The 57,122-nt window shown below is 57.4% G+C and carries 54 protein-coding genes and 3 tRNA genes (2 of these 57 cut by a window edge); 20 read left to right on the forward strand and 37 right to left on the reverse strand.

Features of this window, described 5'->3' with window-relative positions; translation table 11 throughout:
* Positions 1–691: the 5' portion of a UDP-N-acetylmuramate:L-alanyl-gamma-D-glutamyl-meso-diaminopimelate ligase gene (gene mpl, locus CYR55_RS12220; RefSeq protein ID WP_101816408.1), read on the reverse strand. The gene continues 677 nt to the left of window position 1, outside the view; 691 of the gene's 1,368 nt are visible here — the first part of the coding sequence; it begins with the start codon at positions 689–691; the stop codon falls past the left edge of the window.
* A gap of 170 nt (positions 692–861) precedes the next feature.
* Here mpl and fbp point away from each other — a divergent pair, with 170 nt between their 5' ends.
* Complete coding sequence (fbp, locus tag CYR55_RS12225; RefSeq protein WP_101816409.1) at positions 862–1,860, forward strand: class 1 fructose-bisphosphatase; 999 nt, start codon at positions 862–864, stop codon at positions 1,858–1,860.
* A gap of 229 nt (positions 1,861–2,089) precedes the next feature.
* Complete coding sequence (gene ppa / locus CYR55_RS12230; protein WP_101816410.1) at positions 2,090–2,617, forward strand: inorganic diphosphatase; 528 nt, start codon at positions 2,090–2,092, stop codon at positions 2,615–2,617.
* 94 nt (positions 2,618–2,711) lie between these two features.
* Here ppa and CYR55_RS12235 read toward each other — a convergent pair whose 3' ends face one another.
* Genes CYR55_RS12235 through tamA form a run of 3 tightly spaced genes read right to left on the reverse strand, consistent with a single transcriptional unit; the run spans position 2,712 to position 8,580 of the window.
* Positions 2,712–3,062, reverse strand: a complete 351-nt coding sequence (locus tag CYR55_RS12235) for a gamma-glutamylcyclotransferase family protein (protein WP_101816411.1) — start codon at positions 3,060–3,062, stop codon at positions 2,712–2,714.
* Positions 3,063–3,064: 2 nt separating this feature from the next.
* On the reverse strand, positions 3,065–6,847 hold the full coding sequence (gene tamB / locus CYR55_RS12240) for an autotransporter assembly complex protein TamB (RefSeq protein ID WP_101816412.1): 3,783 nt from the start codon (positions 6,845–6,847) through the stop codon (positions 3,065–3,067).
* A complete protein-coding gene (tamA, locus tag CYR55_RS12245; protein ID WP_101816413.1) occupies positions 6,844–8,580 on the reverse strand; it encodes an autotransporter assembly complex protein TamA in 1,737 nt (578 codons plus the stop codon). Before tamA ends, tamB begins: the two co-directional genes overlap by 4 nt.
* A gap of 215 nt (positions 8,581–8,795) precedes the next feature.
* On the opposite strand from tamA, the gene msrA reads away from it, so the two are divergent.
* Positions 8,796–9,431: a peptide-methionine (S)-S-oxide reductase MsrA gene (msrA, locus tag CYR55_RS12250; RefSeq protein ID WP_101816463.1), complete on the forward strand. Its 636-nt coding sequence runs from the start codon at positions 8,796–8,798 to the stop codon at positions 9,429–9,431.
* A 186-nt stretch (positions 9,432–9,617) separates the two neighbouring features.
* On the forward strand, positions 9,618–10,961 hold the full coding sequence (gene paeA, locus CYR55_RS12255; RefSeq protein WP_101816414.1) for a polyamine export protein PaeA: 1,344 nt from the start codon (positions 9,618–9,620) through the stop codon (positions 10,959–10,961).
* A 129-nt stretch (positions 10,962–11,090) separates the two neighbouring features.
* Here the strand turns inward: paeA and CYR55_RS12260 are convergent, their stop codons facing one another.
* On the reverse strand, positions 11,091–11,294 hold the full coding sequence (locus tag CYR55_RS12260) for a DUF1107 domain-containing protein (RefSeq protein ID WP_072927062.1): 204 nt from the start codon (positions 11,292–11,294) through the stop codon (positions 11,091–11,093).
* Positions 11,295–11,629: 335 nt separating this feature from the next.
* Between CYR55_RS12260 and CYR55_RS12265 the strand changes: the two genes are divergently transcribed.
* Positions 11,630–12,190 (forward strand): YtfJ family protein, encoded by a 561-nt coding sequence (locus tag CYR55_RS12265; protein WP_101816415.1) that lies wholly within the window; start codon positions 11,630–11,632, stop codon positions 12,188–12,190.
* Here CYR55_RS12265 and cysQ read toward each other — a convergent pair.
* A complete protein-coding gene (gene cysQ / locus CYR55_RS12270) occupies positions 12,187–12,927 on the reverse strand; it encodes a 3'(2'),5'-bisphosphate nucleotidase CysQ (protein WP_101816416.1) in 741 nt (246 codons plus the stop codon). The two genes, CYR55_RS12265 and cysQ, sit on opposite strands and share 4 nt — an antisense overlap.
* Positions 12,928–13,161: 234 nt before the next feature.
* Between cysQ and CYR55_RS12275 the strand changes: the two genes are divergently transcribed.
* Positions 13,162–15,111, forward strand: coding sequence for a bifunctional 2',3'-cyclic-nucleotide 2'-phosphodiesterase/3'-nucleotidase (locus CYR55_RS12275; protein ID WP_101816417.1), 1,950 nt, complete (start codon positions 13,162–13,164; stop codon positions 15,109–15,111).
* A gap of 114 nt (positions 15,112–15,225) precedes the next feature.
* On the opposite strand, the gene CYR55_RS12280 is transcribed toward CYR55_RS12275, so the two are convergent.
* On the reverse strand, positions 15,226–15,846 hold the full coding sequence (locus tag CYR55_RS12280) for a BamJ family beta-barrel-assembly machinery protein (RefSeq protein ID WP_101816418.1): 621 nt from the start codon (positions 15,844–15,846) through the stop codon (positions 15,226–15,228).
* A 291-nt stretch (positions 15,847–16,137) separates the two neighbouring features.
* Between CYR55_RS12280 and CYR55_RS12285 the strand changes: the two genes are divergently transcribed.
* A complete protein-coding gene (locus CYR55_RS12285) occupies positions 16,138–16,812 on the forward strand; it encodes a LysM-like peptidoglycan-binding domain-containing protein (protein WP_101816419.1) in 675 nt (224 codons plus the stop codon).
* A 92-nt stretch (positions 16,813–16,904) separates the two neighbouring features.
* Here the strand turns inward: CYR55_RS12285 and rplI are convergent, their stop codons facing one another.
* From rplI to yjfP, 5 genes are all read right to left on the reverse strand, one after another.
* Complete coding sequence (rplI, locus tag CYR55_RS12290; protein ID WP_072927050.1) at positions 16,905–17,354, reverse strand: 50S ribosomal protein L9; 450 nt, start codon at positions 17,352–17,354, stop codon at positions 16,905–16,907.
* A gap of 39 nt (positions 17,355–17,393) precedes the next feature.
* Positions 17,394–17,621: a 30S ribosomal protein S18 gene (gene rpsR / locus CYR55_RS12295; RefSeq protein WP_005974788.1), complete on the reverse strand. Its 228-nt coding sequence runs from the start codon at positions 17,619–17,621 to the stop codon at positions 17,394–17,396.
* Positions 17,622–17,625: 4 nt separating this feature from the next.
* Positions 17,626–17,940, reverse strand: coding sequence for a primosomal replication protein N (gene priB, locus CYR55_RS12300; protein WP_101816420.1), 315 nt, complete (start codon positions 17,938–17,940; stop codon positions 17,626–17,628).
* A gap of 8 nt (positions 17,941–17,948) precedes the next feature.
* Positions 17,949–18,344, reverse strand: a complete 396-nt coding sequence (rpsF, locus tag CYR55_RS12305; RefSeq protein ID WP_072927046.1) for a 30S ribosomal protein S6 — start codon at positions 18,342–18,344, stop codon at positions 17,949–17,951.
* Between the two features lie 496 nt (positions 18,345–18,840).
* Positions 18,841–19,593 (reverse strand): esterase, encoded by a 753-nt coding sequence (gene yjfP, locus CYR55_RS12310; protein ID WP_101816421.1) that lies wholly within the window; start codon positions 19,591–19,593, stop codon positions 18,841–18,843.
* Between the two features lie 167 nt (positions 19,594–19,760).
* On the opposite strand from yjfP, the gene CYR55_RS12315 reads away from it, so the two are divergent.
* From CYR55_RS12315 to CYR55_RS12325, 3 genes are all read left to right on the forward strand, one after another.
* Positions 19,761–21,683: a methyl-accepting chemotaxis protein gene (locus CYR55_RS12315; RefSeq protein WP_101816422.1), complete on the forward strand. Its 1,923-nt coding sequence runs from the start codon at positions 19,761–19,763 to the stop codon at positions 21,681–21,683.
* A 69-nt stretch (positions 21,684–21,752) separates the two neighbouring features.
* Positions 21,753–22,061 (forward strand): biofilm peroxide resistance protein BsmA, encoded by a 309-nt coding sequence (bsmA, locus tag CYR55_RS12320; RefSeq protein ID WP_101816423.1) that lies wholly within the window; start codon positions 21,753–21,755, stop codon positions 22,059–22,061.
* An 80-nt stretch (positions 22,062–22,141) separates the two neighbouring features.
* Positions 22,142–22,402, forward strand: a complete 261-nt coding sequence (locus CYR55_RS12325) for a YdgH/BhsA/McbA family protein (protein WP_165699582.1) — start codon at positions 22,142–22,144, stop codon at positions 22,400–22,402.
* A gap of 42 nt (positions 22,403–22,444) precedes the next feature.
* Here the strand turns inward: CYR55_RS12325 and CYR55_RS12330 are convergent, their stop codons facing one another.
* From CYR55_RS12330 to nnr, 15 genes are all read right to left on the reverse strand, one after another.
* Positions 22,445–24,073: an isovaleryl-CoA dehydrogenase gene (locus CYR55_RS12330; protein WP_165699583.1), complete on the reverse strand. Its 1,629-nt coding sequence runs from the start codon at positions 24,071–24,073 to the stop codon at positions 22,445–22,447.
* Positions 24,074–24,222: 149 nt separating this feature from the next.
* On the reverse strand, positions 24,223–24,963 hold the full coding sequence (gene rlmB / locus CYR55_RS12335; RefSeq protein ID WP_101816426.1) for a 23S rRNA (guanosine(2251)-2'-O)-methyltransferase RlmB: 741 nt from the start codon (positions 24,961–24,963) through the stop codon (positions 24,223–24,225).
* 103 nt (positions 24,964–25,066) lie between these two features.
* Positions 25,067–27,520 (reverse strand): ribonuclease R, encoded by a 2,454-nt coding sequence (rnr, locus tag CYR55_RS12340; protein WP_101816427.1) that lies wholly within the window; start codon positions 27,518–27,520, stop codon positions 25,067–25,069.
* Between the two features lie 44 nt (positions 27,521–27,564).
* The gene (gene nsrR / locus CYR55_RS12345) at positions 27,565–27,990 is read right to left on the reverse strand and encodes a nitric oxide-sensing transcriptional repressor NsrR (protein WP_072927032.1); all 426 of its coding nucleotides are present in this window, start codon (positions 27,988–27,990) and stop codon (positions 27,565–27,567) included.
* A 223-nt stretch (positions 27,991–28,213) separates the two neighbouring features.
* Positions 28,214–29,512, reverse strand: coding sequence for an adenylosuccinate synthase (locus CYR55_RS12350; RefSeq protein ID WP_101816464.1), 1,299 nt, complete (start codon positions 29,510–29,512; stop codon positions 28,214–28,216).
* Positions 29,513–29,656: 144 nt separating this feature from the next.
* The gene (locus tag CYR55_RS12355; RefSeq protein ID WP_072927027.1) at positions 29,657–29,857 is read right to left on the reverse strand and encodes a DUF2065 domain-containing protein; all 201 of its coding nucleotides are present in this window, start codon (positions 29,855–29,857) and stop codon (positions 29,657–29,659) included.
* Positions 29,858–29,915: 58 nt separating this feature from the next.
* Entirely contained in the window at positions 29,916–30,923 is a 1,008-nt protein-coding gene (hflC, locus tag CYR55_RS12360) for a protease modulator HflC (RefSeq protein ID WP_101816428.1), read from the reverse strand.
* Positions 30,924–30,926: 3 nt separating this feature from the next.
* Positions 30,927–32,183, reverse strand: a complete 1,257-nt coding sequence (gene hflK, locus CYR55_RS12365; protein WP_101816429.1) for an FtsH protease activity modulator HflK — start codon at positions 32,181–32,183, stop codon at positions 30,927–30,929.
* 57 nt (positions 32,184–32,240) lie between these two features.
* Positions 32,241–33,521 (reverse strand): ribosome rescue GTPase HflX, encoded by a 1,281-nt coding sequence (gene hflX / locus CYR55_RS12370; RefSeq protein WP_101816430.1) that lies wholly within the window; start codon positions 33,519–33,521, stop codon positions 32,241–32,243.
* 98 nt (positions 33,522–33,619) lie between these two features.
* Positions 33,620–33,931: an RNA chaperone Hfq gene (gene hfq, locus CYR55_RS12375; RefSeq protein ID WP_101816431.1), complete on the reverse strand. Its 312-nt coding sequence runs from the start codon at positions 33,929–33,931 to the stop codon at positions 33,620–33,622.
* 113 nt (positions 33,932–34,044) lie between these two features.
* Positions 34,045–34,986 (reverse strand): tRNA (adenosine(37)-N6)-dimethylallyltransferase MiaA, encoded by a 942-nt coding sequence (gene miaA, locus CYR55_RS12380; protein WP_101816432.1) that lies wholly within the window; start codon positions 34,984–34,986, stop codon positions 34,045–34,047.
* On the reverse strand, positions 34,979–36,892 hold the full coding sequence (gene mutL / locus CYR55_RS12385; protein WP_101816433.1) for a DNA mismatch repair endonuclease MutL: 1,914 nt from the start codon (positions 36,890–36,892) through the stop codon (positions 34,979–34,981). The genes miaA and mutL overlap by 8 nt, the downstream gene beginning before the upstream one ends.
* 44 nt (positions 36,893–36,936) lie before the next feature.
* Positions 36,937–38,580, reverse strand: a complete 1,644-nt coding sequence (amiB, locus tag CYR55_RS12390; RefSeq protein WP_241522144.1) for an N-acetylmuramoyl-L-alanine amidase AmiB — start codon at positions 38,578–38,580, stop codon at positions 36,937–36,939.
* A gap of 66 nt (positions 38,581–38,646) precedes the next feature.
* A complete protein-coding gene (gene tsaE, locus CYR55_RS12395; protein ID WP_101816435.1) occupies positions 38,647–39,117 on the reverse strand; it encodes a tRNA (adenosine(37)-N6)-threonylcarbamoyltransferase complex ATPase subunit type 1 TsaE in 471 nt (156 codons plus the stop codon).
* A 13-nt stretch (positions 39,118–39,130) separates the two neighbouring features.
* Positions 39,131–40,642 (reverse strand): bifunctional ADP-dependent NAD(P)H-hydrate dehydratase/NAD(P)H-hydrate epimerase, encoded by a 1,512-nt coding sequence (gene nnr / locus CYR55_RS12400; protein ID WP_101816436.1) that lies wholly within the window; start codon positions 40,640–40,642, stop codon positions 39,131–39,133.
* Between nnr and queG the strand changes: the two genes are divergently transcribed.
* Positions 40,641–41,795, forward strand: a complete 1,155-nt coding sequence (gene queG / locus CYR55_RS12405; protein WP_101816437.1) for a tRNA epoxyqueuosine(34) reductase QueG — start codon at positions 40,641–40,643, stop codon at positions 41,793–41,795. The two genes, nnr and queG, sit on opposite strands and share 2 nt — an antisense overlap.
* Before the next feature lie 296 nt (positions 41,796–42,091).
* Here queG and CYR55_RS12410 read toward each other — a convergent pair.
* From CYR55_RS12410 to orn, 4 genes are all read right to left on the reverse strand, one after another.
* Positions 42,092–42,167, reverse strand: a tRNA-Gly gene (locus CYR55_RS12410).
* A gap of 47 nt (positions 42,168–42,214) precedes the next feature.
* Positions 42,215–42,290, reverse strand: a tRNA-Gly gene (locus tag CYR55_RS12415).
* Between the two features lie 118 nt (positions 42,291–42,408).
* Positions 42,409–42,484: transfer RNA gene (locus tag CYR55_RS12420), tRNA-Gly, on the reverse strand.
* A 190-nt stretch (positions 42,485–42,674) separates the two neighbouring features.
* Entirely contained in the window at positions 42,675–43,220 is a 546-nt protein-coding gene (gene orn / locus CYR55_RS12425; RefSeq protein ID WP_101816438.1) for an oligoribonuclease, read from the reverse strand.
* 184 nt (positions 43,221–43,404) lie between these two features.
* Between orn and rsgA the strand changes: the two genes are divergently transcribed.
* From rsgA to mscM, 3 genes are all read left to right on the forward strand, one after another.
* Positions 43,405–44,445, forward strand: a complete 1,041-nt coding sequence (rsgA, locus tag CYR55_RS12430) for a small ribosomal subunit biogenesis GTPase RsgA (protein ID WP_101816439.1) — start codon at positions 43,405–43,407, stop codon at positions 44,443–44,445.
* 166 nt (positions 44,446–44,611) lie between these two features.
* Entirely contained in the window at positions 44,612–45,490 is an 879-nt protein-coding gene (asd, locus tag CYR55_RS12435; RefSeq protein WP_101816440.1) for an archaetidylserine decarboxylase, read from the forward strand.
* A 24-nt stretch (positions 45,491–45,514) separates the two neighbouring features.
* On the forward strand, positions 45,515–48,853 hold the full coding sequence (gene mscM, locus CYR55_RS12440) for a miniconductance mechanosensitive channel MscM (protein ID WP_101816441.1): 3,339 nt from the start codon (positions 45,515–45,517) through the stop codon (positions 48,851–48,853).
* Between the two features lie 68 nt (positions 48,854–48,921).
* Here the strand turns inward: mscM and epmA are convergent, their stop codons facing one another.
* Entirely contained in the window at positions 48,922–49,899 is a 978-nt protein-coding gene (epmA, locus tag CYR55_RS12445; protein ID WP_101816465.1) for an elongation factor P--(R)-beta-lysine ligase, read from the reverse strand.
* Positions 49,900–50,235: 336 nt separating this feature from the next.
* Here epmA and frdA point away from each other — a divergent pair, with 336 nt between their 5' ends.
* The 5 genes from frdA to blc all read left to right on the forward strand — a co-directional run bounded on the left by frdA (position 50,236) and on the right by blc (position 54,141).
* Positions 50,236–52,011 (forward strand): fumarate reductase (quinol) flavoprotein subunit, encoded by a 1,776-nt coding sequence (gene frdA / locus CYR55_RS12450; RefSeq protein WP_101816442.1) that lies wholly within the window; start codon positions 50,236–50,238, stop codon positions 52,009–52,011.
* Positions 52,004–52,729 (forward strand): succinate dehydrogenase/fumarate reductase iron-sulfur subunit, encoded by a 726-nt coding sequence (locus tag CYR55_RS12455; RefSeq protein WP_101816443.1) that lies wholly within the window; start codon positions 52,004–52,006, stop codon positions 52,727–52,729. The genes frdA and CYR55_RS12455 overlap by 8 nt, the downstream gene beginning before the upstream one ends.
* 13 nt (positions 52,730–52,742) lie before the next feature.
* Positions 52,743–53,135, forward strand: a complete 393-nt coding sequence (gene frdC / locus CYR55_RS12460) for a fumarate reductase subunit FrdC (RefSeq protein WP_101816444.1) — start codon at positions 52,743–52,745, stop codon at positions 53,133–53,135.
* A 12-nt stretch (positions 53,136–53,147) separates the two neighbouring features.
* Positions 53,148–53,504 carry a fumarate reductase subunit FrdD gene (gene frdD / locus CYR55_RS12465; protein WP_101816445.1) on the forward strand — a complete coding sequence of 119 codons (357 nt, stop codon included), beginning with the start codon at positions 53,148–53,150 and terminating at the stop codon, positions 53,502–53,504.
* A gap of 112 nt (positions 53,505–53,616) precedes the next feature.
* Positions 53,617–54,141, forward strand: a complete 525-nt coding sequence (blc, locus tag CYR55_RS12470) for an outer membrane lipoprotein Blc (protein WP_072926997.1) — start codon at positions 53,617–53,619, stop codon at positions 54,139–54,141.
* A 62-nt stretch (positions 54,142–54,203) separates the two neighbouring features.
* Here the strand turns inward: blc and CYR55_RS12475 are convergent, their stop codons facing one another.
* The 3 genes from CYR55_RS12475 to efp form a co-directional block, all read right to left on the reverse strand.
* Complete coding sequence (locus CYR55_RS12475; RefSeq protein ID WP_101816446.1) at positions 54,204–54,335, reverse strand: entericidin A/B family lipoprotein; 132 nt, start codon at positions 54,333–54,335, stop codon at positions 54,204–54,206.
* A gap of 103 nt (positions 54,336–54,438) precedes the next feature.
* On the reverse strand, positions 54,439–54,570 hold the full coding sequence (locus CYR55_RS12480) for an entericidin A/B family lipoprotein (protein ID WP_101816447.1): 132 nt from the start codon (positions 54,568–54,570) through the stop codon (positions 54,439–54,441).
* A 74-nt stretch (positions 54,571–54,644) separates the two neighbouring features.
* Positions 54,645–55,211 (reverse strand): elongation factor P, encoded by a 567-nt coding sequence (gene efp, locus CYR55_RS12485; protein WP_101816448.1) that lies wholly within the window; start codon positions 55,209–55,211, stop codon positions 54,645–54,647.
* A 43-nt stretch (positions 55,212–55,254) separates the two neighbouring features.
* Between efp and epmB the strand changes: the two genes are divergently transcribed.
* Positions 55,255–56,283 (forward strand): EF-P beta-lysylation protein EpmB, encoded by a 1,029-nt coding sequence (epmB, locus tag CYR55_RS12490; RefSeq protein ID WP_101816449.1) that lies wholly within the window; start codon positions 55,255–55,257, stop codon positions 56,281–56,283.
* 72 nt (positions 56,284–56,355) lie between these two features.
* Here the strand turns inward: epmB and CYR55_RS12495 are convergent, their stop codons facing one another.
* Both CYR55_RS12495 and groL read right to left on the reverse strand, forming a co-directional pair.
* Positions 56,356–56,700, reverse strand: coding sequence for a DUF4156 domain-containing protein (locus CYR55_RS12495; protein WP_101816466.1), 345 nt, complete (start codon positions 56,698–56,700; stop codon positions 56,356–56,358).
* 278 nt (positions 56,701–56,978) lie between these two features.
* A protein-coding gene (gene groL / locus CYR55_RS12500) for a chaperonin GroEL (RefSeq protein WP_101816450.1) crosses the window boundary here: on the reverse strand, positions 56,979–57,122 show its end. 1,500 nt of this gene lie beyond the right edge of the window; 144 of the gene's 1,644 nt are visible here — the last part of the coding sequence; its start codon lies off the right edge, out of view; its stop codon occupies positions 56,979–56,981.

Below are 57,122 nucleotides of genomic sequence, written 5' to 3' on the forward strand. Positions count from 1 at the left end.
CCATCACCTGCTTCAGATGGGCATCATTCTCCGGCAGGATAATTTTGCCTTTGCCCGGCACCAGGCGCACCAGATGATGGAATTGCTTCTGGATCGCTTTCAGATCGTCAAAGATATCCGCGTGATCGAACTCCAGATTATTCAGGATCAGCGTGCGTGGGCTGTAATGCACAAACTTGGAGCGCTTATCAAAGAAGGCGCAGTCATATTCATCAGCTTCAATCACAAAGAACGGGCTGTTGCCCAGCCGGGCGGAGACATCAAAGTTCCCCGGCACCCCGCCAATCACAAAGCCGGGCTGGTAGCCACATGCCTCAAGGATCCAGGCTGCCATCCCGGCGGTGGTGGTTTTTCCATGCGTACCGGCCACCGCGATGACCCAGCGGTCGTGCAAGACATCATCATGCAGCCATTGCGGGCCGGACATATAGCGGATGCCGCGCTCCAGCACCGCCTCCACACAGGGGTTACCGCGTGACATGGCATTGCCGATGATCACCAGGTCCGGCGCCGGGTCAAGCTGTGCCGGATCGTACCCCTGAATAAGGTTGATGCCCTGGTTCTCCAGCAGCGTGCTCATTGGCGGATAGACATTATCGTCTGAACCGGTTACGTCATGGCCCAGGGAACGGGCCAGCATCGCCAGCCCGCCCATAAAGGTGCCGCAGATACCAAGAATATGAATACGCATATTATTTCCATTAGATCACGTCAGGTCAGCCGGTATTCTACCGCTCGGAATCGTCCAGAAGAAATGGATTTGCCTATGAATCGTCCATATCTTTACGTTAAACTCATTTCGCTTATGTTGGTGGTTTGTATCAAAAACCACTTTCCATCATTAGATTCAGGGATTGTGTCATGAAAACGTTAGGCGAATTCATTGTCGAGAAGCAGCACGACTTTCCCCACGCCACAGGTGAACTGACGGCGCTGCTTTCCGCGATTAAACTCGGTGCCAAGATTATCCACCGGGATATCAATAAAGCCGGGCTGGTGGATATTCTGGGTACCAGCGGCGTATCAAACATTCAGGGCGAAGTGCAGATGAAGCTTGATCTGTTCGCCAATGAAAAGCTGAAAGCAGCGCTGAAAGCGCGTGGTGAAGTAGCTGGGATCGCGTCAGAAGAAGAAGATGAGATTGTGATCTTCGAAGGGGCGGAAGATGCAAAATACGTGGTGTTGATGGACCCGCTGGACGGCTCCTCTAACATTGACGTCAATGTGTCGGTCGGGACTATCTTCTCCATTTACCGCCGCATCAGCCCTATCGGCACCCCGGTCAGAGAAGAAGATTTCCTGCAACCGGGCAGCGCGCAGGTCGCGGCCGGCTATGTGGTGTACGGCTCTTCAACCATGCTGGTTTATACCACCGGCTGTGGTGTACACGCCTTTACCTATGACCCTTCCCTGGGCGTGTTCTGCCTGTCCCATGAAAAAGTTTGCTTCCCGGAAAAAGGCAATATGTACTCCATCAACGAGGGGAACTACATCAAATTCCCGCTCGGGGTGAAGAAGTACATCAAATATTGTCAGGAGCAGGATGAGGCGACGCAGCGCCCGTATACCTCCCGTTATATTGGTTCTCTGGTGGCAGATTTCCACCGTAACCTGCTGAAAGGCGGTATCTACATCTACCCAAGTACCGCTTCGCACCCGAAAGGGAAACTGCGCCTGCTGTATGAGTGCAACCCGATGGCCTTCCTGGCCGAACAGGCCAACGGCAAAGCCAGCGACGGCATGCGCCGTATCCTCGATATTACGCCTGAATCCCTGCACCAGCGTGCGCCGTTCTTTGTCGGCACCCGTTCTATGGTGGAAGACGCGGAGCGCTTCATCGAGCAGTACCCGGACAACTGATTCGCAACACGTGGCACAATCCAGAAGGGCGATCGTCAGATCGCCCTTTTTGCGTGCTGCCGTGTGCCTCTTCCCGCCTCTGGCGGTGAAGGATAAGTCTGAAAGTACCGGCCCCGGTGGTCTGGACGTTTCCCGCCGGGCTGAGCGCATGTTAAAAGGACAGGAATTCATAAAAGAGTTGGCTATAATAGCCGGCACTCTAATTCTGGTTCGATGAAAGGAAACCACTATGAGCTTGAACAACGTACCGGCGGGTAAAGATCTTCCGGAAGACATCTATGTAGTGATTGAGATCCCCGCTAATGCGGATCCGATCAAATATGAAATCGACAAAGAAACCGGCGCCCTGTTCGTTGACCGCTTCATGTCCACCGCGATGTTCTATCCGTGCAACTACGGCTACATCAACAATACCCTGTCCCTGGATGGTGACCCGGTAGATGTGCTGGTGCCGACCCCATACCCGCTGCAACCAGGCTCCGTGATCCGCTGCCGTCCGGTTGGCGTGCTGAAAATGTCTGACGAAGCAGGCGAAGATGCCAAGCTGGTCGCCGTGCCGCACAGCAAACTCACCAAAGAGTACGACCACATCAAAGATGTGAACGACCTGCCGGAACTGCTGCGTGCCCAGATTGCCCACTTCTTTGAACACTACAAAGATCTGGAAAAAGGGAAGTGGGTAAAAGTGGACGGCTGGGAAAATGCCGACGCAGCTAAAGCAGAAATCGTAGCCTCTTTCGAGCGCGCGAAGAAGTAAGCGATACGCCTTACGGCGTTCAGCGTAAAAAAAACACCGCTCATTGAGCGGTGTTTTTTATGGGCGGCACCCGGTATTCGCTATGCCAGCACATTCACGACGTCCGCGCTTCCCGCGTCAGCCAGTTACCACTAGAGATGCGCGGAACACCCGCCAGGGAACGCTTATAAATGTAGATCCATGCGCTGCCGTAGGGCGTTGTAATCAACTCCCGCCGGTAATCCTTGGTATTACTTTTCAGTTCATCCAGCTCCGCCAGAATACCGGCGTTGATCCGGTAGACCTCACAGTAAATGGTGCCCTCACCGGGGATCGCCGCCGGATACTGCCCCAGATCATAGAGGTCGAACCCCGCTAACTCATGGTCGCCCAACCATTGGGCGTTGGTCATCCAGTGACTGTTACCCTGCTTGCGGCGCAAGCTGCCGTAGACAATTATTCGCATCGTTAAAACTCAAACTGATAGAGCAAATCCAATGCCTGGTCGAGTCCAGACACCGCTTCCAGATACAATTTCGGCATCAACCGGTAACGTAACGTCAGGGTTGCCAAAGAATCAAATATTCCTACACCATATTTTACCTGCAGGCCGGGCAGCACATAACCACTGACCACCACCTGCGAGCTATCGCCCACCCCAGCGGTATCCAGGGCCAGGTTACTTACCCCGAACGCCTCGCCGATTTTACCCACAAGTTTACCACTTTGTGCAACCCCTAATCCCACCAGCATCGAGGTCATCATACTGCCGTCGGTACCGGTATTATCCAGCCCCTGGCCGCGCAGCAGATAAGAGAGCGCTTCCTGCTGTGACATCGCCGGGTCAGAGAAGATCTCCAGCTTCGGCTCGTCTGCCATCCCGGTGACTTTTACCCCGGCCACCACGTCATTCTCGGTGGATTCCGGGTTACGGATCGCCTCAATGTTAAGCAGCGGTTGCGCCGGCGGGCCGGAGAAGAGCAACTGCCCTTTGCGCACAATCAGATCCTGGCCATAGGCGTGGAAGCGGCCGGACGGAATATCGATCTGCCCGTTCAGCCCCAGCCCCTGCTGATCCTGCACCACTTTCAGCGCGCCTTTCAGCTTCGCCTGCAGGCCAAAGGCATCCAGCCGCACATTGTCGCCGATATTAACGGTCAGGTTGCTGTTGATCGGGATCGAGGCCTTTTTCGTTTCGATCGGCTGGTGCTGATCGTCCAGCATCACTTCATCAGACGATACGCCTACCGCACTCTCCGGCAGATCCTGTACCGTGATGCGCGCCCACGGGATGTCCACATTGCCGCTCAGGGAGAAGAGTTGCGGCGTCGCCTCAAACACCAGATCCGGTGAGACATCCAGCCGCACCATCGGCGGCACGATCACGCGCACCTTGTCACCTTTCGCCGCGATGCGCGCGCGCCAGGCATCAATTTGCGCCCAGTCCGCGTTACCGGCCAGCGAAAGCTGGCCCTGTGTCGTCTGAATCAGGCCGTTGAGCGTGGAGTTGTCACCGTTGAAGTTCAGCCCCAGGCGGCCGCTGGTGATGTCAAACGGCATCCAGGAGCCGTCGATATCCACATCATTCAGCGCCATCTGCCCATACACCAGCGGGCGCTGGGCATTGCCGCCCAGCCGTAGGTTGGCGTTCAGCAGGCCCTTGGCTTTTTCATCGCTTGAAAGCACCGGGTTAAGCATCGCCAGTGAAATATTATTGATGCTGACATTGCCCGAGATAGCGCGGCGGCCCTGCGGATCGGTGACCTGCACATCACCGGCCAGCTGGCCATTATTGGCAATCTTGATCAGCCACCCCAACTGCGCCCGGCCATTGACCAGCCCGGCCGAGAGGTTCAGCGTGTCGAAATCCACCGGCAGGGTTTTGCCCTGAAGATTCTGGCGGACTTTTACCCCTTTGCCGGAGAGCGACACATTCGCCTGCGGCAGCCCGCCCGTGGCTTTCCAGCTGACATCCGCCTTGCCGCTGAAGATGCCGCTAAGCTGGGTATCGTCAGTCAGGTAAGGTTTGATCATCGCCAGATCAAAGCGGTTAAGCACCAGGCTGGCCTGCCCGCTGGCGCCCGCCTCGATGGTTTTCGGCACACAGAGTTCAGCATTCGGGTTCAGCCAGCAATGCGGCCCGATTGTGACGCGCTGTTCAGTGTTGAAATACTCCAGCGCCATTGCGCGGCTGAGCCGCACTTCACCAACCGGCGTGTCAAAGCGGGTGTTATTGAGGGTGCCCTGCCAGCGCTGGGTCTGCCGGTCAAAACTGCCCGCCAGCGTCAGTTGGCCGGAGACCGGTTTGCCGTCAATACGCAATTGCATCTGATGCTGCTTTTCGCTGCCTTTGGCATCCAGCGTTAACTGCCGGATCGCCAGCGAAGCCTGGGTCAGTTGTTGCACCCGTACTGCCAGTTCGCCCTGAATCTGCTCACCGGAGCGCACGTCCCCTTTTACGTTAACGCTGTTGATGCGCAGTTCCTGCCAGCGTAACCGGCTGGCGGTGAGATCCGCCAGAACCTGCGGCGCCTTCAGGTTCCCACGCAGCTTCAGGTTGCCCTTCGCCACACCGCCCAGCCCCGGCAGGGCATTGTCCAGCGCCGGTGCATCGATCAGGGCATCCAGCGCCCAGTTCTCATCCAGCTTGCCTTTTACGTCGATCGCATTACGGCCCAGTGCCAGGTGCATCTGTGGAATATCCCACTGCCCGGCGGCGTTGCCGCTGAGCTGCCCACGCGCCTCGACCTTGTTCTGCCGCACATTGCCGTCCAGCTGCAGTTCCGGAATGCGGAACTGCATGTTGCCGCCATACAGGCTGCCGCGCGTGACAATCTTGCCGCGCAGGGTCGCCGGCCAGTCCGGCCACTGCTTCGCGGTGTTAATGCCGTCCAGCGTCAGCTCCGTATTCCAGCTGATGGCCTTGCTCCAGTCCACCACGCCACTGAGGTCGGTGTTGCCCTGAAGCGCGGCTACCCGCAACCGCGCCAGCCGGAACTGCTCAACCGTGCCGCCGCCGTCCAGCGTGACGGTAGCAGGCGGCAACCCAACACCGCTGATGTCAGAATGCAGGCCGAGCCGGTAATCAATCGCCTTGCCGCTGAGGCTGACGTCAATATTCTTCACCTGATACTGCGGCTCCCCCACCAGCGGCCAGCGCAGCTCATCACTTTTCAGTGACAGCGCCAGCGGCAGCCCGGCCTCGGCGAGCTGGGTCTTAACCGTCAGCGTACTGCGCACCGGCCCGGAGAGGTTCAACGCCACGTTCAGTGTGTCACGCAAGCCGCCGCCGATGGTCAGCCGCACTTTCTCCCCCTTAATCGGGTCGACGTTCAGCGTGCTGTTCACGTCCATCGCCAGCGGCCAGTTGCCGCTGAGTGTGGCCTGCCCGCGGGCATTCAGGGTGCCCTGCGGCGAGTCCACATCCAGGGTGTCGAGTTGCAGGTGCTGATCTTTGGTGCTGGCCTGTAACAACAGTGAGGTGACCGTCACATCCGTATCACCGGTAAGGCGCAGCTGGTTTCCGCGTATCGACTTCACGGTGATATCCAGCGGCAGGCGGAATTCCGGCAGATCCGGCAGCAGCGGTTTGGCGAATAACTGTTTCAGGGTATCGCCCAACGGCGGCCCGGGCGGTGCCGGTTTGGCCGGTTCCGGCGGGGCGGGTTCCGTGACCTTCTCCAGTGCCAGTTGGGCGGCGGTCGGCAGCGCCACCAGCAGTGAGTTAATCTGCGTCGGTATCAGCGTCAGGGCGCGATCCTGCCACTGCAGGCCGGTGCGGAATTCATCCAGCGCAATCGCGGTGTTATCCACGGTGACTTTGACGTTATTAAGCCGCAGCATCCGCAGCGTAATCGGGTAAGGCGTACTCAGGTTACCGCTGCCCGCCTCCTCCTCTTCCGGTTGCGGAGCGGCCGGGGTCATCTGTTTGGTATTGACCACCACATTCACATCCTGCGCGGTCAGGGCGTTCACACAGAATTGGCTGCGACGGAAACAGGAGAGATCCACCGAGAGATGGAACTGCCCGGCATTGACGGTGACGCCCGGCATTTTATAGGTCACGCCGGTCAGCGTCAGGGAGCGCCAGCCGCCAGTCACGCTGCCAATCTCCAGCCCCGGCACCCAGCGTGCCGCCCCGCTAATCACCATATGCAGGCCGGTTTGCGTGCCGACCAGAAAGGCGACACTGCCCAGCAACAGGAGCACCACGATCAGTACGCCCAGGGAAATCTTCTTCAACAGGCTCATAATTCAGGCCCCAACCCAATGTAGAACTCAACGCCGTGCTCTTCCTGGTCGCCCACCGGGGCGGCGAGATCCAGTTTTACCGGGCCAATCGGTGATGCCCAGCGCACGCCAACCCCGGCGCCGGTCTTCACGTTGCTCTGTTTAATGTCATTTACCGCTTCACCGGAATCGACAAACACCGCGCCCCACCACTTGCCGGTCACGTTGTATTGGTATTCCAGCGAGCCGGTCGCCAGTTTTGAGGCACCGGTGAGTTTGTCGTCGTCATCGCGCGGTGAAATGGATTTGTACTGGTAACCGCGGATGCTGCGATCGCCCCCGGCGAAGAAGCGCAGGGAGGGCGGCACACGTTCGAAGTCGTTGGTTTCAATCCAGCCCAGATTGCCGCGCACCACAAAGCGATGTTTCTCCGCCAGGGTACGGATCCAGACGTTCTGCGCCTGTACCACGGCAAAGTCGATGTCAGAGCCCCAGCCGGTGTCGGAGACATCAAGGGAATAGCGTTGTGAGTCGCCCCAGTCCGGCATCAGCCCGCCGCGCTGGCGCGTCCGGCTGACGCTGACGCCGGGGTAGATCAGCATAGTGGTATTGGTGACGCTGCCCTGGGTAAAGTGATCCATGCTCCAGCGCAGGTTAATGGCCTTTTTCCAGCCGCTGGAGGCGTCCCAGTAGCGCGCCACATTGACGGTGGCCCCATCAGACTCGGTGTCGTTGAGATCCTCACGTTTAAAGCCACCCTGCACCACGTAATACTGCTCAATTGGGTTTTTCAGCAGCGGGATCTTATAGCTGAGATCCAGCTCCTGCTCCGGCCCGGAGAGGTTCAGGGTGCTTTCCAGGCTGTGCCCGCGTGAGTTAAGCCACGGTTTTTTCCAGTTGGCTTTGATGCGCGGCCCGACGTCGGTGGAGTAGCCCACCCCGGTTTCCAGCGTGTTGCGGGTGCGCGGCGTGACTACCGCGTTTAACGGCAAGACTTTGTGCTCTTTGGCGTTCTTGAATTCAGGTGCCACCACCACGGAATTAAACCAGTTGGTGGCAGAGAGACGACGGTTCAGCTCAGCCAGATCGCTGGCGCTGTAGTAGTCGCCCTCATGGAAGGGAACAAGGTTTTGCAGATAATCATCACGGATTTGCGCGCCCTCAAAGGTGACGCGGCCGAAGCGGTAACGCTGCCCGGTATCAAAGTCGATGTCCCAGAACGCCTGGTGCTGGTCCTGGATGATGCCGAGCTGGCTTTTGCGCATGGTGGCATCGAAATAGCCTTTGCGCACCGCCACATTGGTAATAGAGCTTTTGAAGCTTTCGTAGGTGCCGTGGTTGAGCTGAGTCCCTTTGACCGGGATGTTGTTTTTCTTCAGCGTCTGGTAATCCTCATCGTCTTTGCCCTGCCCTTCAATGACGACGGAGGTGCCGGCAATTCTGACCGGTTCACCCGGCGTGACACGTGCAATCAGCACCGGACGGCCGGGCGGCGGCGTGGCACGGTATTCAAAGTCGATGGTGGGGTCGTAATAACCAAACGGCCGCAGCCCCTGGCGGACCGCTTTATCCACGCTGGCACGGAAACGCCCGTCAGCGGTGACTTCATCACTGCCGATGGCGGAAAGCCGCACACGCACATTTTTCTCTAAATCCCCGCTCAATCCTTCCACCTGCAACCGCAGCGTTGCGGCCTGTGCCAGGGGGGAAGCCAGCAGTACACATAAAATACTAAGCACCCGGTTTTGTCGCACACGTACTCCTGGGAATGTTTACTGTCCTGTAACGCAACACGCTGGCATAAAAACAGCATCAGTATGGGCGAAATCCCTTTGGCCGGTAGCCGTTTAACCCTGAAATTTTGATTATCGTAATAAAATTAATCGATAAGAGACGATGTATTGTGTGCAAAGACGCAATCAGATACAACTAACGATCCTTACCCTGCTATTGAACGGAGCCCAGCGTGGTGCAAAATTTCGACAAAACTCAACCTGTTACTCAGGAGAATGCCTTACCGGGGCGCACAACGCCGATGCCGGTGGCCACCCTTCATGCGGTCACCGGCCACTCTATGACCCATGTTCCTGACGGCATGGAAGAGGCGATCTTTGCCATGGGCTGCTTCTGGGGCGTGGAGCGCCTGTTCTGGCAACAACCGGGTATTTACAGCACCGCAGCCGGCTACAGCGGCGGCTATACGCCAAACCCGACCTATACGGAAGTCTGCACCGGCCAGACCGGCCATGCGGAAGTGGTGCGGGTGGTGTTTGATCCGGCCGTTATCGGTTATTCGCAACTGTTACAGCTGTTCTGGGAAAACCATGACCCGGCACAGGGGATGCGCCAGGGCGGTGATATCGGTACCCAGTACCGCTCAGCCCTTTATCCGCTGACGGCGGCACAGCAGGCGGCCGCAGAGCAGAGCCTTGCGGCCTTCCGTCAGGCGATGCTGGCCGCCGGCGATACCCGGCCGATCACTACAGAGATTGCTCCGGCGCTGCCTTTCTATTATGCCGAGAACGAGCACCAGCAATATCTGCATAAAAATCCGGAAGGCTATTGCGGCCTCGGTGGCATCGGCGTCTGCCTGCTGCCGCAGTAAGCCCTGCACGGCCGCTCCGCGCCCTTTTTTCTCCGCTGGCGGCCTTCTCAGCGCTGCTGCTATACTATGCGTGCTGCAAATGTAGGCTGTTTGCAGCATTTCTGTCTGTTATTTTAGAATTTTTCACTCAGTGTTACCCCCTGCCTTAAACGCGCCGGTCGGGAACCGGAACTAAGCGGATAAACTATGCTAAACAGTATATTACTGATTCTTTTATTAATCGCCGTGAGCGCCTTTTTCTCCCTGTCGGAGATTTCGCTGGCTGCCTCACGAAAAATCAAACTTAAACTTCTGGCAGATGACGGCAGTATCAACGCCCTGCGGGTGCTCAAACTCCAGGAAACACCCGGCATGTTCTTTACCGTGGTGCAGATTGGCCTGAATGCCGTGGCTATTCTCGGGGGTATTGTCGGTGACGCGGCGTTCTCGCCAGTATTTGAAAGCTTCTTCATCCGTTTTATGTCGCCTGAGCTTGCCGAGCAAATCAGCTTCATCTGTTCCTTTGTGCTGGTTACCAGCCTGTTCATCCTGTTTGCAGACTTAACCCCGAAGCGCATCGGTATGATTGCACCAGAGACGGTTGCCGTCCGGATCATCAACCCGATGCGTTTCTGCTTAGCGGTATTCCGCCCGTTGGTCTGGCTGTTTAACGGGCTGGCGAACTCTATTTTCCGTCTGTTTAAACTGCCGATGGTACGCAATGATGACATCACCTCAGATGACATCTATGCCGTGGTGGAAGCGGGCGCGCTGGCCGGGGTACTGCGCAAGCAGGAGCATGAGCTGATTGAAAACGTGTTCGAGCTGGAATCGCGCACGGTGCCCTCTTCCATGACCTCGCGGGAAAGTGTGATCTTTTTCGACCTGCGGGAGAGTGAAGAGAGTATTAAGCAGAAGATCGCGACCCATCCGCACTCCAAGTTTCTGGTATGCGATGGTCATATCGATCAGGTCGTGGGGTATGTGGACTCCAAGGATCTGCTGAACCGGGTGCTGGGCAACCAGAGCCTGATGCTGAGCAGCGGCGTTCAGATCCGCTCTGCGCTGATTGTGCCGGATACCCTGACGCTTTCCGAAGCGCTGGAGAGTTTTAAGACCGCCGGTGAAGATTTCGCGGTGATCCTGAACGAGTATGCGCTGGTGGTCGGCATTATTACCCTGAACGACGTGATGACCACGCTGATGGGCGATCTAGTTGGGCAAGGCATGGAAGAGCAGATTGTGGCGCGTGATGAAAACTCATGGCTGATCGAAGGCGGCACGCCGATTGATGACGTCATGCGCGTGCTGCACATCGACGAGTTCCCGCAGTCCGGCAACTACGAAACCATCGGCGGCTTTATGATGTTTATGCTGCGTAAGATCCCGAAACGCACCGACTTTGTGAAATTCTCCGGGTACAAATTCGAAGTGGTGGACATCGACAGCTATAAGATCGACCAGCTTTTGGTCACGCGCATCAGTGATAAACCGCTGACGCCGCTGTTGCCGAAAACGCCGGAAGAGCTTGAGCGCGAGAAGAGCCTGTAACCGGCTTCGCTCTGCCCCCTTATCCCCGTCACCACAAACAATAACGGCCCCATGCGGGGCCGTTATTTTTTTATCCGGGTATGCTCTAAAGTACGGGGGTATTACCTGACCAGCGCGATGCGCCCGTCATTACATCTCTGCCTGCAAGCTCATTACCTGGCGGTTAACTTCAGACATCACGCTGAAGTGACGCTTATCGCGTACTTTCGGCAGTAAAATTTTGCCGTTATCAAATTCAAATGCGCCTACATCTTTGATGTAGATACGGCCACGGAACAGCGTTTTTACATATTTAGCTACTTTGAGCGGATTATAACGCTGAAAGATTCTCATTTTCTTACTCTCTCCTTGCTGGGACCCGTTGTGTTCCTGCCAGATAAATAACCAGACTAGGGGCAGCTCTTCGAAACGAACACAACGTAATGGACTTTAAAAATAGTCGTTAGTTCTGAAATTGCCACTCTGTTTTGTTACTTTTACAGAAGCTGACAGTGACTTGCATGTAATCAACTTACTTTGAATTGGGTTAACCGGGCTGGCACCGGTTTCCTTGCCGGAAAGCGATCCTTATCACGCTTACCAACAGGACAGACCACTGATTACACCTTATGATGCTGCTTTCCACTATCAGAGCGCTCTTAAACCGCTCGCACTGCCAAGGAGAAAGCATGTTCAAACATAGTCTGCTGACTATAGTGTTATTGGCTTCATCATTTATCGCCTCCGCCCACAATTTTACAATTATGCAACCTGTCCCGCCGGTGTATGTCAGTGATAAAGGTGAACTGCTGCTTAACCACGGCACCTTCAGTTACCAACGCTGGCAAAGCACCGCGCTCGCCGGAAAAGTGCGTGTTATCCAGCACATAGCCGGTCGCACTGCCGCGAAAGAGATGAATGCGCCACTGGTTGAGGCCATCAAGGCAGCCAATCTACCTGCCAAATATTACCAAACGACGACAATCGTCAATTCAGATGACGCCATCCTCGGTACCGGGGCGTTTGTGCGCAGCAGCATAAAAGAGAGTAAAGAGAGTTTCCCGTGGTCGCAGTTTGTGGTGGATGACCAGGGTGTGGTGCGAAAAGCGTGGCAGTTGAAAGAGGCCAGTTCAGCTATCGTGGTGCTGGACACGGCAGGCAAGGTGCATTTTGCCAAAGAAGGGGCATTATCGGCGGATGAAGTGCAGCAGGTGATAACCCTGCTGCACCAGCTTATTCCGGCGACTTAATAGAGCGAAACGCGGAAGCCGGGGTTAAGGAATGACTCACGCGGCGTATAGCTCAACGGCTGGCCCTGCCAGTCATGCACCTGCGCCCCGGCCGCCAGGGCCACCGCATGGCCGGCAGCGGTATCCCAGACGGAGGTCGGCCCGAAGCGCGGGTAAAGTTGCGCCCTGCCTTCCGCCACCAGGCAGAATTTCAGTGACGACCCGACGGCCACGGTCTGGTGCTCACCCAGTTGCGCTAAGTAGTCCTGCAACTCCTGGCTGCCGTGCGAACGGCTGACCACCACCAGCGGCGGGCGCGCATCCTGCACCGCGATCTGCTCCCGGCGGCCGCCCTCTTCTTTCCAGGCTTTGCCCTCCGCCGCGGAGTACATCACGCCGGTGACCGGCACATAGACCACACCCATCACCGGTGCGCCATTTTCAATCAGCGCAATGTTAACGGTGAAATCGCCGTTACGTTTGATGAACTCTTTAGTACCGTCCAGCGGGTCCACCAGCCAGTAACGGGTCCAGTTCCGGCGCACGTCCCAGGCCGGCGGATCCTCTTCTGACAGCAGCGGAATATCGGGCGACAGCAGCGCCAGACCGTCCTTAATCACCTGATGCGCCGCCAGATCGGCTGCTGTTACCGGCGAGTCATCTTTCTTGGTCTCAACATCAAGGGGTTTGTGGCCGTCATAGACGTCCATGATCGCCGCGCCCGCGTCCCGGGCCAGCTGACAAATTTTTTCCAGCATCCTCTACCTCTGCAATTTTGAACCTTATTAAGCAGACTAGTTATTTTTCCCCTGAAGATCTATAGCCGACCCTGATGGATGGCGCGCCCTTTCCATAACAGGCCCGCCAGACGTGATTTCCTGCGCAGTTTTAAGGGGTTAAATTCGCCATACTTCACAGTTATTTGCGTTATCTGGTCATAGTTACACGCTATTCTGCGAGTGCTGCCTGATAATTACCCAAGGAGAACGATCATGAGGAAACGGTATTTTGCCCTGACATTACTGGCTGCTGCGGTCAGTACGCATGCTGCCACGGTAGATCTGCGCATCATGGAAACCAGCGATCTGCACAGCAATATGATGGATTTTGACTACTACAAGGATACGCCGACCGACAAATTTGGCCTGGTGCGCACCGCCACCCTGATTGCGCAGGCACGCCAACAGGCGACCAACAGCGTGCTGGTGGACAACGGTGACCTGATTCAGGGCAGCCCGCTGGGGGATTACATGGCGGCAAAGGGGCTGAAAGCCGGTGAGGTTCACCCGGTCTATCTGGCGATGAATACACTGGGCTATTCGGTGGGCAACATCGGCAACCATGAGTTTAACTATGGGCTGGACTACCTCAAGCGGGCGCTGGCCGGGGCAAAATTCCCTTACGTGAACGCCAACCTGATCGATGCGGCGACCGGCAAACCGCTGCTGACCCCTTATCTGATTGAGAAAAAAGAGGTCAAAGACCACGACGGCAACCCCCATACGTTGAATATCGGCTATATCGGCTTTGTGCCGCCGCAAGTGATGGTCTGGGATAAGGCTAATCTGCAGGGCAAGGTCACGGTGGATGACATCACTGAAACGGCGAAAAAGTGGGTGCCGGAAATGCGTAAAGCCGGCGCGGATATTGTGGTCGCCATCCCGCACTCCGGGTTATCCGGTGAGCCTTACAAAACGCTGGCGGAGAATTCGGTGTACTACCTCAGCCAGGTGCCGGGCATCGACGCCATTATGTTTGGCCATGCGCACGCCGTATTCCCCAGCAACGATTTTGCCGCAATTAAAGGGGCAGATATCAAACAGGGAACGCTGAACGGTATTCCGGCGGTGATGCCCGGCCAGTGGGGCGATCATCTCGGCATTGTCGATCTGCAACTGAATAACGAGCAGGGAAAATGGCAGGTGGTACAGGGCCGCGCTGAAGCACGGCCGATCTTTGATAAAGCCGCGAAAAAATCCCTGGCTGCCGAAGATGCCGGGCTGGTCAGCATCCTGAGTGACGCACACAAAGGCACGCGGGCGTTTGTCAGTAAACCGGTGGGCAAAGCCAGTGACAGCATGTACAGCTATCTGGCACTGGTGCAGGACGACCCGACCGTGCAGATTGTGAATAATGCGCAGGCAGCCTATACCCGCCACTTTATTCAGGGCGACCCGGATCTGGCGGATCTGCCGGTGCTCTCCGCCGCTGCGCCGTTTAAAGCCGGGGGCCGGAAAAACGATCCGGCCAGTTATGTGGAAGTGGAGAAAGGTGAACTGACCTTCCGCAATGCCGCCGATCTCTATCTCTACCCCAATACGCTGGTGGTGCTGAAAGTCACCGGCAAAGAGGTGAAAGAGTGGCTGGAGTGCTCCGCCGGGCAATTTAACCGGATCGATCCGCACAGCAGCCAGCCGCAACCGCTGATTAACTGGGACGGGTTCCGCACCTACAACTTTGATGTGATTGATGGCGTGAACTACCAGATCGACGTCACCCAGCCGGCGCGATATGACGGCGAGTGCACGCTGATCAATGGCGACGCCAGCCGCATCCGCAATCTTACCTATCAGGGGAAGCCGGTCGACCCGAAAGCGACCTTCCTGGTCGCCACCAACAATTATCGCGCCTATGGCGGTAAATTTGCCGGTACCGGTGATTCACATATCGCCTTTGCGTCTCCTGATGAGAACCGCGCGGTACTGGCCGCCTATATCAGCGCAGAAACCCGTGAGCATGGCGAGGTAAAACCCCAGGCCGACAATAACTGGCAACTGGCGCCGATCGCGGGCGCCCAGCCGCTGGATATCCGCTTTGAAACCTCACCCAGCGCCAAAGCCGCCGCATTTATCCAGCAAAAAGCCCGTTATCCGATGGTGTTGAAAGGCCAGGATGAGACAGGTTTTGCGCTGTACAGCCTCGATCTCCGCCCACAGCAATAATTCAGACCTGACAGTCCAATAAAAAAGGCAGGGCCGGGAAACCGGCTCTGCCTTTTTATTTATTTATGAAGTACAACACACATGAAGTACAGCACACATGAAACGGGAAAGGGATTACAGAATTTCCAGCAGCTCAACGTCAAAGATCAACGCGCTGTATGGCGGAATTGACGCACCGGCACCGCGCTCACCATAAGCCAGGTTATGCGGGATATAGAGCTGCCATTTGGAACCGACCGGCATCAGGGTCAGGGCTTCGATCCAGCCTGGGATCACGCCGCTGACCGGGAATTCCGCCGGCTGGCCGCGCTCTACGGAGCTGTCAAACACGTCGCCATTAATAAGGCGCCCGGTGTAGTGCACGCGCACATGGTCCTGGCGGCCTGGGATCGGGCCGTCGCCCTGCTGCATGACGGTGAATTGCAGGCCGGATTCGGTGCGGGTTACGTCATCACGTTCCGCATTTTTTTCGAGGAACGCCTGCCCCTCAACGGCCATGGCCTGCTGCTGTTCGCGGCGCACGGCGTCTGCACGCTCATGCACTTCGCGCAGGGCACGGTGCAGGACGTCAACAGGAACCGCCGGTGCGTTCCCTTCGAGCGCATCGCGCAAACCTGCGGCCAGTGCTTCCGGCAGCAATCCTTCCAGGCCGGACTCCTGCAATTGCTGGCCAACCTGTAAACCGATGCCGTAACTGGCCTGCGCTTCCACGCTGTCATAAGAAGGGGTTGTCATGCATTTTCCTTAAATCGATAAAAAGTCGAAGGCAGAGCATAACAGCGCAACAGTTTGCGGTAAAATCTTGCGTCAGGGAGGATGACATTTGGTGCCGAAACAGAAACAATACCGCCCCGGGAAATACCTGATTTACCAATCCGCTTAGTTCCCTGCTGTCTCTTTCTGCCTCAAGCAGTTATCAGACTATACTCAACAGGTAATATTGGGCTGCATAATGTCGCCTCCCAATCATTACGCCGGTATTTTTGTTTGCCCGCTGCGGCAAACCGCGTTGCAAGAGAGGTTGTCATGGGCAGAATCGCGCCCAGGAGAAGGAAAACCACCCAGGTCAATTCATCCCTGCGAAACCTGTGGACCACGCTTATGTCAAAATGGCCGCATAGCGCCGAACATGAACATTCACCCGACGATCCGGCGCACCCGCCTGCCGCACGTACCCGGCTGAGCGCAGCCTGGTCAAAGACGGGCTGGTTAAATACCATCTGGCAATTTCCGGCACGCTTTCACTGGATGGACCCGCTGCCGCTGCCGCACCGCCGCGGCATCCTGTTGGCGGCACTGGTGGTGCTGCTGGCTATTCTGTGGCCCAACGCCTCGCCGCGCTACCCGATAGAACAACCGGTCAGCCAGGATACGCGGGATATTCCGTTACAGGCCAATTTGCAAGACGGTACGGCAACATCCGCCACGGCAGAGAACACCCAGGGCTGGCAGACGTACCACATCCAGCCCGGCCAGACGCTGGCCCAGCTGTTCCGCGACAATAATCTGATGGTCAATGATGTCTTTGCCATGGCGCAGGCAGAGGGAGAGGACAAGCCGCTCAGCAACCTGCAGGCCGGCCAGCAGGTCAGAATACAGCGTAATACGCAGGGTGTGGTGACGGCGCTGGAGATTGAAACCAGCACGAACAGTGTGCGGTTTGTCCGGCAGCCGGATGGCAGCTATCGCCGCGCAGGGTAACGTTTCTTTTCCGTCACACCTTCTCTTTTCCTTTCCGCTAAAAAGCAAAACGCCGGCACAAGGCCGGCGTTTCACAAGCAGCGGAGTAAAACTTACTCTGCTACTACAACGATGTTCAGCTGAGCGAACACATCGCTGTGTACCTGGAAGTGCACTTCGTGCTCACCCACAGTACGCAGGACGCCGTTCGGCAGGCGAACTTCGCTCTTAGCAACTTCAACACCAGCCGCAGTGACCGCATCAGCGATGTCACGGGTACCGATGGAACCGAACAGTTTACCTTCGTCGCCAGATTTAGACGCGATGGTAACAGAGCCCAGCTCGTTGATTTTAGCAGCGCGCGCTTCAGCAGCAGACAGAACGTCAGCCAGTTTGGCTTCCAGTTCTGCACGGCGTGCTTCGAAGAACTCAACGTTTTTCTTGGTAGCCGGGACAGCTTTGCCCTGCGGTACCAGGAAGTTACGAGCGTAGCCCGCTTTCACGTTAACCTGGTCACCCAGGCTGCCGAGATTTGCTACTTTATCAAGCAGAATAACTTGCATTACCTTATCCTCTCAAAGTCGTTAATGGACAGTGGCCGATTACTGATGACGATCAGTGTACGGCAACAAAGACAGGTAGCGTGCGCGCTTGATAGCACGGGCCAGCTGACGCTGGTATTTTGCACGGGTACCGGTGATACGGCTCGGAACGATCTTGCCGCTCTCGGTGATGTAGTTTTTCAGCGTAGCGATGTCTTTATAATCGATCTCTACAACGCCTTCCGCGGTGAAACGGCAGAACTTGCGACGACGGAAATAACGTGCCATTTGGCTAGTCTCCAGAATCTATCAATTCAATCTGCTCGGCATGCAGTACCATTTTGTTCAGCCCATTGCGCCCCTGAAGGCAACTAATGAAACCTGACACGGTAATCTGACTGCCGACCGTTAATCTGTGAGTTAATGCTTGTAGTGTGTGTCCGCTGGCGACCACGGGCATTCTGCACCATGCCGCCCTGCTGAATCCGGCTTCCTGCTGCTGCGAGCGGTGCTCAAGCACAAACTGGCAGTGCGGTATTCCGGATGGACTGACTTTTCGCGTGGGTGTCTTGCACACTGTGCCGGTTAACACCAGGCGATTAGTCATCACCGCAATTACTCTTCAGAATCCCCAGCATCAGCATCATCAGAGGTTTCGTTGGCGAAATCTTCACGGCGATCGCGACGCTCGTCTTTCGCTTTAACCATCGGGGATGCTTCGGTAACCGCGTGCTTAGTACGCATTACCATGCTACGGATAACGGCGTCGTTGAAGCGGAAGTTAGTTTCCAGCTCATCGATCACTTCCTGCGAAGCTTCAACGTTCATCAGAACGTAGTGGGCTTTGTGCAGTTTGTTGATCGGGTAAGCCAGTTGACGGCGGCCCCAGTCTTCCAGACGGTGGATCGTGCCTTCAGCAGCGGTGATAGCACCGGTGTAACGCTCGATCATGCCTGGAACCTGTTCGCTTTGGTCAGGATGGACCATAAAAACGATTTCGTAATGACGCATCGAATTGCTCCTTACGGATTATTCAGCCTCCTGTCCGGGTCAACCGCGGCCCATGGAGGCAAGGAACGTGTTTGTGTGCGGCTGAAAAATGACGCGCAATTATAGGTGGGCGGGCAAGGAAACACAAGGTATGAATCGCAGGAAATCCACATTTGCCGGGCGCGGCCAAAACATCATAAAAATTGCACGGTAAACCGCGTTAACAGAGTTCAGCCCCAAAAAAAAGCGGCAAAAGCCGTAATTTTGCTCAATTTTATTGAACGTATCGTTCAATAAAAGCCGGTTTATTACCCGGAAGGGTTGATTAGAATAGCGTCAGAGAATCAGTAATAGGCGGCAACGGAAGTGACTTGCTTTCCAAGCAAGCGATGCCTGAACGCAGTACACCTATGCTGGCAGTAAAAATGCAGTACCAGGGAATAACCCAATAAAAAGAATATGTGCGTTAACGCCTGCTTACCGGCCCCCGTTATGGGGGCTTTTTCATGCGTGTTGTTCAGCCGAGATGCCGGGTAAAGAACGCCACGCAGGCTTGCAGTGCTGCCGGGGTAATTTTGTGCCCGATCTGCGGTTCCGTGAGATAAGTCAGCTGTTCTGCCCGCCCTGCCTGCCGCAATGCCTGCTCAAGGCGCGCGCTTTCGTCCGCAGGCACCAGATCATCTGCCTCACCATGCCAGAGCAGCAGCGGCCGGTTGCCCAGCCTTTCCGGCGCCGCGCTCATATCATACTCATCCAGAAAGGCGAGCCGTTGTGCCAGCGCCTCACCCTCCAGCGGCCGGCCCGCCTGTTGCGGCACAAATAACCGGCGTGACAACGAATGAAAGTACGCGGAGCCCATAAAGCTGGCCGCCACATCAACCCAGGGATAACGCCCCAGCGCGCCTAATGTGGTCATGCCGCCCATTGACGCCCCGCCAACGGCCACTTTCCCCTCAATCAGCAGGCCACGTTGTTGATAAGCCAATTTAAAGCCCGGCAGCTCATCGAGATTGCTGCGTAAAATTTCCCAGAACTGCGACAACCGCTCATCCGCATTGCCGTTGTAGCGGGCACCATGCATTGCCGCATCCGGCATAATCACCCGGAAACCCGCCTGAGCCAGCGCGTAACCAAAGTAGGCATATACCTCTTTAGAAGAGGTAAAACCGTGATAGAAGAAGATTGTCGGTAAGGCGTGCCCCTGCTTACCGGCCGGTGCCGCATGGATGACCTCAATGCCGTTTACTATTTCCTCAAACATTTCAATCATGCTGCTTTTCTCCTGTTAATCACGGCGTTTACGCTTTTTAATCCATAGCTTAAATATAATTTCCATGATCTAAATCAAATAAAATACCTTTTTACACTTTTTGCCTAAATTTTCTTCTGCATCTGCCGTTATTGCCATCACCTTTTCTAACCCATGAGATGATAATAATGACGGGATTTTCTTTCCGCCAATGGGGCCTGGGCGTCAAGCTCTCAGTGCTGGCCTCGCTTACCGTTGCTGCCTTGTTCCTGCTGTTTACCCTGTCGCTGACCCGTACCGCCGGTGAGCAGATGAGAGCCTTGACGCTGGAAGACATGAACAACCAGGTGCAGGGCGTTGAAGACATGATCACCATGTACGATTCCAGCCTGAAAGCGGAAGTCAGCAGCTATACCCAACTGTTTACCAGCTTTATGCCCCCGGCGTTCAGCCTGCAAACCACCGGCAGCCAGACTGTGCTGAAAGCCGGTGACAGCATCCTCAATGACAATACCGCCATTCCTGATGATTTCCTCGCCCGTACCGGCGCGATCTCAACGATGTTTATGCGCCAGGGCGATGACTTTATCCGTATCACGACCTCACTGAAAAAAGAGGATGGGTCACGCGCCATCGGCACTAAACTCGATCGCCAGAGCGCGGCCTACCGTGCCGTGATGGCCGGCAACGTCTATAAAGGCCTGGCCACGCTGTTTGGCAAAAAATTCATTACCCAATACCAGCCGGTAAAAGATCAGGCCGGCAAAATCATCGGCATCGCCTTTGTGGGCGTAGACATCACCCCACAATTTAACGAGATGCGCCGTACCATCCTGAGCAAGAAAATAGGCCAGAACGGCTACTTCTTTGTACTGGATGCCGGTCAGGGCAGCAGCCGGGGTAACTATCTGTTCCACCCACGGGCCGAAGGACAAGCGCCGGGCTGGGATGCCGGGGTACTGGAGCAGGTGCTGAGCACGCCGCAAGGCACGCTGGAGTATCAGGACAGCAGCCTGCCGGCAGGCAGCGGCACCCAGATAACCGTCTATAAAGCGCTGCCGGCCTGGGGCTGGGTGCTCGCCGGCACGGCGGATGAAGATGAGATCATGGCGCAGATCACCCACAGCCGGAACCTGTTCCTGGGCATTGGCGTGGTGCTGGTGGCACTGTTTGCGCTGCTGTTTATGCTGGTGACCCGCAACTGGCTGAGCCGCCCACTGGAAGAGGTGGTGAAAGTCGCTGAACAGTATGCGGCGGGCAATCTGAGTGCCAGCCTGAGCACCACCCGGCAGGACGAAGTAGGCCGGATGATGACCGCAATGGACGGTATCGGCCGTGGCCTGGCCCGGATTGTGTTGCAGGTGCGTGAAGCCGCAGTGGAGATCAACCACAGCACCGCGTCCCTGGCCGCAGACAGTGAAAACATCACCGGCCAGATCTCCCGTCAGGCCAGCAGCCTGGAGGAGACCTCTGCCAGCATGGAGCAACTGACCGCCACCGTGCAGCAGAATGCGGACAACGTCTCGGAAGCGATGAAACTGGTACGCCAGACGGAAACCGCCGCCCAGAGCGGTGGCGACGCCGTGACCTCTGCCGTCTCGACCATGAGTGACATCAAGACCGCTTCCCAGCGTATTGCTGATATCACCAGCGTGATTGAGTCCATCGCCTTCCAGACCAACATCCTGGCGCTGAATGCGGCGGTTGAAGCGGCCCGGGCCGGTGAACATGGTAAAGGCTTTGCAGTTGTTGCTGCGGAAGTCCGCGCGCTGGCGCAACGCAGCGCCAAATCGGTGAAAGAGATCGAAACGCTGATTGCCGAATCTCTGGACAAAGTGGAACAGGGTAATCGCATCTCGGTTCAGACCCATGAGGCGATGAATGACATCCTCAGCCGGGTGCAGCAGGTGCGGATGATCGTCAGTGACATCGACGTGGCCTCGCATGAGCAATCTGCCGGGATTGGTCAGGTCAACATTGCCATTGTTCAGATTGGGCAGGCAACCCAGGAGAACGCCACGCTGGTCAGCAGCTCTGAAGAGACCGCGGCAGCGCTGAACCAGAAAGGGCAACACCTGAAAAAGCTGGTCAGCATGTTCCAGCTTGATTAAAAAAGAACCACACCTCCCCACCCGGCGATCCGCGCTACACTAAAGGCTGATGCTGTGAGGAGAAAAGAGATGACATTTTCGCGTTTACTGACCGGAGCTTTACTGGCAGGAGTACTCAGCAGTTGCAGTACCTTCCAGGATACGCCCAAGCCGGCGCCCCCGGTGACCGCAGGCGCGCAGGAAGTCACGCGTGCTCAGGTGGGTTCTCTGCAAAAAATGGGCACTATCTCGGTGACGGAGCGCGGCAGCCCGATGGATGCTGCCAGGGCGTTGCAGAAAAAAGCGGATGCCAGTGGTGCCCACTACTATCTGGTGCTGATGAACGATGAAACCATTATTCCCGGCACCTGGTACTCGCAGGCCATTCTCTATCGCTGACCGGCTGATCTGCCCCGGCTGACAACGCAGTCCGCCGGTGTCATCAGAGGATGAGGAGGTGAACTATGAAGGCGTTGCCGATGTTAACATCATGCTGCTTAGCGCTGGGGCTGTTGGCCTCTGCCGCACAGGCGGCGGACGCGGTTTCGGCGGCGAAAGCCGCCCAACTGACGCCCATCGGGTCTGTTTACCTGCAAGGCGTGCCGGGCGGCCCGCAACAGGTTGATGCCCTGATCGCCCGGCAGGCCGCTGCCAAAGGTGCGGGCTATTACCGCATTAACTCTGTGCAGGAGAGCCAGAGTAAAAGCAGCTGGCATGCCACGGCCACCCTTTACCGCTGAGTGGCGGTTATCCTTATCAAGGGCACCTGTAGGTGCCCTTTTTTATGCGCCGGTGGCCCGGTTAAGCAGATCGGTACACAGGCTTTCCGGCAAGGTGCTGTCCCCCCGGTGGTCAAAGGCCATGCGACACCAGGCTTCGGCCCGCGGCGGAGAAGCATGGCGCAGTAATTCTGCGCCACTACACAGCATGAACAGCTGGCGGGTAATCTGCCGCGCCTGCGCTTCTGCCGGTTTTTGCAGCTGCTGGTTTAGTTGCCGCCAGCTACGGTCAAACAGCCGGTTCTGGCCGCGGACCTCATACATCTCCCGGTGTAACATCTCCAGCGCGCCGGGCATTTTGTGCAGCGTGCGCAGCACATCCAGGCACATGACATTGCCTGACCCTTCCCAGATGCTGTTGACCGGTGCCTCCCGATAGAGGCGCGGCAGTTCACTCTCTTCGCAATAGCCAATCCCGCCCAGTACCTCCATCGCCTCCGCCACAAAGGCACTGCCGTGGTGGCACACCGCATACTTGGCCGCTGGGGTCATCAGCCGGGTAAAGGCGAGCTGATGTGGATCGCTGCGTTGTTCCCAGGCCTGCGCCAGCCGGAACAGCAGCGCGGTTTGCCCCTCCAGCCTTAAAGCCAGCCGCGCCAGCCCCTGGCGCATCAGTGGCTGCTCCACCAGCACCTTACCGAACGCCTGCCGCTGCAATGCGTGGTAAAGCGCCACCGACAACGCCCGGCGCATCAGCGCATGGCTGCCGAGCGCACAATCAAAGCGGGTATGGCCGCCCATGGTCAGGATCTGGCGGATGCCCTCACCCTCCTCGCCCACCAGCCAGCCGGCCGCATCCTGAAATTCCGCCTCACTGCTGGCATTGGAACGGTTGCCGAGCTTCTCTTTCAGCCGCTCCAGCCGGATGGCATTGCGCGTGCCGTCCGGTAGCAGGCGCGGCAGGAAAAAGCAGGATAACCCGCCCTCCGCCTGTGCCAGCACCAGGTGCGCATCACTTTGCGGCACGGAGAAAAACCATTTATGCCCGATTAACCGATAACACTCTCCCGGCCCGCGTGCGCCCTCCGGCCGGGCGCGGGTGGTATTGCTCAACACATCGGAACCGCCCTGCTTCTCCGTCATTCCCATGCCGATCAGCAGGCCGCGTTTCTGGCTGCCCGGCTGGGTGTGCGTGTCATAGCGATCGGAAAGCAGGCCCGGCAACCAGTCGCGGAACGGGGCGGGTAAAGCACGTTGCAGCAGCGGTATGGCACCAAAAGTCATGGTGACCGGGCAGAGCGTGCCCGACTCAACCTGCCCGTGCAGAATAAAGCGGGCGGCGCGGGCAGCCACGCTGCCGATGCGGGCCTCGTCCTGCCAGGGCAGGTTATGCACCCGGTTAGCAATCAGCCCCTGCATCAGCAGGTGCCAGGCGGGGTGAAAGCGCACGTCGTCCAGCCGCTGGCCGGCGGCGTCATAACGCAGTAACTCCGGCGGGTTGGCGTTCGCCAGCCTGCCCAGCTCCAGTGATTCCGCACTGCCGAGTTGCTGCCCCACCGAGGCCAGGAGATCCGCATCCCAGTGCGCCTGTGCACGGGTGACGGCCTCGCGCAGCGGCGTATCGGACAGGAACAGGTTGCTGTTTGCCAGCGGTTTGGGCTGATTAAAAACGGTGTGGGTTTGCCAACGCATAGAACTCCCCAGACGAATCGACGGAAAGACGAATCAAGACGGAAGACGCATCAAGAAGGAAGTAAGTATGGCTATTTTGGGGGGCGATGCCGCAGAGGCGATCACAAAGACGGGAGGAAAAAACCGGAGCAGAACGCCCCGGTTCAGGGTCAGGCTTTTGCGCTGCGCTGACGCACGATTTCAAACAGGCAGACGCCGGTCGCGACCGAGACATTCAGGGAAGAGACGGAACCGGCCATCGGGATGCTGATCAGTTCGTCACAGTGTTCACGGGTCAGGCGACGCATCCCCTCACCTTCCGCGCCCATCACCAGCGCCGTCGGGCCGGTCATTTTGCTTTGGTAGACGTTGTGATCGGCTTCACCGGCGGTACCGATGATCCAGACATTGCTCTCTTGCAATAAACGCAGGGTACGCGCCAGATTGGTCACGCGGATCAACGGCACGGTCTCTGCCGCCCCACTGGCAACTTTTTTCGCCGTGGCATTCAGTGCCGCAGAACGGTCACGCGGCACAATCACCGCATGCACGCCCGCCGCATCCGCCGTACGCAGGCAGGCCCCGAGGTTGTGCGGATCGGTGACGCCATCCAGCACCAGCAGCAGCGGGTTTTCCACGCTTTCCAGCAGCGCCGGGAGATCGTTCTCCTGGTACTGGCGGCCTTCACGCACACGCGCCACGATGCCCTGGTGCACGGCGCCTTCCACTTTTTCATCCAGCCATTGCCGGTTGGCTACCTGAATCACAATACCGGTGGCTTCCAGCTCGGCGATCAGCGGCTGAAGGCGGCGATCGTCACGCCCTTTCAGAATAAAAACTTCCAGGAAACGTTGTGGATCGCGCTCCAGCAGGGCCTGGACGGCATGAATGCCGTAAATAATTTCGCTCATGATGCTCTTTAACAAGGTCAAACGGGCAGGCTTGCCCGTGGGTATCGGGTTAGCGGGCGATGCGGCGGCCGTCAGTCACGGTCACAGGTCGCCCGCCGGGGTATCAGCTGTTGTCCCGTTTCGGCCCGCGGCGTGAACGGCTGCCTGACGTGCTCTTCTGGTTTCTGTCAGAAGGGCGGCGGGAACGGCGTGGCTTTTTATCATCCTGAGCCGGGGCGGCGCTGTCATCTTTGCGGAAGGCGCTGTCCGGCTCGAAATTAGTGCGCTTCTTGTTGTCACGGCGCGGACGGCGGCCGCGGCCATCATCACGCTGGGTACCGGTCTTGGCTTTGTCGCGGGCGGTTTTGCCTGCGCCACGAGGGCGGCGGGTACTGGAGACCAGGGCGAAGTCGATTTTGCGCTCATCCATGTGTACGGCTTCAACGCGGATCTCCACTTCGTCACCCAGGCGGTAAACCTGCCCGGAGGACTCGCCCACCAGCCGCTGGCCGATGTTGTCGTAGCGGTAGTAGTCGTTGTCCAGCGTCGAGACATGCACCAGCCCGTCGATGAAGAGATCATCCAGGCGCACAAAGAAGCCGAAGCCGGTCACGCTGGAGATGATGCCGTCAAACACGGAGCCGACATGATCCTGCATGAAGTCACACTTCAGCCAGTCGGCGACATCACGCGTGGCCTCATCGGCCCGGCGCTCGGTCATCGAACAATGTTCGCCCAGCTGCAGCATTTCGTCATAGTCGCTGTGCCAGCCGCCGGTCGGCGTCCAGCGCTCTTTCAGCGTCCCGTGCTGTTTAGCCAGGATGTACTTGATGGCGCGGTGCAGCGACAAGTCCGGGTAACGGCGGATCGGTGAGGTGAAGTGGGCATAGGCCGACAGCGCCAGGCCAAAGTGACCACGGTTTTCCGGATCGTAAATCGCCTGTTTCATCGAACGCAGCAGCATGGTTTGCAGCATTTCGCGATCGGGGCGATCGGCAATGGCATCCATGACATCGGCGTAGTCTTTCGGCACCGGCTTCATGCCGCCGCCCATTTTCAGGCCCAGCTCATTCAGTACGCTTTTCAGCGCAGAGATATGGTCATCGCTCGGGCGATCGTGATCGCGGAACAGCGCCGGTTCGTTGAATTTCTCCACGAAACGCGCGGCGGCCACGTTCGCCATGATCATGCACTCTTCGATCAGCTTGTGCGCGTCGTTACGCACCGTCGGCTCTACGCGCTCAATCCGGCGTTCGGCGTTAAAGATGAACTTCGCCTCTTCCGTTTCAAAGGCGATGCCGCCGCGATCGGCGCGGGCGTCATCCAGCACCTCGTACATGTCATGCAGCTCTTCCAGGTTCTTCACCAGCGGGGCGTACTGCTCGCGCAGCTCTTCGTTGCCTTCGATGATCTGCCAGACTTTGTTGTAGGTCAGGCGCGCGTGGGAGCTCATCACCGCTTCGTAGAATTTATAGGAGGAGAGACGACCGGTGGCGGAGATGGTCATCTCACACACCATACAGAGGCGATCTACCTGCGGGTTCAGCGAGCAGAGGCCGTTGGAGAGCACTTCCGGCAGCATCGGGATCACCTGCGATGGGAAGTAGACGGAGGTGCCGCGGGTGCGGGCTTCGTCATCCAGTGGGGTGCCGGGGCGGACGTAGTAACTGACATCCGCAATCGCCACCCATAGCCGCCAGCCGCCACCGCGTTTTTTCTCACAGTAGACCGCATCATCGAAATCACGTGCGTCTTCGCCGTCAATGGTAACCAGCGGCAGGGTGCGCAGATCGATACGCCCTTTTTTCGCCTCTTCCGGCACCTGCTCGCTCAACGAGGAGATCTGCTTCTCCACTGCGGCCGGCCAGACGTGCGGGATCTCATGGGTACGCAGCGCGATATCCACCGCCATGTTGGTGCCCATTTTGTCACCCAGGACTTCGACAATCTTACCCACCGCTTTGGTGCGGCGCGTCGGGCGCTGGGTCAGTTCGACCACGACCATATAGCCCATCCGTGCCCCGCTCACCTCTTCCGGCGGGATCAGGATGTCAAAACTCAGGCGGCTGTCATCCGGTACCACGAAGCCGGTGCCGGCATCGGTAAAGTAACGGCCGACAATCTGGCTGGTTTTCGGCACCAGCACACGCACGATGCGCGCTTCACGGCGGCCGCGGCGGTCGGTGCCGCTCGGCTGGGCCAGCACCACATCACCGTGGATGCACATTTTCATCTGTTCTGCGGAGAGGTAAATGTCCTCTTTTTTGCCGCCTTCCAGACGCAGGAAACCAAAACCGTCGCGATGGCCGATGACCGTGCCTTTCAGCAGATCAAGGCGTTCCGGCAGGGCGTAACACTGGCGGCGGGTAAAGACTAATTGGCCGTCGCGTTCCATCGCGCGCAGACGGCGGCGCAGCGCTTCCAGCTGCTCTTCGCTGGAGAGCTCCAGCTCGTTGGCCAGCTCTTCACGGCTGGCCGGGGCTTCACGTTTCGCCAGATGCTCGAGAATAAATTCCCGGCTTGGGATCGGGGAGTCATATTTCTCTGCTTCCCGTTCCAGAAAAGGATCTTGTGACATTGCGGTTCCTCCGTTGTCATCAGCGGGGTTGTGCTGAAATGTGCTTATTCAACAAGCAACAATTTATAGAGCGACGCATTTTCAGTGACCATATCGGCCAGTGTGTATTGGTCCAGCTCGTTCAGGAAATTCTGCACAGCCTGATTGAGAACATGTTTCAGGCGGCAGGCGGGGCCGATGTGGCAAAATTCGCCGGAGCAGTTAACCAGGGTCAGGGGCTCCAGCTCACGCACGACATCGCCGATGCGGATTTGGGCGGCTGGTCTGCCGAGGCGGATACCGCCTTTTTTCCCGCGTACTGCGGTGACCAACCCTGCACGGCTTAACTGATTTATTATTTTAACCATATGGTTACGCGAGACACCATATACCGCAGTGACCTGAGAGATGTTCGTCATCCGATCCTCCGGCAGCGAGGCCATATAGATCAGTGCTCTTAAACCATAATCAGTAAAACTTGTTAACTGCACACAAACCTCTGGGCCCTGTTGACCCTGCCTGTAGGCGTCTGATCTCACAACGCTTAACATACACTTTTGTAAGATTACTCTTTGGATGATAAACCAGCCACAAAGAATGCAGCTAATCATTTAGACCCAGAATGGAATGCGGCGTGCACAACATGGAAGGAAAAAACAATAAACCGGGCACGATGGCCCGGTTTGGCATTCAGCTTACTGAATGGTGCGGCAATCAGGCATCAAACGGATCGCGGAGGATCATGGTTTCGCTGCGATCAGGGCCGGTGGAGATAATATCAACCGGGACGTCTGTCAGCTCTTCCACACGCTTGATGTAGTCGCGGGCTGCCTGCGGCAGTTTATCAAACTCTTTCACGCCAAAGGTGGAGTCGGTCCAGCCCGGCAGGGTTTCGTAAATCGGCTCAATGCCGTCCCAGTTTTCAGCGGCCAGCGGGGTGGTGGTGATTTCACGGCCATCCGGCAGACGGTAAGCCACGCAGATTTTAACCTCTTTCAGGCCATCCAGCACGTCCAGTTTGGTCATGCAGAAGCCGGACAGGGAGTTAATCTGTACCGCACGGCGCACGGCAACCGCGTCCAGCCAGCCGGTACGGCGGCGGCGGCCGGTCGTAGCACCAAACTCGTTACCCTGTTTGCACAGGAATTCCCCGGTTTCATCGAACAGTTCGGTCGGGAACGGGCCGGCACCCACGCGGGTTGAGTACGCTTTAACGATACCCAGCACGTAATCCACATAGCGCGGGCCAATGCCTGAGCCGGTCGCCACGCCACCGGCGGTGGTGTTGGAGGAGGTCACGTACGGATAGGTACCGTGGTCGATGTCCAGCAGCGTGCCTTGCGCGCCTTCGAACATGATAAGCTCGCCCTGCTTGCGGGCGTTGTCCAGCAGCTCGGAGACGTCAACCACCATAGCGGTCAGGATGTCGGCAATCGCCATCACATCATCCAGAACCTTCTGGTAATCCACGGCTTCTTCTTTGTAGTAATGCACCAGCTGGAAGTTGTGGTATTCCACAATTTCTTTCAGCTTGGCCGCGAAATTCTCTTTGTTGAACAGGTCGCCAACGCGCAGACCACGGCGGGCAACTTTATCTTCGTAAGCTGGGCCGATACCACGGCCGGTGGTGCCGATTGCTTTTGCACCGCGGGCTTTTTCACGCGCAACATCCAGCGCGACATGGTAAGGCAGAATCAGGGGGCAGGCTTCAGAGAGCAGCAGGCGCTCACGCACCGGAATACCGCGGTCTTCCAGCTGTTTCATCTCTTTCATCAGGGCGTCAGGCGCCAGTACAACACCGTTGCCGATGATGCTGGTGACGTTTTCACGCAGGATGCCAGAGGGAATTAAGTGGAGGACGGTTTTCTCACCGTTGATAACCAGTGTGTGGCCGGCGTTGTGACCACCCTGGTAGCGCACAACATATTTAGCCCGTTCAGTCAGCAGGTCTACGACCTTACCCTTGCCTTCGTCACCCCATTGGGTGCCCAGTACGACGACGTTCTTACCCATCTCAAGAATCACCAGGTTGCTTAAAAAAGGATTCTAACATCTCATTCACGTGCTTTCAGTACTTTTTAGCACACGGTTGCCTGAAAAATTTTCGCCAATCAGGCGGCGATCGCCCCCGAATTTGGCGGCATCCTGAATATGGTGTTATCCACCATTCCGGACACGCAACATGTAGTAAATCACGCAGCCGGCCACCACAATGCCGCCACCGAAACGCCGCAGTGATGCGTCCGGCAACGCCGTCATAGCCAGGATCATTTTACGCCAGGTTTTCGGCCATAACATCGGCCCCAGCCCTTCCAGCACCATTACCAGCCCCACAGCCAGCCAGATTGTTGTGTTCATTATTTTCCCTTGCACATAAAAAAGGCCCGCGTTAACGGGCCTGAAGACGCATGCCGGATTACGGCTTGATGGTTTTTTCCGGCGACTTCATAAAGCGGAAGAAGTCACTGTCCGGGCTTAAGACCAACACATCTTTATTGCTCTTAAAGCTGTTTTCATACGCACGCAGGCTACGGATGAACGCATAGAAATCCGGGTCCTGGCTGAACGCATTGGCAAACAGTTTAGCGGCTTCTGCATCGCCTTCACCGCGGGTGATCCGCGCCTGACGCTCGGCTTCGGCCAGAGTACGGGTCACTTCATAATCTGCTGTGGCCCGCAGTTTTTCTGCCTCTTCATACCCCTGAGAACGCAGACGCATCGCGACCGCGCTACGTTCAGCACGCATACGCTGGTAAATCGCATCAGAGACTTCGGCCGGCAGGTTAATCTGCTTCACGCGGACATCGATGACCTGGATGCCCAACGCTGCCATGCTGTTCGGATTGATCTGCAAATCCTGGCCGCTGGTTTCACGCTCAACACGTTTGGCTACCGAGGCAATCGCGTCATCGGCTTCGGTGGTCGTGGCGGTGTCACCATCTTCCGCCGTACCGTTATTCAGCTGGTCACGCACGTCGGACATCAGCTGACCGCGCGAATCGGTGACGATGTCTTTCACTTCCAGGCGGCCAATCTCTGAACGCAGACGGTCACTGAATTTGCGTTTCAGCAGCACTTCAGCCTGGGAGACGTCACCGCCGCCGGTTGCCAGATAGTAACGGCTGAAATCGCTGATGCGCCATTTGAGGTAGGAATCGACGATCAGGTCTTTCTTCTCATTGGTCACGAAACGGTCGGCCTGGTTATCCATGGTCTGGATACGGGCGTCGAGCATTTTCACCGACTCAATGAAAGGAATTTTAAAATGTAAGCCCGGGGCGTAAACCTGAGGCTTATTTTCATCATCCCGTAAGACCTTGCCGAAACGCAGCACGATACCGCGCTCACCTTCCTGCACCACAAACAGTGAAGCATACAGCGCTACCAGCACCACTAAGACAATAAATATGACTGACTTACGCATTGGTTACTCTCTCCCTACGCGAGTGGTATCGTCACGCTGCGCATTGGCACGGCGCTGGTCCACCACATTGCTGTCAACCGGACGCTGGCCGCTATCGCCCTGACTGAGGCCGGTGTTACTGGTCGGGTTCAGGCGAATCAGGCTGTCATTGTCTTCGCTGTTACCGTTTGACGCACCCTGCCCGCCACGCATCAGCTGTTCCAGCGGCAGCACCATCAGGTTATTGCCTTTGTCACTGACCAGCACTTTACGCGTTTCGCTCAGCACTTTTTCCATGGTTTCAATATAGAGGCGCTCACGGGTAATCTCCGGCGCAGCTTTATATTCCGGCAACAGGCGGGCAAAACGAGCCACTTCACCCTGTGCCTCAAGCACGGTACGGTCTTTATATGCTTTGGCGTTCTCCAGCACACGCTGGGCCTGACCGTTGGCTTTCGGCTGCACTTGGTTGGCGTAGGCTTCTGCTTCACGGATGTACTGCTGCTCGTTCTCACGCGCGGCAATCGCATCATCAAAGGCGGCTTTCACCTCTTCCGGCGGACGCGCCGCCTGGAAGTTCACATCCAGCAGTGTGATGCCCATCTTGTACGGACGAATAGTCTCTTCCAGCACGCGTTGGGTATCGTTACGCACCACGGTACGGCCTTCCGTCAGGATACGGTCCATGGTGTATTTACCAATCACGCCGCGCAGCGCGCTGTCTGTTGCCTGGCTCAGGCTGTCATCGGCACTGACCACGCTGAACAGGTAGGCTGCCGGGTCGGTCACGCGGTACTGCACGTTCATTTCCACACGTACCACGTTTTCATCGGCTGTCAGCATCACCCCGGAGGCCGCCAGTTCACGCACGGATTCGACATTCACTGCACGTACCTGATCGATGAAGGTCGGTTTCCAGTTCAGGCCGGGCTGTACCAGATGGCTGAACTTACCGAAACGGGTGACCACACCGCGTTCCGCTTCTTTAATGGTATAGAACCCGCTGGCGGCCCAGATAACGACCACGGCCACTGCCGCGATACCGACAATGCGCCCGCTTACACCGCGCGCATTGTTGTTGCCGCCATTTCCATTACCGGTGCCTCTGCCGCCAAAACTGCCCAGTTTTTTGCTGAGCTTGCGGAAGATATCGTCCAAATCCGGCGGCCCTTGTTCACGCCCGCCTTTATTATTATTTCCGCCAGAGTTGCCGCTGTTATTATTGCTGCTCCCCCACGGGTCGCGGTCCTGTCCGTTATTACCGGGCTGATTCCACGCCATGTTTTAGCTCCATTCTTCTATGATTGGTGTTCTTCAGGCTTGCCTTACAGGTCCGATTCACACGACAAAGCCGGTGAGCTCCTGCTCTTGTTTACAGAGGCGGTGCCAGTCAACGATGGGCATACGCACCACCAGACCTATACTGCCGTCCTCTTCATTCCACTCTTTTTCAATCGCCTGAAGCTGGTAAAAACGGCTGCGCAGACGGCCTGCCTGAGGTGGGAGACGCAATTCAACCTGCGTAATTTCACCGGCAAGACGCTCCGTCAACGCCTGAAGGAGCAACGGGATCCCTTCGCCTGTCTGGGCTGATAACCACACCCGCACCGGTAAGTTCTCATCGTTGCGATCGATGCGCGGCACAAAGTCGTCCAGCATATCGATTTTATTCATCACTAACAGTACCGGGATATCATCTGCTTCGATCTCGGCCAGCACGGTATTTACTGCGTCGATGTTCTCATCCATGCGGATGTCAGCAGCGTCAACCACATGCAATAACAGCGTCGCCTGACGCGTCTCCTGCAGGGTCGCTTTGAATGCGGCCACCAGGTCATGCGGCAAATGCCGGATAAAGCCAACGGTATCCGCCAGCACGGTATCGCCGACATCAGTCAGGCTGATGCGCCGAAGCGTTGGATCCAGGGTGGCAAACAGCTGATCGGCAGCGTAGACCCCGGCTGAGGTCATCCGGTTAAACAGGGTAGATTTCCCGGCGTTGGTATAACCAACCAGTGACACAGTAGGAACATCGGCCCGGTTACGGGCGCGGCGCCCCTGTTCACGCTGCTTCTCCACCCGTTCCAGGCGGTTAAGAATCAGGCGGATACGGTCGCGCAGCAAACGGCGGTCGGTCTCAAGCTGGGTTTCACCCGGCCCACGCAGACCAATCCCCCCTTTCTGACGCTCAAGGTGCGTCCAGCCGCGCACCAGCCGCGTGGCAATATGGCGTAACTGGGCCAGTTCAACCTGCAGCTTACCTTCGTGTGTGCGGGCGCGCTGGGCAAAAATGTCTAAAATCAGGCCGGTGCGATCGATAACGCGGCATTCGCACAAGGCTTCCAGATTCCTCTCCTGAGCCGGAGAGAGTGCGTGATCAAACAGAACGACAGAGGCGCCGGTGGCTTTTACGGCGTCCGCAATTTCTTCGGCCTTGCCTTCACCGACAAAGTATTTAGGATGTGGGGCCTTGCGAGTGCCCGTGATGACCTGCAAAGATTCAACGCCCGCAGAAGAGACTAGTGCCTCAAACTCACTGATATTCTCAGTATCTTTATCCTGCGAGAAATAGATATGAACCAGTACGGCCTGCTCACCGGCTTCATAACGGTCAAACAAGCGTGCAACCTCTCAAACGGATAGGAACCGCTAAGGCGGAGGTCATAAGCAGACATTGGCTGCCTATGGCCCCCGTCATGGTTGACAAGCAATACGCTTTATTCAGCGTCATCGCTTTCCGGCTGCGGCTGTTGCTGCGCAGAGGGAGTGCTACCATGATGATAATTACTGTTCTGGCCACCGCCCGGGTTGTTGCTGTGGTGCGATACCGGGCGTGACGGTACAACGGTAGAGATAGCGTGTTTGTACACCATCTGGCTGACCGTGTTTTTCAACAGGATGACAAACTGGTCAAAAGACTCAATCTGGCCTTGCAGTTTGATACCATTCACCAAATAAATCGAAACCGGAACACGTTCACGACGCAAAGCGTTCAAGAACGGATCTTGCAAAGATTGCCCCTTAGCCATTCTATCTTTTCCTTATTTGCTTGTTGTTTGTAACTAAGAGCCTGACGGCCCTAAAATAAACGACATAAAAATTTGCGCGCTGAGTACCAATCAATTGTACACAAACATCCGGCCTATGCACCAACAACCTGAAGCACGCGATCCAGCGCTGCCTCCGGTTTTTCCGTATCAAGCCACTCTACAGAATCCCAGCCGCGCAGCCATGTCATCTGCCGCTTAGCCAGTTGGCGCGTCGCACAAATACCACGATAAACCATCTCATCGTAACTAATTTCACCCGCCAGATAAGACCACATCTGGCGATAACCGACACAGCGAATGGCAGGCAAATCCGTATGCAAATCGCCGCGGGCAAACAGGGCCCTCACCTCGGCCTCGAACCCGGCGTCCAGCATCTGCCGGAAACGCAGTTCAATCCGTTGGTGCAGCAATTCGCGCCGGGTCGGCGCAATCGCAAACTGTTGAACGCGGTAGGGCAGCGTTTCACCCGAAATTTTTGTCAGTTCTGTTAAAGTTTTACCCGAAATAAAAAAAACTTCCAGTGCTCTGGAGAGTCTCTGGGGATCATTCGGATGAATGCGGTCGGCAGAAGTGGGATCGATTTCACGTAATTGATCATGAAGTGCTTCCCAGCCCTGCTGTTGCGCCTGGGCTTCAATGCGCTGGCGCACGGCTGCATCAGCCTGCGGCAACGGGGAAAGGCCTTCCAGTAACGCTTTGAAATAGAGCATAGTTCCGCCTACCAGCAGCGGGATATTACCCCGGCGGGTGATCTCTGCCATTTCGTTTAACGCGTCGGCCCGGAAATCCGCGGCGGAGTAAGACTGCGCCGGATCACGAATATCGATCAGGCGGTGCGGCGCCTGTGCCAGCTCCTGTGCCGTGGGTTTGGCGGTGCCGATGTCCATGCCGCGGTAAATGAGCGCCGAGTCCACGCTGATGAGCTCCACCGGCAGGTGCTGGTGCAGCGCCATAGCCAGGGCTGTTTTGCCGGAGGCGGTGGGGCCCATAATGAAAATTGCCGCTGGGGCGGTCTTATTGTGTAAGTCAGTCATGCGTTAAAGAAGCGATGGCATCCGCGAGTTGTACTGGTTGCAAAAGGCCCGCCGGCGGTGATTTCACCAGCTGCGGGCAGAGGCGTTCAACCTCTGTCAGTAACTGTATCGCCTGCGAGGTATTCCAGGTGTCATGGTCACTGCCGAGGTGGCGAGCCAGCCAGGTGGCGACCAGCGCCGCAGTCAGATCCGGCGCTGAGGCCAGATAGCCTAACAGGTCTGGTATCAACTTTTGTAAATTTTGTTGGCGTAACGGTAAAGGCACCGCGCGCAGCGTCGCCCGCCCATGATCTACGCCCAGCTCCATGCCTAACGCCTGAAGCACCGGCTGATAATGCCCGGCGGCGGCAGCTTCCTGTTTGCTGAGGGTCAGTTTAACGGGGATCAGCAACGGTTGCGGGCGTAATCCCTCCGGCGGCGGCAGCAGTTGTGCCTGTTTCAGCCAGCGTTCCGCCACCGGCAAATTCAGCAGCGCCAGCTGGCCGGGGCGTTCCAGCACTGCATAACAGGGCGGGAATACTGTCAGTACCCGGCCGAGGCTCTGGCTATGCCCCTGCAACGCCTCTTCCTGAGCCGGCCTGGCCGGAACAGGCTGAGCCGCCGGAGCGGACGGTGCCTCTTTGGCAACCTCCCCGGCAGCCGGTTGCAGCAGCTTACGGTAAAGCTCCCCTTCGCGGCGGGTGTAAGCCGGGGTGTCTGACGGCGGTCGCCCGCCATACTGGCCGCCTGAAGGTTCTTTGGCCTGGCCGCCGCTCCGGGCAGGTGCGGAAGATGGTGTCGGGGGTTCACGGCGCGGCGCAGCCGGTTCGGAAAACTGGCTGGTGCCGGCGGCCTGCCGGGTTTCTGGTTGCCAGCGCGGCAACTCCGGCACTTGCGCGGCATCTTCATGCAGCGGCAAGGCCGCGGTGCCCGCTTCCTGCAATACGCTGACCACCGCCTGATAAATAAAGTCATGCACCAGCCGCGCCTGATGGAAACGCACTTCATGCTTGGCCGGATGGACATTCACATCCACCTGGTGCGGATCAATATCGAGATAGAGCACATAGGCCGGCAGTTGATCATCTTTAAGCTGATCCTGATATGCCTGCCGGATGGCATGGTTGATCAACCGGTCTTTCATCATGCGGTTGTTCACGTAGCAATACTGCATTTCCGTCAGCGCGCGCGATCCGGCCGGATCGGCCACCCAGCCGCGGATCGACAGATCGCCATGGCTCCAGGAGACCGCCAGCGCATGTTGCAGGAATTGTGGGCCGCAGATGGCCCCCAGCCGGCGCTCATGCTGGGAAGGATCTTTGGCGGGCCGGTACTGCCGCATGATTTTGCCGTTATGGCTCAGGGTAATCGCCACATCGAACCGGGCCAGCGCAATACGCCGCACCACTTCATCGATGTGACCAAATTCGGTTTTTTCGGTGCGCATGAATTTGCGCCGCGCCGGGGTGTTATAGAAAAGATCCAGTACTTCAAGCGTGGTGCCGACCGGGTGGGCCGCCGGTTTCACCGTCACCTCCATGTCACGCCCTTCCGCGTAGGCCTGCCACGCTTCGCTCTGCTCAGCGGTACGTGAGGTCAGCGTCAGGCGCGAGACCGAGCTGATACTGGCCAGCGCCTCACCGCGGAACCCCAGGCTCATGATCGCCTCAAGATCGTCCAGGGAGCTGATCTTGCTGGTGGCGTGGCGGGCAAGTGCCAGCGCCAGCTCTTTCTGGGGAATGCCGCTGCCGTTGTCACGGATGCGGATAAGCCTCGCGCCGCCGCGATCAATCTCAATATCGATCCGCGTGGCCCCGGCATCCAGACTGTTTTCAATCAGTTCTTTCACCACCGAGGCCGGGCGCTCAACCACTTCACCGGCGGCAATCTGGTTGGCAAGCTGGGGAGGCAACACCTGAATCGCCATGCACGCTCCTGATAAGAAGAATTACGCCGTAGAGAGACGGGTGATCAGGGAATGATCAGTGTCTGGCCAAGCTGCACGTCACCGGACTTCAGGCGGTTAGCACGCTTGATGTCGTTCATACTGACGCCATAATGCGCGGCAATCGCGGACAGCGTATCCCCGCGCACCACCTTATGCCGTGCCGGGCGCGAGGGCGCGGCTGCGGCAACATTTCCTGAGCCGGCCGGGATCTTCAGACGCTGCCCTGTCCAGACTCCCGGCTTCTTCAGGTGATTATACTGGCTCAGCGCGCCGGCGGAGAGGCCATAGGCCTGGGCAATGCCGGAGAGCGTCTCCCCCCGTTTGACCACGTGCACCTTGCCTTTCTTGCTGCTGGTGCCGTGAACCACCGGCTCCGCTGTGCTTTCGCTGCCGGCCGCTGACGCACTTAGCGGCCGGTTTTCAACCTTTGGGCCGGTCTGGTACGGATGCGCCAGGAAATAAGTGCGCAGGCCGCTATAAATCGCCTGGGCTATCTTATCCTGGTACGCGCTGCTGCCCAGCAGCCGCTCCTCGGTCCGGTTACTGATAAAGCCGGTTTCCACCAGCAGTGACGGAATATCCGGCGAGCGCAATACGCCCAGGCTGGCATGTTCCGGGCGGCGCTTGTGCAGTGAGCCGACATGTTGCAGCTCGCGCAGCACTTTCACCGCCACATCGTAGCCCACGCGCTGCGAGTGGCCGAATTGCAGATCCAGCACCGCCTGGCTGAGGTAAGGGTCATCCGCATTATTGGCCAGCAGATCCCCTGCTCCGCCCAGTAATTCGGACTGCTTCTCATGCTGCTCCAGCCAGTTTGCCATTTCACTGTTGGCGCGGCGGTTAGAGAGCACCCAGACGGACGCGCCTGAGGCACTGCGGTTGGGCGCGGCATCGGCATGGATAGAGACCAGCATACTGGCCCCCTGTTTACGCGCGACGTCTGAACGCCCCATCACCGAGATAAAATAGTCACCATCGCGTGTCAGAACCGGCCTGAACATCGGGTCACGGCTCAGCTTTTCCCGCAATTTACGCGCAATGGCGATAGTGACATTTTTTTCTTTCAGCCCGCTGGGGCCGATGGCACCCGGGTCCTGCCCGCCGTGACCGGCGTCAATCGCCACCACGATGCGATCGGACGCGGTGGTTGGGGTAGCGGTGCGGGTCGAGGTCGTGCTGCTGGTCACCGCGGTGACCTTATCGTTGTCAAACGGGTTGTTTGCCGGCGGTTTGCTGCGTACCGGTGCCGCAGGCACGCTGCGGCTGATGGCGCTGCTGCCCTGCCCGCTCAGCGTAAAGACCACGCTGGAGAGGGCGCCGTTCTGTTGCGTTGTGGTGCGGGTCCGGGTTTTGCCGGTCAGCTCCAGCACCAGCCGGATGCTTTGGGCATCTTTTGGCGTGCTGGTGCGGATGCGTTTCACCAGATTCTGCCCGCTGAACTCCAGCGGCAAACCGGAGATCACCCCACTCTGGTTTACGTCAATCACCACCCGCTCGGGGTTATGCAACGGGAAAAAGGCGTAAACCGGCTTTCCGTCAAAGCTCAGTGTTACCGTGGATTGCTGCGCGCCGTTGGTGACCTGAATATCTTTCAGATTGGCGGCCCAGGCCTGAAGCGACCCCGACAGGCTCACCACAGCCAGAAACAGACCGGCGACGCGCCGCATCCGGGCCGAGGGGTTAAACGATAATGTCCGCCGGATTACCCGGCTGATTCCCTGCATCATTGCTGGTTATCCCTGCTTTTCAGCAACATGTTGCACCAGCCGGCTGCCATACTCAGAAACCGCATGCAGTGTGGCTTGCCGTCCGTTTTCCGTGTAGGCCAGTGTCAGCTCGATATCCGGTTCCGGCAGCACACCGGCGCCCTGCTGCGGCCACTCGACCAGGCAAATCGCATCCTGAGAGAAATAGTCACGGATGCCCATGAATTCAAGTTCTTCCGGATCGGCCAGCCGATAGAGATCAAAGTGATACACGGCCAGCGGCGACAGCATGTAAGGCTCGACCAGCGTATAGGTTGGGCTTTTGACATTACCCTGGTGCCCCAGCGCCTGAAGAAAGCCGCGGCTGAAGGTGGTTTTTCCGGCACCCAGATCACCAAACAGATAGATCACACTGGAACGCGTGCAGGCGTGAGCTAATTGCGCACCCAGCCCCACAGTGGCTGCCTCATCCGGCAGAGATAAAATAAGTTCTTTCATTAAGTTATATCGTTTATTTCAACTCTGGATTAACACTTTGCGCGATAACCGGCAGTAAGTCGGTCGCCAGCAGCCCGCGGGTGCCCTGGCGGCAGGCGATCAGATCGGCCGAATGGCCATGTACCACACAACCGGCACAGGCAGCATCAAACGGGGTCAGTTTCTGGGCCAGCAGCCCACCAATAATCCCGGAAAGAATGTCGCCCATCCCACCTGAGGCCATGCCGGCATTACCGACATCAGCGATAGCCAGTTCGCCTGACTCATCAGCGATTACCGTTCCCGCACCTTTCAATACCACCACGCCGCCATAGCACTCCGTCAGCTTCCGGGCTGAGAGTAAGCGATCACTCTCAACCTCTTTGACGCGACAGCCCAACAAGCGGGCCGCCTCGCCCGGATGCGGCGTGAGGACGCGATTCTGACGCTTATCCGGGGTGATTGCCAGCAGGTTTAGTGCATCGGCATCCCATAACGCCGGTTTGGCACTTTTCCTCAGGGCCGCCAGCGCGTTTTTACTCCATTCTGACTGCCCCAGGCCCGGCCCAATCACCAGCACATCGGCCCAGGCTTCGCCGTCGGCCAGTGATTTATCATTCAATTCCTGCACCATCAGTTCCGGCCGGGCGGTCAGCAACGGCGCGATATTCTCTTTGTGAGTAAGTACCCGCACCAAGCCTGCGCCGCTGCGTAATGCGGATTCAGCCGCCATCCGGATTGCCCCGGCAAAACCATGGTCGCCCCCGACCACCAGCAGGCGGCCGTGCTCACCTTTATGGGAACAGGGGCGGCGTGGCTGGAGCCAGCGGGTCAGGCTCTCTGCATCCAGCCGTTCGAGGGTGACCCGTTGTTTTTCCAGCCATTGCGATAAGCCTAGCGCAGAATGGTGAAGCTGCCCGACCCAATCACGCGCCTGCCCGGTCAGCAGGCCCGGCTTGAGGGCAATAAACGTCAGCGTATGGGCGGCGCGCACCACGCTGCCCGGTGCCTGGCCGGTTTCTGCCAGCAAACCGGAGGGAATATCCAGCGACAATACCGGGGCGTGATGGCGGTTTACCGCCTCAACCAGCGCCTCATAAGGCGCTCGCGGGGCGGAGGCGAGACCGGTACCGAGCAGGCCGTCAATAATCAGATCGCTCCCGGTGGGCCAGAGGCTCTCGGGCGCAGAGATTTCCCCGCCCGTCTCAAGCCAGGCCTCCCGCGCCTGTGCCGCTTCCGGCGGCAGTGGGCGCTCACCCGGAACGGCGATGAGGGTCACCTGCAAGCCCGCGGTTCGTGCCAGTCTTGCCACCACATAGCCATCGCCGCCGTTATTGCCGTGCCCGCACAGCACCAGCCAACGGCGGCTCTGGGGATACTGTTCGCAGGCCAGGGTAAAGGCCGCCTGCCCGGCGCGCTCCATCAGGCCATACAGGGTGGTACCGGTCTGTTCAGCTGCGCGGCTTTCCGCAGCGCGAACCCAGTCTGCGGTGAACACAGAGTGTGGTAAACTGGTGGCGTGTTGTTTCTCACGTTGGTTTGCCATGACTTTCCCTCTCGATCTCCATCAGTTATCCCAACATATCAAGCAATGGGGCCAATCGCTAGGCTTCCAGCAGGTCGGTATCTGTGACACCGATCTCTCGCTGGAGGAGCCGAAATTGCAGGCGTGGCTTGATAAACAGTACCACGGTGAGATGGCCTGGATGGCGCGTCACGGCATGCTGCGCGCACGGCCGCATGAGCTGCTGCCCGGCACATTACGGGTGATCAGCGTGCGGATGAACTACCTGCCTGCCAAAGCCGCTTTTGCCAGCACCCTGAAAAACCCGTCACTGGGTTATGTCAGCCGTTACGCGCTGGGGCGTGATTACCATAAGCTTCTTCGCCAGCGATTGAAAAAGCTTGGGGATCAGATCCAGGCCTGGTGCACGGAACAGGGTGGTGGCGAGGTAGGCTTCCGGCCCTTTGTGGATTCCGCCCCGATCATGGAACGCCCGCTGGCGGCCAAAGCCGGCATTGGCTGGGTTGGTAAACACTCACTCATTCTTAACCGCGAGGCCGGCTCCTGGTTCTTTCTGGGCGAGTTATTGATCGATCTGCCGCTGCCGGTAGATTCCCCGCAAGAGGAGCAGTGCGGAAAGTGTGTCGCCTGCATGACCACCTGCCCCACCGGCGCGATAGTCGCGCCCTATACGGTGGATGCCCGGCGCTGTATCTCTTACCTGACCATTGAACTGGAAGGCACGATCCCGGAAGAGTTCCGGCCGTTAATGGGTAACCGGATCTATGGCTGTGATGACTGCCAGCTTATCTGCCCATGGAACCGCTTTTCCCAACTGACCGACGAAGAGGATTTCAGCCCGCGTGCGGCCCTGCATGCGCCGGAGTTGCTGGCCCTGTTTGCCTGGGATGAGGAAAAATTTTTGCGGGTGACGGAAGGATCGGCGATTCGCCGCATCGGGCACGTGCGCTGGCTGCGCAATGTATCAGTGGCATTGGGCAATGCGGCTTATCAGGCGGAGATTGTGCTGGCGCTACAACAGCGGCTCGGCCAGGACGCCATGCTGGATGAACATATCCACTGGGCTATTGATCAGCAGTTGATGAAGCGAGAGGCGATGAAGATTGACGTCCAGTTGCCTCAGCAGAAACGGCTGGTACGCGCGGTGGAAAAAGGGCTGCCGCGGGATGCATGAACCCAAGAGTTATCCACCGTTTCACTTATCCACTGGTTGTGCATAAAAACAAAAACAGCTTGCCAATCAAGTGGGAAAAAAACATCAAGTGATCGGTATAACGTTTTCATACAATAAAATTAACCAGATATATCAAGCAATTATTTTTATTTTATTTAATGTGGACAAAAAATAATCTGGTCAAAAAAAGTGCGAAAATTGTGGATAACTCTGTTTAAAACAAATTTTGGATTAAAACGGATAAGGGATAGAAAAACCCACCCGGCTGGGTGACAGAAAAAACAGGGAGAAAAATTTGGAGCGGGAAACGAGACTCGAACTCGCGACCCCGACCTTGGCAAGGTCGTGCTCTACCAACTGAGCTATTCCCGCATAGGAGGTACATCGTGCGCTTACCGTCGATGCCGGTAAGTAAAATTTGGAGCGGGAAACGAGACTCGAACTCGCGACCCCGACCTTGGCAAGGTCGTGCTCTACCAACTGAGCTATTCCCGCGTCGCATGGGTATGACGTTTACTGCGTTACTTTTTACAGCCTTGCATTTTACTGCTTTGCTATCTACTGCTACATCATTTACTGCCTATTTCATCACCCTGAAATCAGACGATGAAATTGGAGCGGGAAACGAGACTCGAACTCGCGACCCCGACCTTGGCAAGGTCGTGCTCTACCAACTGAGCTATTCCCGCTCTGCATACTAACGAAATTCTTCATCGGTACGGGGTGCGCATTATACGAGAATTCCTTTTTGCTGCAAGCCCCTGGAATCAAAAAATCATTTTTTTTGTTCGACTGCTGCATAAATCATCAGAGCGGTGAATTATGCAGCAGTCGCAGTATACTAAACCACCAATACCGCCTTTCCGGCAGTGAAAAAAATTATAACTGAATAAAATGCTCGCGATAGTAAGCCAGTTCAGCCACCGATTCGCGGATATCATCCAGCGCCTGGTGGGTATTCTTTTTCTGGAAACCGGCCAGGATTTCCGGCTTCCAGCGCCGCGCCAGCTCCTTCAGGGTACTGACATCCAGATAGCGGTAATGGAAATAGGCTTCCAGTTCCGGCATGTAGTTGAACAGGAAGCGGCGATCCTGCGCGACACTGTTGCCGCAGATGGGTGACTTGCCGGCCGGTACCCACTGTTGCAGAAATTTAATCGTTTCCAGCTCGGCCGCCCGCTCATCAAACGCGCTCTGTTTGACCCGCTCCGTCAGGCCGCTTGCGCCGTGGGTGCGGGTATTCCAGTCGTCCATCAGCGCCAGCTGGGCATCGCTCTGGTGTACCGCCATCACCGGCCCTTCTGCCAGAATATTGAGGTTGGCATCCGTGACCAGCGTGGCGATCTCAATGATGCGATCGCGCTCCGGGTCCAGCCCGGTCATTTCCAGATCGATCCAGATCAGGTGGTTTTCATTTTCAGTCATAGTCTTTCCTGCACCTGCGCCGGGCCAACAGAGCCGGCCATATGGCCATTCTGCCTGGCATCGCGCTTTTTTCACGGGGAGTCATTCACCAGCCATACGGTGAACGGTTAATTAATATAAAATAGCGTGTATCATAATCTTTTTGGTCGCAACGAGCGATAAAAGCCGGTTTAAGTGAGGCGCAGTGAGTAAGAACAAACTGTCTAAAGGTCAACAACGTCGTGTATCCGCCAACCACCAGCGGCGTCTGAAAACAGACAACCGCAAGGAGCTGGATGATTCCCTGCATGGCGATCCGCAGGAAGGGATCGTGATCAGCCGTTTCGGCATGCATGCAGATGTTGAAGCCGCCGACGGCAGCCAGCACCGCTGCAACATCCGGCGTACTATCAAGTCACTGGTTACCGGCGACCGGGTGGTATGGCGCGCGGGCAAAGAGGAAAACACCAGTGCCAAGGGCATCGTTGAGGCGGTGCATGAGCGCGAATCTGTGCTGACCCGCCCCGATTTTTATGACGGCGTAAAACCGATTGCCGCGAACATCAACCAGATTGCCATTGTCTCGGCCATCCTGCCGGAGTTGTCGCTGAATATCATTGACCGCTATCTGGTGGCCTGTGAAACGGTAGAAATCGAGCCGCTGATTGTCTTAAACAAGATCGACCTGCTGGACGACGCAGGCCGCCGCGCCGTGGATGAGGCGATGAGCATCTACCACCATATCGGCTACCGGGTGCTGAATGTCTCCAGCCAGACCGGCGAAGGCATGGAAGCGTTCAAACAGGCGCTGACGGATCGCATCAGTATTTTTGCCGGCCAGTCCGGCGTGGGTAAATCGAGCCTGCTGAATGCCCTGCTGCCGCAGGAGGAAAAGCAAATTCAGGTAAATGCCGTTTCCGATGTCTCAGGACTTGGGCAACATACCACCACCGCGTCACGCCTGTACCATTTCCAATATGGCGGTGATGTGATTGACTCGCCGGGCGTGCGTGAATTCGGCCTGTGGCATCTGTCACCGGAGCAGGTCACACAGGGCTTCATCGAGTTCCGCGAATACCTGGGTGGCTGTAAATTCCGTGACTGCAAACATGGCACTGACCCTGGTTGTGCCATCCGGGCGGCGGTTGACCGGGGCGAGATTGCCAAAGTGCGCTTCGAAAACTATCACCGTATTCTGGAAAGTATGGCTGACGTCAAAGTCCGCAAAAGCGCCGACGAACTCTGAAACGCATTCTTTCGCGCCCTGTCTGAAGGAACAGACTCTGTGCCGCTGCCGTGAGGCGGCGGCGCTTCACGTCTGGAGACCAGACAAATATTGAACACCATGCCCTGCGCCGCTACAATGCGCGCCCCTTATCCCGAGGCATGTCACATCCTATTGAGAGGCATCTGTGCTGGACAGTATCAAAATCAAATTACAGTACCTTCTTCCCAAACAGTGGCTTACCCGCCTGGCTGGCTGGGGAGCGAATAAACAGGCCGGCGCGCTGACACAGCTGGTGATTAATCTGTTTGTGCGCCACTACAAAGTGAATATGCAGGAAGCGCAACAGCCGCATATTTCTGCTTACCGCTCATTCAATGAATTCTTTATACGCCCGCTGCGTGACGGCGCGCGTCCGGTCGTCGCCTTGCCGCAACAGGTTTGCCTGCCGGCGGACGGCGTGGTAAGCCAGCTTGGCCCGATCGACAACGGCCAGATTTTCCAGGCCAAAGGCCACTATTACAGCCTGGAAGCCCTGCTGGCCGGTAACTATATGCTGGCGGCGGAGTTCCATGACGGGCTGTTCGCCACCACCTACCTGGCCCCGCGTGACTACCACCGCGTGCATATGCCGTGCGACGGCACCCTGCGTGAAATGATTTACGTACCGGGCGATCTCTTCTCGGTAAACCCGCTGACAGCGGCCAATGTGCCGAACCTGTTTGCGCGTAATGAGCGTGTTATCTGCGTGTTTGACACCGAATTCGGGCCGATGGCGCAGATTCTGGTGGGCGCAACCATTGTCGGCAGCATTTCCACCGTTTGGGCCGGCACCATCAACCCGCCACGCCCGGGCATCATCCAGCGCTGGACTTATGCACCAGCCGGGATTGAAGGCGCGGTCACGCTGGAGAAAGGCCAGGAGATGGGGCACTTCGCATTGGGGTCGACGGTGATTAACCTCTTCCCGGCCGGAAAAGTGCGCCTGGAGCCGCAATTGGCCAACGGCAGTGTGACCCGTATGGGCGCGCCGTTTGCCGAAATTCTTCCCTCCCCGGCGCCGTAACCGTTTTTACCAAAGGAATTTCCCGTGCGTTTCCTCGCTGCCCTGCTGATCAGTCTGCTCTTTTCCCTGCCGCTGTATGCGGCATCCCCCCCTGACCAGGGGCAGCTTGAACAAGAGCTGAAACAGGCTGAGGCCAATAAGGGCGCACCGAATCAGGCGGAGATTGTCCAGGCGCTGCAAAGCGCCCTTAACTGGCTCAGCGAAGCCCGGGTTTCCGCTGACCGCGCCGCGCAGTATCAGAAAACCATCGATGATTTCCCCCACCTGACCCAGACCCTGCGCCAGCAATTGGCGCAGGAGAGTGAGCGGCCGCTGGACGTTAACCAGAACCTGCCGGCGGCCGACCTCGAACAGCAGATTTTGCAGGTCAGCAGCCAGTTGCTGGATCAGAGCCGCCAGTTGCAACAAGAACAGGATACTTCACGCGATATCAGTGACTCCCTGAGCCAGATCCCGCAGCAGCAGTCCGAAGCCAGGCGTGTGCTGAGTGACATCGATACCCAGTTGCAGACCCAGAGCGCGCCGGACACCCCCCTGGCGCAGGCGCAGCTTTATGCGTTACAGGCGGAAGCCACGGCACGTAAGGCGAAAGTCGATGAGCTGGAACTGGCGCAGTTGTCCGCCAATAACCGGCAGGAGCTGTCACGTATCCGTTCAGAGTTGTATAAACATCGGCATGACCGGCTGGACGTACAGCTACAGGGGCTGCGTAACACCCTTAACAGCCAGCGCCAGCGCGAGGCGGAACAGGCGCTGGAGCGCACGGAGTTGCTGGCGGAACAGAGCGGCGATCTGCCGAAGGTGATCAGCACCCAGTTGCAGAGCAACCGTGAGCTCTCCATGGCGCTGAATGCGCAGGCGCAACGGATGGATCTTATCTCCTCCCAACAGCGTCAGGCTGCGGCCCAGACCCTTCAGGTCCGCCAGGCCCTCACCACCATCAAAGAGCAGGCACAGTGGCTTGGCTCATCCAACGTATTGGGTGAAACGCTGCGGGCGCAGGTGGCACGGCTGCCGGAGATGCCGAAGCCGCAACAGCTTGACCGTGACATGGCCCAGTTGCGGGTGCAGCGCCTGCATTATGAGGAGCTGCTGGACAGGCAGGCGCAGCTGCGCCAGGCCAAACAAGATGACGGCAGCGCCTTGTCAGCGTCGCAGCAACGTATTCTGGATGCGCAACTGCGTACCCAGCGCGATCTGCTCAACTCCCTGCTCTCCGGCTGTGACACCCTGATTCTGGAGCTGACCAAGCTGAAAGTGGCCAACAGCCAGTTGGTGGATGCGCTCAACGAGATTAAAGATGCCGCGCACCGTTACCTGTTCTGGGTGGCGGATGTCAGCCCGGTAGGCTTTGCCTACCCGGTGCAGGTGGCGCGTGACCTGACCCGTTTATTATCCCTTGATACGCTGACACAGCTCAGCGGCGCCTCGCTGATGATGGTCACCAGCCGCGAAACGCTGATGCCTATCTTCGGGGCGCTGATTCTGGTGATCATCAGCATCAGTTCCCGCCGCCATTATGCGGCGTTTATGGAGCGCGCCCATAGCCGGGTCGGCAAGGTCACACAGGATCAGTTCCGCCTGACCCTGCGTACCGTGTTCTGGTCAATTCTGGTGGCGCTGCCGTTGCCGGTGCTGTGGGCCGCCCTGGGGTATGGCCTGCGCAACGCCTGGCCGTACCCGATGGCGGTCGCAGTGGGGGACGGCGTGACCGCTACGCTGCCGCTCCTGTGGGCCTTTATGATCTGCGCCTCTTTCGCCCACCCCCGCGGGCTGTTCATTACCCACTTTGGCTGGCCGCAAAAAAGTGTGTCACGCGCTATGCGCTACTACACGCTCTCTATCTGGTTTATCGTGCCGTTGATCATGATGCTGATCACTTTCGATAACCTGAATGACCGCGAGTTTGCCACCACGCTGGGGCGGCTCTGTTTCATTCTGGTCTGTGTGGCGCTGAGTATTGTGACCCACAGCCTCAGCCGTGCCGGCATTCCGCTCTACCTGAACAAAGAGGGATCGGGTGACAACCTCTGCAACAAAGCGCTGTGGTGGTTCTTCCTCTCCGCCCCGCTGATTGCGGCACTGGCCTCTGCGGTTGGCTATCTGGCGACGTCACAGGCCCTGCTGGCCCGGCTGGAGACGTCAGCGGCCATCTGGTTCCTGCTGCTGGTGGTGTACCATATTGTGCGCCGCGGCATGTTGATCCAGCGCCGCCGCATCGCCTTTGACCGGGCGAAGCAACGGCGGGCAGACATTCTGGCACAGCGGGCGCGGGGTGAAGAGGAAGCGGCCCACACCAACAGCAGCGAAGGCACGATTGAGATCGACGAGCCGGTGGTAGATCTGGATGCGATCAGCGCCCAGTCGCTGCGGCTGGTGCGATCCCTGCTGACGCTGGTGGCCTTGATCTCGGTGATCGTGCTCTGGTCTGAGATCCACTCCGCATTCAGTTTCCTGGAAAACATCCACCTGTGGGATGTGACCGAAACGGTGAAAGGGGTGGAGAACGTTCACCCGATCACGCTGGGATCGGTGTTGATCGCTATTCTGGTGCTGATCATTACCACCCAACTGGTACGTAACCTGCCCGCGCTGCTCGAGCTGGCTCTGCTTCAGCATCTGGACCTCACGCCCGGCACCGGTTACGCCATTCTGACCATCACCAAATATGTGCTGCTGTTTTTCGGTGGCCTGACCGGCTTCTCCATGCTGGGCATCGAATGGTCGAAATTGCAGTGGCTGGTGGCCGCGCTGGGTGTGGGGCTGGGCTTTGGTTTGCAGGAGATTTTCGCCAACTTTATCTCCGGCCTGATCATCCTGTTTGAGAAGCCGATCCGCATCGGCGATACCGTGACGATCCGCAACCTGACCGGCAGCGTCACCAAGATCAATACCCGCGCCACCACCATTTCAGATTGGGATCGCAAAGAGATCATCGTGCCGAACAAGGCGTTTATCACCGAGCAATTCATTAACTGGTCGCTCTCTGATTCCGTGACCCGTGTGGTACTGACGGTGCCGGCTCCGGCGGAGGTGAACACTGAAGAGGTGACCAACCTGCTGCTCAGCGCTGCACGCCGGTGCAGCCTGGTGCTGGACAACCCGGAGCCGGAGGTTTACCTGGTCGATATTCAGCAGGGCATCCAGCTCTTTGAAATGCGCATGCATGCCGGGGAGATGGCCCACCGTATGCCGCTGCGCCATGAGATCCACCAGCTGATTCTGGCCTCCTTCCGGGAGCATGGGATTACCCTGCCCTTCCCGCCTTTCCAGGTGCGTACAGATACGTTGCACCGCAGCATGCAAGGGAACACCACCGTCAGCTCGGTCAGCCGCCAGCAACGCTCCACCGGCGATCTCTGACCTTCCCGCTGACCATAAAAAAGGGGCTGAATTTTCAGCCCCTTTTTATTGCGTTAACAGCCTGTGTATCAGGCGCGATCCACGGAGAACGCAATCACTTCGCTCAGGCGCTCAGCACCCAATGCCAGCATAATCAGGCGATCCACCCCCAGCGCGACACCGGCACACTCCGGCATCCCGTGCGTCAGGGCATCCAGCAAGTGGTTATCAACCGGATGAACCGGCAGGCCACGTGCCGCGCGGCGGCGGTTGTCCTGTTCGAAACGCTGGCGCTGCTCATTGCTGTCAGTGAGTTCACGGAAACCGTTCGCCAGTTCCATGCCTTTGTAATAGACCTCAAACCGCTCAGCGACCCGGTGATCTTCCGTGCTGATCTCGGCCAGTGCGGCCTGGCTGGCGGGGAAGTGGTAAATAAACGTCGGGCGATCCAGCCCGATATGCGGCTCTACCCCGAAGGCAAACAGCATTTGCAGCAGGGTATCGCGATCCTCTTCGGTGTCCGCGATGTTGCTCAGGTCGAGCTTTTTCGCCGCCTCACGCAGCTGGGCCTTGTCCGCTGACAGCGGGTCCACCTCCAGGTGGCGGGTAAATGCCTGCTGATAAGAGAGCGACTCGGCGCTGTTGCAGTCCAGCACCTGTTGCAGCAGGTCATCCACCTCGTTCATCAGGCGGTACATATCATAGTGCGGGCGGTACCACTCCAGCATGGTGAATTCCGGGTTGTGATGGCGGCCGGACTCCTCATTGCGGAAGCTGCGGCAGAGCTGGAAAATCGGGCCGCTGCCGGCTGCCAGCAGGCGCTTCATATGGTATTCCGGGCTGGTCATCAGGTAGAGCGGCATACCCCCGGCCGCGCCCGGCCCGACAAACTCAGTCTTAAAAGGAACCAGATGGATGTCGGTCACCGTAGCCTGACTCATGGCCGGGGTTTCCACTTCCAGCACCCCACGGTCGCTAAAGAAACGCCGGATCTCGGCCATGATCGCGGCACGTTTTAACAAATTGGCGACAGGAGCGCTGGGTTGCCAGCTTGCCGTTTCGCTCATGGTCATTCACTCCGAATTCAAAAGGGGTGCAGTCTACCTGTAACCCGGACAGCAAACAAATGCGGCTTTTTATACCGGCCAGCTTTATCACACACGCCCCACTATATGGCCGGGGTATGTCGGTTTCGATGGATGTTTACGCTTTTCCGATCCCTGACGCAAAACGGCGGCGTCGATCGGGATAAACCCTCGATCCCATCAACATTTACCTATTTTGGTTTCGTTATACTCATTCCCCTTATAAAAGCAGGCCTATATTGCCGGCGCTGAGGCGCTATTTCACCGGCACACCCGCTTGCGGGCAGGCCACTGTTTCACCCTGAATGGAGGAGTGCCGTGCAAACCTTTAATGCCGATCTGGCTATCATTGGTGCCGGTGGCGCAGGGTTACGCGCTGCCATCGCCGCCGCAGAAGCGAACCCCACACTCACAATAGCCCTGATTTCCAAGGTTTACCCCATGCGCAGCCACACGGTGGCCGCAGAAGGCGGTGCCGCCGCCGTGACCCAACCCCATGACACCGCAGACTCCCATTTTCACGATACGGTGGCCGGGGGCGACTGGCTCTGTGAGCAGGATGTGGTGGAAAATTTTGTCCATCTCTGCCCGCAGGAGATGACACAGCTGGAGCTGTGGGGCTGCCCGTGGAGCCGTAAACCGGACGGAAGCATCAATGTCCGCCGGTTTGGCGGCATGAAAATTGAACGCACCTGGTTCGCCGCGGATAAAACCGGCTTCCATATGCTGCATACCCTGTTCCAGACCTCCCTGAAATACCCGCAAATTCACCGTTTTGATGAGCACTTTGTCCTCGATATTCTGGTGGATGAGGGCCAGGTGCGCGGCCTGGTTGCCCTGAATATGATGGAGGGCAGCCGGGTACAGATCCGCGCGAATGCGGTCATCATGGCGACCGGCGGCGCGGGCCGGGTCTACCGTTATAACACCAATGGCGGCATCGTCACCGGGGATGGCATGGGCATGGCGTTCCGCCACGGTGTACCGCTGCGGGACATGGAGTTCGTGCAGTATCACCCGACCGGCCTGCCCGGCTCCGGCATCCTGATGACGGAAGGGTGCCGTGGTGAAGGCGGGATTCTGGTCAATAAGGATGGCCGCCGCTACCTGCAGGATTACGGCATGGGGCCGGAAACCCCGCTGGGCCAGCCAAAGAATAAATATATGGAGCTTGGCCCACGCGACAAGGTCTCTCAGGCGTTCTGGCACGAATGGCAGGCCGGGCGCACCATCAGCACCCCACGCGGTGAGGTGGTGCACCTCGACTTACGCCATCTGGGGGAAAAAACGCTGCTGGAACGGCTGCCGTTTATCTGTGAACTGGCGAAAGCCTATGTCGGTGTTGATCCGGTCAATGAGCCGATACCGGTTCGCCCTACCGCACATTACACCATGGGCGGCATTGAAACCGATGCCTTCTGTGAGACGCGCATCCGGGGGCTGTTTGCCGTTGGAGAGTGCTCCTCCGTGGGGCTGCACGGCGCCAATCGCCTCGGTTCCAATTCACTGGCGGAGCTGGTGGTCTTTGGGCGCATTGCTGGTGAACAGGCGGCGCTGCGTGCGGTAGAAAGCACGCCGGCCCCGGTGCGGGCGCTCGACAGCCAGGCCCAGGATGTGGAGCAGCGGCTGACGGCGCTGATGAATCAACAGGGGAAGGAAAAATGGTCCACCCTGCGGGATGAGATGGGCATCACCATGGAAGAAGGCTGCGGCATTTACCGCACCTCCGCGCTGATGCAGAACACCATCGATAAGCTGGCCGAGCTGAAAGCCCGTTTTTCCCGCGTTGCCATCACTGACCGCTCAGGCGTGTTCAACACCGACCTGCTTTATACGCTGGAGCTGGCACACGGGCTGGATGTCGCCGAATGCATGGCGCACTCTGCCCTGGCGCGCCGCGAGTCACGCGGGGCCCACCAGCGGCTGGATGAGGGCTGCACTGAGCGCGATGACGTCAATTTCCTCAAGCATACGCTGGCATTCTACACGCCCGGCGGTGCGCCGCGGCTGGAATACAGTGACGTGAATATTACCACCCTGCCACCGGCGAAACGGGTCTATGGTGCTGAGTCTGAGGAGAAAACCCATGGCTGAGATGATAATTACTATCATGCGTTATCACCCGGAGTATGACAGCGCACCGCACCCTGAAACCTATCCGGTTCCTTATGATGAGCAGACGTCACTGCTTGATGCACTGGGTTATATCAAAGATAACCTGTCACCCGATCTCGCTTACCGCTGGTCTTGCCGCATGGCGATCTGTGGCTCCTGCGGCATGATGGTCAACCGGGTGCCTAAACTGGCCTGTAAAACCTTTTTGCGTGACTATCCGGCGGGCATGGAAGTGGAAGCGCTGGGGAATTTCCCGATCGAGCGCGATCTGGTGGTGGATATGACCCACTTTATCGAAAGCCTGGAGGCGATTAAGCCCTATATTATCGGCAATGACCGGCAGCCGGAGGCCGGGCCGAACCTGCAAACCCCGTCTCAGATGGCGAAATATCACCAGTTTTCCGGCTGCATTAACTGCGGCCTCTGTTATGCCGCCTGCCCGCAATTTGGCCTGAACCCAGAGTTCATCGGCCCGGCGGCCATTACCCTCGCCCATCGCTACAACCTCGACAGCCGCGATCGCGGTAAGGCCGTGCGGATGCCGCAACTCAATGGTGAGAATGGCGTCTGGCGCTGCACCTTTGTGGGTTACTGCTCTGAAGTCTGCCCAAAACATGTTGACCCGGCAGCAGCGATCCAGCAGGGAAAAGTGGAGAGCAGTAAGGATTTCATGATCGCCATGCTGAAGCCACGTTAAGGAGAGCACCGTGATGACCACAAAACGTAAACCTTACCTCCGGGAAATGACGCCCAGCTGGTGGCAGCGGCTCGGGTTCTACCGCTTTTACATGCTGCGCGAAGGCACCGCCCTGCCCGCCGTCTGGTTCAGCCTGCTGCTGATCCACGGCCTTTACCGGTTGAAAGCCGGCGCGGCAGGCTGGGAGGCCTTTGTCCACCTGCTGCAAAATCCGGTAGTGGTGCTGCTCAACCTGATTGCGCTGGCCGCAGCCTTGCTGCACAGCAAAACCTGGTTTGACCTGGCCCCCAAAGCGGCCATCCTGATCGTCAAAGGTGAAAAGCTGGGGCCGGCCCCGGTGGTGCGCCTGCTGTGGGCAGTGATGGTATTGGTGTCGTTGGCGGTTCTTGCCATCGCACTGTATTAACAGGAGGAAAAGATGAACCAAGACCCTAAACGCGCTGATGAACCGGTATTCTGGGGCCTGTTTGGTGCCGGCGGAATGTGGGCGGCGCTGTTTGCCCCGGTGGTGATTCTGCTTATCGGAATCCTGCTGCCCTTTGGTCTCGCCCCAGAAGGCACGTTCAGTTATGCACGGGTGCTCGCGTTTTGCCAGAGCCTGCCCGGCCGCCTGTTCCTGTTTCTGATGATTGCGCTGCCGTTGTGGTGTGGCCTGCACCGGCTGTACCACATGACGCATGACCTGAAAATCACTATCCCGGCCGGAAAGTGGCTGTTTTACGGGCTGGCGGCCATTCTGACCGTGGTCACGGCTATCGGCGTGATTACCCTCTGATCTGCACTTGGCAGATAAACGGCCCGGAAGGGCCGTTTTTCATTCAGGCATATCTCTCTTATTCATTTTTATTACCTACACTTAGGAAAGATGGATGATAAAAGGAAAGGCTATGCATCTTTGGTCAAAACTCGGCGTCATGATGACAGCATTGTTCTCGGTGGCATGCAGCGTGAAGCCGCCGCCGGACGTAAAGGTAGTGGAAAATTTTGAGCTGCCTCGCTACCTCGGCACCTGGTATGAAATTGCCAGGATGGATCACGGCTTTGAACGCGGGCTGGATCATGTCACGGCTAACTACAGCACCCGGCCGGATGGCGGCATCAAAGTGATTAACCGGGGCTACAACCCTAAAAAGAAATCCTGGCAGGAGAGCGAAGGAAAAGGCTATTTCCTGGGAACGCCGGTACGTGCCGCGCTGAAGGTCTCTTTCTTTGGCCCCTTCTATGGCGGTTATAACGTGATTGAGCTGGACAGGAATTATCAGTACGCGCTGGTATGCGGCCCGAATAAGAAATATTTATGGATTTTGTCACGCACCCCGATGCTGGATGAGGTGGCACGAACCCGCCTGCTGGAGACGGCAAAACGCTACGGATTTGATACCAGCAAACTGATCTGGGTTAATCAGTCCTGACGGCGGAATCAGGTACGGCCACTGTCGACTGCGTGCCCGTACCTTTTTTGCGCGCGTCAGCGTTACTCTGCGCTGCGTTGAATAGCCTTACCGCCTGCCGATACGTCCTCGCCAACCCCACGGGTGGTATTACAGGCTGTCAGTGAAGAGAGGAACAGTAAGGAAAACACCACCAGAATTGATTTCTTCAACATGAAAATTTCCTTCTTTTAAGGGAATAGGTGCTTAAGCCCTTTTAGTTTAGACAAGAAAAGCAAGGAAGTAGAAAGAAGGTGGGGTATTTTTTAAGCGGGGGAATTAACCGGCAATGTGGGAGATGGCACTGCCCAGGTGCTGGACATCCTCACCAAACCCGCGCGCGGTATTACAACCGCTCAATGTTGCCAGCATCACGAAAGAAAGCGCTGCCAGCCAGATTTTCTTCAGCATCGTTAACAGATCCCTGAATGGCTGCTGCAACAGGGCGTTGCAGCAGCATGACACACTCAGTGTCAGAACAGCCGTTACTTCACGCGGGAAACGTATTCGCCGGAACGGGTGTCAACTTTGATCACTTCGCCACGCTGAACGAACAGCGGAACTTTTACCACAGCACCGGTAGACAGGGTAGCCGGCTTGCCGCCAGTCCCTGCGGTGTCACCTTTCAGGCCTGGATCAGTCTCAGTGATTTCCAGTTCAACGAAGTTCGGCGGGGTCACGGCGATCGGCTGGCCGTTCCACAGGGTCACGATACATTCTGCCTGATCCAGCATCCATTTCGCGCTGTCACCTACGGCTTTGGCGTCTGCGGCCAGCTGCTCGAAGGTTTCGTTGTTCATGAAGTGCCAGAACTCACCGTCGTTGTAGAGGTAAGTCAGGTTCATATCGATGACGTCTGCGCCTTCGGCGGAGTCGGTAGATTTGAAGGTTTTTTCAACGCGGCTGCCGGTCAGCAGGCGACGCATTTTAACACGCGCGAACGCCTGGCCTTTGCCCGGCTTAACGAACTCGCTGGATTCAATTGCGTAGGGTTCGCCTTCGAACATGATTTTAAGACCGGAACGGAAATCGTTGCTAGAATAAGTCGCCATGGTGGCCCTCTGAAAAAATGTATATTGGTAGCTTAGCCAAAAAATGGCACATATTATAACCCAAAACACGGCGATGAGAGAAGATTGGTTGCAGCAACTCGCCGATGTTATTACTGACCCGGACGAGTTGTTGTCGCTGCTGGCACTCGACACTCATCCGGAACTGCAAAAAGGGCGTGACGCCCGCCGCCTCTTTCCTTTGCGCGTTCCACGCGCGTTTGTCGCACGCATGCAACCCGGCGATGCCGCCGACCCGTTACTGGTTCAGGTTCTGACAGCCCGGCAGGAATTTCTCTCTGCCCCCGGTTTTACCACCGATCCGCTCGATGAGCAGCAAAGCGTGGTACCCGGCCTGTTGCACAAGTACCGTAACCGCGCCCTGTTGTTGGTGAAAGGGGGTTGTGCGGTTAACTGCCGCTATTGCTTCCGCCGTCATTTCCCGTATCAGGAAAATCAGGGCAACAAGGCAAACTGGGGCAAGGCGTTGGAGTATATCCGTCTGCACCCGGAATTGGATGAAATTATTTTCTCCGGCGGCGATCCGCTGATGGCCAAAGATCACGAACTCGACTGGCTGATTAGCGAGCTGGAGGCCATTCCCCATATTAAGCGGCTGCGCATCCACAGCCGGCTGCCGGTGGTTATTCCGGCCCGCATTACCGAAACGTTTTGCCAGCGGCTGGCGGCCTCACGTTTGCAGGTGCTGATGGTGACACACATTAACCACCCGAACGAGATCGACGATCATCTGCGCCACAGCATGACGCGCTTAAAACGTGCAGGCGTGACGCTGCTGAACCAGAGCGTGCTGCTGCGTGGGGTAAATGATGATGCAGACGTGCTGGCACGGCTGAGCAATGCGCTGTTTGATGCCGGTATTTTGCCTTACTACCTGCATGTGCTGGACAAGGTACAGGGTGCGGCGCATTTCATGGTAGAGGATGAGGAAGCGCGGACGCTGGTCAAAGCGTTACTGACCAAGGTTTCCGGCTATATGGTGCCGAAGCTGGCACGGGAAGTGGGAGGCGAGCCGAGTAAAACACCGCTCGATCTCTACCTGAAACAGGCATAAAGAAAAAGTTTACAGGCGAGGTACGCCTCGCCCGGATAAGCGAGACCTATCCCTGCCGGCAATGGATTGCCGTTATGGACACTTATAGACCTGCCCCATCATTTTGCTGTCTTTTGGTACAAAACTGGACCAGAAATCTTCACTTGGGCTGGTGGCACCGTAAATCACGTTACCGCCCATGGCGGCCGCCTTATTACGGAGGTCATTTGCCGCGCCGCGCATGGAACTGCCGTCACCGCTGGTGCCTGAGAACCAATTGCTCTGCGTGCCGGTCACTTCGCCCACCAGCTGGCATTCATTGCCGGGCTGGGCATCAGTAAATTTAACCTGCTGGCCGGTGCTGTTCAGTTGGTGGGTGGAATTACAACCCGCCAGCAGCAACGCGGCTGAAAGTCCAAGAAACACGTTAATCCGCATCTTTTTCCCCATTTGGTTGAGAATCTCGCAAACCTTATCAGCATGCGCGACATGCTGGTTAAGCATCCGTTGCCGTAGTGAGATGAAATCTGGCCCCATCCCGCTGATAAGTGACGCGTTGGTAGTTTACAGTTTATACGTTAATTCAGCGAGACAATGATAGATATATAGCAGCAACAATCAATTAGATGCGAATTATTCTGCACCTATAATAAAAAACCCCCGGCCGGAGCCGGGGGTTTGCACAAACAGACTGTAAGGGGAACAGTCGGCAGAAATTACATCATGCCGCCCATACCACCCATGCCGCCCATACCGCCGGCGCCCAGGTCTGCTTTCTCTTCTTTCGGCAGGTCGGTGACCATGCACTCGGTGGTGATCATCAGGCCAGCCACAGATGCCGCGTACTGCAGAGCAGAACG

The organism is Chimaeribacter californicus, assembly GCF_002858675.1.
In the GTDB taxonomy this organism is placed as follows: domain Bacteria; phylum Pseudomonadota; class Gammaproteobacteria; order Enterobacterales; family Enterobacteriaceae; genus Chimaeribacter; species Chimaeribacter californicus.

Excerpts from the sequence above, each read along its gene's own strand:
- fbp (WP_101816409.1), top strand. The coding sequence starts at position 862 with ATGAAAACGTTAGGCGAATTCATTGTCGAGAAGCAGCACGACTTTCCC.
- ppa (WP_101816410.1), top strand. The coding sequence starts at position 2,090 with ATGAGCTTGAACAACGTACCGGCGGGTAAAGATCTTCCGGAAGACATC.
- CYR55_RS12235 (WP_101816411.1), bottom strand. The coding sequence starts at position 3,062 with ATGCGAATAATTGTCTACGGCAGCTTGCGCCGCAAGCAGGGTAACAGT.
- tamB (WP_101816412.1), bottom strand. The coding sequence starts at position 6,847 with ATGAGCCTGTTGAAGAAGATTTCCCTGGGCGTACTGATCGTGGTGCTC.
- paeA (WP_101816414.1), top strand. The coding sequence starts at position 9,618 with ATGCTAAACAGTATATTACTGATTCTTTTATTAATCGCCGTGAGCGCC.
- CYR55_RS12260 (WP_072927062.1), bottom strand. The coding sequence starts at position 11,294 with ATGAGAATCTTTCAGCGTTATAATCCGCTCAAAGTAGCTAAATATGTA.
- CYR55_RS12265 (WP_101816415.1), top strand. The coding sequence starts at position 11,630 with ATGTTCAAACATAGTCTGCTGACTATAGTGTTATTGGCTTCATCATTT.
- cysQ (WP_101816416.1), bottom strand. The coding sequence starts at position 12,927 with ATGCTGGAAAAAATTTGTCAGCTGGCCCGGGACGCGGGCGCGGCGATC.
- CYR55_RS12275 (WP_101816417.1), top strand. The coding sequence starts at position 13,162 with ATGAGGAAACGGTATTTTGCCCTGACATTACTGGCTGCTGCGGTCAGT.
- CYR55_RS12280 (WP_101816418.1), bottom strand. The coding sequence starts at position 15,846 with ATGACAACCCCTTCTTATGACAGCGTGGAAGCGCAGGCCAGTTACGGC.
- CYR55_RS12285 (WP_101816419.1), top strand. The coding sequence starts at position 16,138 with ATGGGCAGAATCGCGCCCAGGAGAAGGAAAACCACCCAGGTCAATTCA.
- rplI (WP_072927050.1), bottom strand. The coding sequence starts at position 17,354 with ATGCAAGTTATTCTGCTTGATAAAGTAGCAAATCTCGGCAGCCTGGGT.
- rpsR (WP_005974788.1), bottom strand. The coding sequence starts at position 17,621 with ATGGCACGTTATTTCCGTCGTCGCAAGTTCTGCCGTTTCACCGCGGAA.
- priB (WP_101816420.1), bottom strand. The coding sequence starts at position 17,940 with ATGACTAATCGCCTGGTGTTAACCGGCACAGTGTGCAAGACACCCACG.
- rpsF (WP_072927046.1), bottom strand. The coding sequence starts at position 18,344 with ATGCGTCATTACGAAATCGTTTTTATGGTCCATCCTGACCAAAGCGAA.
- yjfP (WP_101816421.1), bottom strand. The coding sequence starts at position 19,593 with ATGATTGAAATGTTTGAGGAAATAGTAAACGGCATTGAGGTCATCCAT.
- CYR55_RS12315 (WP_101816422.1), top strand. The coding sequence starts at position 19,761 with ATGACGGGATTTTCTTTCCGCCAATGGGGCCTGGGCGTCAAGCTCTCA.
- bsmA (WP_101816423.1), top strand. The coding sequence starts at position 21,753 with ATGACATTTTCGCGTTTACTGACCGGAGCTTTACTGGCAGGAGTACTC.
- CYR55_RS12325 (WP_165699582.1), top strand. The coding sequence starts at position 22,142 with ATGTTAACATCATGCTGCTTAGCGCTGGGGCTGTTGGCCTCTGCCGCA.
- CYR55_RS12330 (WP_165699583.1), bottom strand. The coding sequence starts at position 24,073 with ATGCGTTGGCAAACCCACACCGTTTTTAATCAGCCCAAACCGCTGGCA.
- rlmB (WP_101816426.1), bottom strand. The coding sequence starts at position 24,963 with ATGAGCGAAATTATTTACGGCATTCATGCCGTCCAGGCCCTGCTGGAG.
- rnr (WP_101816427.1), bottom strand. The coding sequence starts at position 27,520 with ATGTCACAAGATCCTTTTCTGGAACGGGAAGCAGAGAAATATGACTCC.
- CYR55_RS12350 (WP_101816464.1), bottom strand. The coding sequence starts at position 29,512 with ATGGGTAAGAACGTCGTCGTACTGGGCACCCAATGGGGTGACGAAGGC.
- CYR55_RS12355 (WP_072927027.1), bottom strand. The coding sequence starts at position 29,857 with ATGAACACAACAATCTGGCTGGCTGTGGGGCTGGTAATGGTGCTGGAA.
- hflC (WP_101816428.1), bottom strand. The coding sequence starts at position 30,923 with ATGCGTAAGTCAGTCATATTTATTGTCTTAGTGGTGCTGGTAGCGCTG.
- hflK (WP_101816429.1), bottom strand. The coding sequence starts at position 32,183 with ATGGCGTGGAATCAGCCCGGTAATAACGGACAGGACCGCGACCCGTGG.
- hfq (WP_101816431.1), bottom strand. The coding sequence starts at position 33,931 with ATGGCTAAGGGGCAATCTTTGCAAGATCCGTTCTTGAACGCTTTGCGT.
- miaA (WP_101816432.1), bottom strand. The coding sequence starts at position 34,986 with ATGACTGACTTACACAATAAGACCGCCCCAGCGGCAATTTTCATTATG.
- mutL (WP_101816433.1), bottom strand. The coding sequence starts at position 36,892 with ATGGCGATTCAGGTGTTGCCTCCCCAGCTTGCCAACCAGATTGCCGCC.
- amiB (WP_241522144.1), bottom strand. The coding sequence starts at position 38,580 with ATGCGGCGCGTCGCCGGTCTGTTTCTGGCTGTGGTGAGCCTGTCGGGG.
- tsaE (WP_101816435.1), bottom strand. The coding sequence starts at position 39,117 with ATGAAAGAACTTATTTTATCTCTGCCGGATGAGGCAGCCACTGTGGGG.
- queG (WP_101816437.1), top strand. The coding sequence starts at position 40,641 with ATGACTTTCCCTCTCGATCTCCATCAGTTATCCCAACATATCAAGCAA.
- nnr (WP_101816436.1), bottom strand. The coding sequence starts at position 40,642 with ATGGCAAACCAACGTGAGAAACAACACGCCACCAGTTTACCACACTCT.
- orn (WP_101816438.1), bottom strand. The coding sequence starts at position 43,220 with ATGACTGAAAATGAAAACCACCTGATCTGGATCGATCTGGAAATGACC.
- epmA (WP_101816465.1), bottom strand. The coding sequence starts at position 49,899 with ATGAGCGAAACGGCAAGCTGGCAACCCAGCGCTCCTGTCGCCAATTTG.
- CYR55_RS12455 (WP_101816443.1), top strand. The coding sequence starts at position 52,004 with ATGGCTGAGATGATAATTACTATCATGCGTTATCACCCGGAGTATGAC.
- frdC (WP_101816444.1), top strand. The coding sequence starts at position 52,743 with ATGACCACAAAACGTAAACCTTACCTCCGGGAAATGACGCCCAGCTGG.
- frdD (WP_101816445.1), top strand. The coding sequence starts at position 53,148 with ATGAACCAAGACCCTAAACGCGCTGATGAACCGGTATTCTGGGGCCTG.
- blc (WP_072926997.1), top strand. The coding sequence starts at position 53,617 with ATGCATCTTTGGTCAAAACTCGGCGTCATGATGACAGCATTGTTCTCG.
- CYR55_RS12475 (WP_101816446.1), bottom strand. The coding sequence starts at position 54,335 with ATGTTGAAGAAATCAATTCTGGTGGTGTTTTCCTTACTGTTCCTCTCT.
- CYR55_RS12480 (WP_101816447.1), bottom strand. The coding sequence starts at position 54,570 with ATGCTGAAGAAAATCTGGCTGGCAGCGCTTTCTTTCGTGATGCTGGCA.
- efp (WP_101816448.1), bottom strand. The coding sequence starts at position 55,211 with ATGGCGACTTATTCTAGCAACGATTTCCGTTCCGGTCTTAAAATCATG.
- epmB (WP_101816449.1), top strand. The coding sequence starts at position 55,255 with ATGGCACATATTATAACCCAAAACACGGCGATGAGAGAAGATTGGTTG.
- CYR55_RS12495 (WP_101816466.1), bottom strand. The coding sequence starts at position 56,700 with ATGCGGATTAACGTGTTTCTTGGACTTTCAGCCGCGTTGCTGCTGGCG.